Raw genomic sequence first — 49,849 nt, 5'->3', positions numbered from 1 at the left:
CCGGGCGGCGGTGGCTACAACGAACTGCGCATCGAAGACAAAAAAGGCGCCGAACAAATCTTCATCCACGCCCAGCGGGACTGGGATGAAAACGTTGAGCACGACCAGAAAATCCGCGTTGGCAACGAACGTCACGACACCGTGGTGAAGAACACCTACACCGAGCTCAAGGCCGAAGAACACCGCACCACGATTTCCGACCGCAAGATCGAAGCGCGGATGGACGACCACCTGACTATTGGTGAGAGCCAGCATGTGAAGCTTGGTACGGCGCAACTGACCAGTGCCGGGAAAGAGATACACATCAAGGCGGGGGACAAGATTGTCATTGAGGCGGGGACTGAGCTGACGATTCTCGGCGGCGGCAGTTTTATCAAGCTGGATGGCGGTGGTGTGACGGTGGTTGGGCCGGTGGTGAAGATTAATGCTGGCGGGTCGGCTGGGTCGGGGACCGGGATCGGGATCAAACCGCCGGTGCTGCCGGGGGCGGCGGATAAGGATAAGGCGGGGAGTTTGATGGATCAGGCGTTGTTGAATGCGCCTGAAGAACAGGTCAAACGCAAGCCGAAACGAATGCTCAATTTTTCCGGGTAAGACATCGACGGCAATCCAAGCCACCAGGGATCAGAATTCAGGTAATTGGTAATGACAGAGACAACGAACAAAGTTCAAAAATGGTCGTATCCCCTGAAGGTAGGGACAGCCGAAGCGACCGATCCGCAGCAGTTCTACAAAGCGTTAGCTAAAGCAAAAGATGGTTACTACCCATTGGGGGCCAATGGTCTTTGGCATGGTGGTGTTCATTTCGATGAGGCTTCGGGATTGGTCAACGATCTCACAGAGGTCAGGTGCATCGCTGATGGAGAGGTCGTCGCCTACCGTATTGACGAGAAATATCCGACTTCTGATTTTGGCTCGACGCACTCGGTTTATTCGACGGGGTTTGTGTTGGTGAAGCATCGACTTGAGCTTCCGGCACCTTCTACGCCGGCTCCTGCTACCGGTGCGGCTGCTGCGCCCGGGCCGAGCCTGACGTTCTTCAGTCTCTATATGCACCTACTTGATTGGGAAACCTACAAAGCGAATCCTTCGCTTAAGCCACCGGGTTTCTGGGGGAAAGGTCTTTATCAAGTAAAGGAAAATCTACGAACCAAATCATTGGGGCTTAGGGTTCGTGAAGGCAATTCGTCTCAAACACCTATTTTGGCCGTACTACCCCGTGGCACTAAGGTTCTCACCAAACCGGCACCACCTAACCAAGACTGGCTCGCAGTAGTAAGCGTGACGCCTGAGTTCCCCAGCTTGGCTGTCAACACTGGATGGGTATTTAAGGGGCAAATGAAACATCTGGGGGGTGAGAGCTACTTGGTAGGAGAGGAAGCTCAAGACGCGCCTCCAGATCAGAAGAGCGGTGCCAACGTTCGCGATGCGACCAGCGGTGGGCAGCCTATCGCGTTTTTACCTGCGGGTACGCAGATCAGAATTAGCGATGAACAAGCCGCGAGGAAGTATCGAAAGCTAGTTGAGATTGTAGGTGGTCAGCCTATTCCCGCACTCGAGGCTAGTAGCGACGGTAAATTGCCTGGATTTGTTTGGCTTGAAGATTTGGAAGCCAAGAACGAGCCACATGCCCCTATTGGGCAGGTAGTTCCACTGCCTCAGGCCTACAAAGTTAAGGCCGGTGAGGTGTTGGGGCATGTTGGAAAATATCAGACCCATGCAGATGCCGCTCCGAAAAATTTATTACACCTGGAAGTTTTCAGCTGTGAGGACGTGGAATCTTTTACTAGTAAAAGTGAAAAGAAGGCTGTCGGCCTTCCCGCTGCTGAAAAGACATTAGTCAAGATACCAGTAGATACTTGGTTAGTTACTCATGCACCACATATGAATGCCGCGACTCCTCCTAAAGCAGCAGATCCAGGCAACAAAGTGGGCTATGACTTCTATATTCCCGTTGGACTGCTTGAAGCATTACCCGCGGAGAAAAAGATCAAAGAATCTGTTGTGATGGGTACATCGACCTCCACTACCTATTGGTGGCGCTTGGATGGGTTGTTAGGTGGCAAAGATGGTAATGGAATTGATGGGTGGTTTGCAGAACCTGACACAGTACTCTCCCGGCACTCTCCTTTTGAATGGAATGGTTTCACCTTTATTGACGAAACCACGAGCAATGTCGACCACCTAGCAGCTTTTCTGCATGCTCAAGAGAATCTCGATGAGCAAGAGCGTGAGTCGTATCTACCGAATGTAGAGACCGCCCTAGCTGGCTCTGTTAACGAGACGTTGTACAAGATTCTCGACAGGAATGGAGATAAAAAACTCGCGCCTTCTGAAATTGCTGAGGCGTTGGGCAAACCATGGTTCTCTCAACCTATATCGCAGATGGTGACGCGTTATGAGAATGAATGGGAGTACAAAAAAGAAAAATGGGATGCGTTAGATGAAATTATTGGCCACAGCGATTCTGACCCTCATAAAACTTGGGTCGAAGAAAAGGTGCGAATTGAACGGTTAAGTTGGTGGGCGAAGCTGGTTGGGCAGCATGGAATTACTAGCGAGTCCCGTGTGCAGCATATTAATCCCGTTGGTCTCATTTCATCTTTCGCACACAGCGCTGGGTGTAATTGCTCTGAAATAATTACGAAGGAGCAAATGAAGCTGATAGCTCCATTAGCAACACAGGCTAATATTAATAAATATACCGACTTGCTTACTGAGATGTATGCAACGGCAGGTATTGTCACCTGTATTAGTAAGGCACATGTTCTTGCTCAAATGTTGCACGAAAGTGGCAGTCTTCGACTTACGGTTGAAGGTGTTAATGGTACTCCGGATTATGCGCCATATATCGGTCGAGGGCTCATTCAGATTACCTATGAGGAAAACTATAAAGCTTATGGGCTTTTCATACATGAAAATTTCCTTGGGGCGCCCAATTACCACAAAATGGCTCAATTGCCACATAGTGTAGTTTCGGTTGGATGGTTTTGGGCTAACTATAAACGCCTGACTTCAAGCTCAGATATGGATGACTTTATTTACTGCACAGCGAAAGTAAATGGTGGGTTCAATGGCTATGACGATCGACTGCAGTTCTTGAATCTCGCACTGAAGACATTAAATATACAGGGCTGCGCTAAGCTGAATAGGTCAGGTGTTTATGAGTTGGCTGAAAGTAAAGCATACAAAGATGCTAAATTTTCATTTGCTTGGGGGCTTTGGAGCGATCCCGCAGGAGGGACTTCCGGCAAAACATCAGACCCGGCCCAAGCGATAATAGGGTATAAGCGCTTTATTGAGTTGTACAACACAAATTCTTCAGTGAGCGGCGATACAACAAAGAGATATTATGCGCCAGGTAGAACTGCGACTGTTGCGAAGCAGTATGCTGAAACCCGAATAATTGCGCTTGGAGGAACGCTTTGATGAAATTTTTATTTGTTTTGATTTTTTTGTTCGTAACCAGTGCCGCGCAAGCAGAGCCTAACTGTAAAGTCGATCTTAATGCCGACGGGATATGTGATAGCTACTCCGTATCATTACCTGCTGATGATCTCGATTTTTCGAATATAACAATAAGCATTGGTGGCACGGATGAAAAAAGAACTGGCTCCTTTGAACTCGGTAATGGTGGTCTTTCCAGCGGATACATACCAGGTGATTTTTCGCTGCTGATTGATTATCAAATACACAACACTCTAATAACAAAGTACGATTTCAGGTGGAATTTGAGTGTTAAAGATTGGGTGTTATACAAAATGTCACAGTGGGAGGAGCCTTACAGGGATGAGAAATACTCGATTGGTGGTGAGGAAGTCCCAAGTGAGGCTAAGTTTCCTCGACAGTTTGACGTGCGGCGCATTGATTGCTGTGTAAAATTTTCTCAATTTTCTGGCAATGGTCCGATTGTCAAAAATGTCGCAGAAAATAAAAAAATAATGGAAATACATAACGATTTTAAGTACATATTTAAAAAGCTGCCTGAAGGCGAAAAAAGTTCTCTGTTCTTTAAGGCTGATGCCGCTGGGGAGCGAATCAGTATTCCGAAAGATCTGATATACGAGATAGCCTTGATTGTTGGCGACGATAATGTCGTGGCGGTCAATGACTATGCTTATTATCTGTATCGAAATAAAGAACCTATCTTGGCAGCGATGCTCTTGAAGGTCATTAACCAAAAATATCCTAAGAGGGTTGTTGCTGTCCTGAATCTGGCAGATGCGTACTGGGATATAGGCATGAAAAAAGATGCGTGCCTGCTCTATAAGGATTACGCAAATAAAATGAATGAGCAGGGGAAGTCATCGCGTATACCTGCGTCGGTAAAATCTAAGCTTGATTGTCCCTGATATTAGAGATGTAAGCTTGAGGAAAGGTGGCAGATTCATTTGTTGCGCTCAGTGGCTTTGGTCTTGGTTCGGCGTTTAAATAGATCTGTCCCGCTTATTTCAGTCCCGCTTATTTCAAGGCAGAAAAATGAATAAGTGGTTTTTTTGTATTTTTTGAGCTCGTTTTCTTTTGTACATGCTAGTGAGAACCTAGTTGTGCAAAGCAAAGGTTGTGTAATGGAAGTGAAAAAAACTTCTGGCGTTTCATTTTTTAAAACTGATGACGATGTTTCATTTATTAAGTACAAGTATAAAGATGGTAGAGCAAAAAATATTCAAATGAGTTGCACGGCTATGAGCTTTGCAGATGCTGTAGCTAGTGGATTTGTGCAAGAGGCGGACGGTTTAAAAATTGGCACAGGGATGCACCCGCTATCAAAGGCCAATCGAGTTTCTGGGGAGAATTGGTCCGGTTGGGAAGGCGTATATTATTCAAATTCATACTGTTTTTACGGCAGTGTTTGAAGCCGGCAGTGATCACGTGTTCATGGTAGATACATGTGGTGACGAACAAGACATTAAGGTATTGAGAAAGCGTATGCTGTTGTTGTTCAAAGGCTCAAAACCTATCATGTTGACTATGATGATAAATAGGCAGAATTAAAAATTAAAGTAAAGATGGCGAACTTGTTTGATGGCCGGATGCTGCTCATTTCGGTGATAGAGAAACATTAACCACTAAATTGTTAGAGCATTTTTAAGGTCGTTATAGATGATTAGGCTGATTATTGCTTTGTTGTTTGCTTATACTGCTTCTGTTGTAGCTGGCCCGATTGAGTACCAACTGCTGTGCAAGATTTCTGACCAGAGCACGGATTCTAAGGTTGGACTGATTCTTTCTTTCGAAGGTGGGGCTTTTGCTATTGAGAATCCGGACCGAGGGTGTAAGTCTGATTACGTCTATAGAACATCATTGAATGAGTCTAGCGCACCCCTTATATTCTCTTACCCCACCAGCGAAGACATGGGGCTTAACTCTCAAATCATGATTTTCGCTGCTTCAATTAAAGACGGTTCAGCTGAGTATATTGGGTCCGTTCCTGCTGGTGCATCTGAACTGCAAGACGGAAGTTACAAAGATATTCAGCAGTCTGGTGGTTCAATATACGAAAGCATATATCGTATTGAGGGGCGTGAGGTATTAACGTTGACATCGGGCAAGGAGTTGATTATTTCTGGTGAACAGTGTGTCTATAAAGAAAAGAGTGGCGGTGTTTGTAAGAAAATGCGAGGCAGCTTTAAAAATCCAGTATGTGTTTTTAACTACGGTAGTCGCAAAATTCTTGCCAATGTGCAGGAGTGCTCGGATATGAGTAGAGAATTTTAAATAATAGCTGGTGATGATGAAGTTAAAGGGGGCGGATTTATTTGGCTAAAAGGACATTGTGATGAAAGTTTTGTTTCTGCTGTTCACTGGTTTTTATTTCATTGCGTTTTTTTGCCAATTGCTCAATCAGCATCTTTGGATAGCTGTGGTGTTTTAATTCCCAAGATTCCCGGTTTCAAGTTGAACGTGAGGGCAGGGGGTGGTGTGTGCTATGGCGAACTTGTTTCGAATGTCAATTTAAATCCAGATGTTTTGACAGAAGAAAATGTTTTCCTGATTGAGCCTGTTGAGTTTGAAAAGAGCTTAGCAGCATCTGGACGTTTTGATGGAAGTGGTAGATATATTTACAACTACGCTGCGGATGCTTCGTTTCAGCAAGGATTGGAAGCGGGAACGGTAGATCTTGCTCATTCGTCAGCGTCGGGTTCCGCCGAAGTCAGAGTATTAATATCTCCCTTCATGCTCTGGAATTCTGATGATGAAGTTGCCGCTGCCGAGAGCAAATTCTCTTTGGAAAAGAATGGCCTGTGGTTCGATTGCTTTTATGGGTTGAAAGGTGTGAAAGGCGCGACAGTCACATTTTCTGCATGTTTACCTAGGTCAAATCTAAAAAGTGATCCGAAGCTAGGTGATATTAAAGCGTCATTTGAGGCTGTGATGCCTAACAAGATTTAGTTAGATAAAGCGCAAAGAGGGGCGAATTTATTTGTTGCGCTCGGTTTTACGAAAATAGATTCGTCCCGTTTTTTATCTATTTTCTTCGATTCTTCGTATGGGGTCGGCCTTTCTCAAGGTGTTGTAAGGCCCGGTGGAAATTATTTTATTATGAATATTTGATATGAAATATTTAGCTTTTTTTATAGTCGGTATTGTTCCATGTTTAACATGGGCTTCTGATAGTGAAGTCTGCAATGTTCAGAAGGATTCAGTCAGTTTTATTTCCGATTGGAAAATCGGCGAAAGCAAAATTAAAGTGTTGTCGACACAAGACGGCAAGGAACTTCTAGTCGATCATGGAAGGGTCGTTTTTGTCGGCGATTTCAATGATGATGATATCGATGATTTCATCTTTGAAGCATCAACTGGTGTCGGCTCAAGCGGTGATCGAGTTTTTAGTTTTTTACTTCAGTGCCACGGGTATTTGAAGTTGATTGGCGCTAGCTACTTTGCAAAAGTTGAAGTCATGGAGTCGGGAGGCCGGCAAGAAAACGTTTTTAAAGATATCAAGGTTTATTCGTATAAGCGGGAGTCAAGCGGCAGAATAAAATACAAAGATGGAGAGCCCTTGACTACTCCGCATATTTGGCGATTCAACTCTGAGTCTCAGAAGTACGAAGGGGAGTCAGAGTAACTGGGGTCGGCGGGTAAGTATCAATGGGGATGGGTTTGTCTGTTGCGCTCTTTGGTTTTTATGGCGAGGTGTTTAAATAGATCTGCATCATTTGTTAGTTGATCAAGCTCAGGCGAGATGCTTTGCAAGCTTTTATTGATTTTCCAGGTAAACAAAGGAATGAAAGTGTTTAGATTCGGCGTTGTTTTCTTGCTGTCATTGCTGTCGTCTCTTGCCAAGGCAGAGGGAACGTTTATCGCAACGGTGCTTCAGGCAGATTTTTCCAAAGATCCAGAAATACGACTGCTCGTCAGGGTTCTCGACGTAGGAGGGGGGCCGGGTGATACCTCTATGGCTCTTCGTAAAGAGTGTCTGGAGCGGGTTAAGTCAGCCGATCGCCCCGGCCCGGACCCATGCTTTTCGATTGAAATCACCGAGAGCAAAAAACAACGGGCCATCGTTCGCCAAACGCTGCTGAATGATCCTCAGCGCTCAACCGACCCGATCTATCTGGAGATTGTTTACCAGTCTGAAGTCAGTGCGACCGATCCGACCAATCATCATAGGCGCTCTGCCTGGCTGAAGATTGAAGAGAACGGTTTCTACAATTGGAACAACGAAACCAAGCAGGCGTTGGCGGACGTTGTGTGGCCAACTGCGTCGAGTGGAGCGCTTGATCTGGTTGTGACGGATACGGATGCACTGCTCAACCTCGTTTACCGGGAGCGCATGGAACGGTTGGACGAAAATGCACAGAAAGGTCTGAGAGAAACCCAAAGGGCCTGGATGAAATTTCGCGATGCGGAGTGTCTGCCTGAGCCGAAATCGTCTAAATCGGTTTTCGGGGAGTGGTCGAACTCCTGCTTGATTCGCGCGACGATAGAGCGAGCCCGTCAATTGGCTATGGCTCCGGACAAGAGCAAACAGTGAACTAAAGCATTTGATCAACAGGTTTATGGAGTGGGTGAGTCTTGAAAGGATTGTCGCTGTTTTCAGTTTTGTGTTTTTCATGTTGTGCATTTGCAGGCAACGCACGAGGGCCGGTCGTCGATATATACAAAGCCGATGTCGCTTACGTTTCCGGAAAACTGGTCCGTTATTACCAAACGTTCGATAGCCCCTGCGTCAATATTCAGATTCTCAAGCCTGGGGGACAAGGAGCAGCGAGCGACTCGATGGAGTTCTGCGACATTGAAGGGAAGAACTTTAACAACGGCTTCACCGATGTCTCATTGGATAGGGCCACGTTTTTCGACACCGAATTGCAGTTGACCTTCAAGCTGATGTCGTTGGTTGGAGTGAATGAAACTACCGAATTATGCAAATTCCGCGTTGATGGTGAACATCTCGCTGAACCTGAATGTACGGCGCAGTAAGGGTCGTGCATTGCATATCGGTCAGCCATGCCTTCGGGGATTTAGAGTGAAAGTCGTTCCCCTGTTGTTCCTGGCGTTGACGTGGGCGTTGTCCGCAAACGCAGCGCCAGCCGGTGTCAGTACAAGCCATACAATGCCCACCGCGATGGTCGCTGCACTCACAAAGGAAGACCAAATGCCTGCCGAGAGTTTTCGCGCCATTGCAGATGGCGTGGTGAACTGGAGCGGTGGAACGATAGCTGCCGTGGTGATTGAAGATCCGAATGGCATTTGCGCGATTTACAGGTATCAAGACGGCCGGTTGGATCTGCCTTTTGACGGCGTGCCTTGTAAGTTTCTGGGGCCACCCACGCTGATGTCGGACAGAAAAACTGCTTTGCCCGATGTCGTGTTCGCCGTCGAGTTGTTTGTCCCCAACCGGGGCGGGATGGCCAATCACAAGGTCGCGTTTTATTACGATGCCGAGAAGAACGCTTATTGCGAGAGTCAGTCGCTTGCGAGTTGGTATCTGTCGGGAAATCGGGCGCTGGCTCCTGATCTTCAGGATGGACAGTGTGTAGCGGGATCGGAATAGGCCCGGGCCCCCGATCACTCATAAGGAAATGAACATGAAAAAAGCCCTTCTTCTGCTGGTCAGCCTCTTCCCCCTGATGGCTTATGCGAAGGTCACCACCGAATCATTTTGCTTCGAACTTTCACAGGACAGCCCGGTGAAGTTCGAACTGCGTACCTACTACGACTCCTCAAGCAAATGGTCAGGTGGATTCGTCAAGTATGCCAAGTCCAGCGAGCCCATCTCCATTGTGTTGACGGATTCCGAGGAGGAGATGCTCGGTCCCGACGCCCCTTGGCAGAGAGCCACAACGTGGTCTGAAGTCGTCAATGGCAAGGTTGCGGGAACCTACGATTTCGTGACTCAAGGGACGCAGATCGTCTCGATGAAGTACACGAAAAAGTCCAACGGAAAGGTTTACCACTTCTTGAATAACCCCAACATCGACTCCTCCCTAGAGTCCGGATGCGAGTGGGAGTAGGACGAGTAAATGCAATTCAAAACTCTAGTGGTTTCATTGCTTGCCCTGCTGTGGACGATCTCGGTGTGGGCCGAAACAACCACGTTCAGTCCAGCCAAAGGCGTCGAAGCGACATTGATACTCGAAGGTTCCACTCTGAATGTCGCTCTTAAAAACGCAGCGCACAGCGAGTCGCGGACAATCGATTTTCAAGCGGAAAAACCGCTGCATATGCAGATCGGCGATTTCAATTTCGACGGTATGAAGGACTTTTCTGTCTGGCAGATTGATGACGGTATGGGTACTTACTCCTACTTCAGAGTGTTCATCTACCAACCTGAGACAAACCGTTTCGAAGAGGCTAAGCCCGATTGCGGCGATGGCTTCGTCAACCTGCGCGTAGACAAAAAGCGTAAGGCGTTGCTCAGCACTTATTGGGGCATGAACGGGCCAGAGCAATGCATTACCCGATTCACCAAACGCAAGACCTGAATGGCTCAAGGAAGAACACTGTTGAAACGTTTTTTTGCGGTACCGAGTTGCGGTATGACAACACGCAGGCTGAATCAGTGGCTTTCCATTGCATTGTTGAGCACCGGCCTGTGCACTAGCGCTTTCGCCTCTACTGAACAGCAATGCCCGGCTAACAACTTCGCTGACTTCGTCAAAATCTTTTCATCGGACTCGGCGGTACAGAAAGCGTTTACTGCGTCGCCGATTAAGGCAACTCATGTCGTGGCTGAAGGCAACATACCCAAGGTTGTCGTGCGCAGCGTCAAGCATTTGCCCGCCGATGAATTGAGCGTGCTGGGTACGGAAAATGCTGCCGCGTTTAGTCTGACTACCGAGATCGAGTTTCCGAACAGGGTGGTCGTACGTGATCAGCGGGGTACCTTTTTGAAGATTTTCGTCTTCAAACACAGCGACTGCTGGGTGCTGAACAGTGTTGAAGACTGGGCGCTCGAAGCGGTGATGGATGACGTGGCTCGAACAGATCGCCCTTCACCCGGTGAGCGCGAGTTCAAAAAAGGTGTGATGTTCGATCGGCTGGTCAACAAGGCATCAGGTGAATCCGGTGTCTCTTTATACGCGGCAGCGCTGGACAGCTATGTGGACGGCGCCCGCAAAGGTTCGGCCCAGGCGGCAGTGGCGGCCGCGGGAATCAGTCTTTCCGGGCAGGCACCGCGATTGCCGAATGAACAGATTCTGGAGCTCATGAATCAGGCATTTCAGAGTAATCCCGACGATGGCGTGTTCCTCTCCTTGTTTTACTGCGATGAGGGTGAGTACGGCGATCACAAGGCCTGCATCGATCCGCAAAAATCGATGGCGACATTGGAAAGCGCCGCGCTACGAGGCTCTACCCACGCATTCCTGCGATTGGGTGACGTCTACGAAGCCGGCACTGTCGTCGCTGCTGATCTGCCCCGTGCAATGGCCTGTTACCGCGAGGCCAGCAAGACCGAGCTTAAGTCGGGCCCTGCTGCGGTCGAGCGCTTGTCGGCCCGAGGCGTCGTCATGGACAACTCAATTGAATGTATTGGCGCAGGTGGCACTCAGTGAATGTCGCGCGTTGGATGTTCTGTGCATTTGTGGCGATGTCAGTCTCGTCAGTCAGTTTTTCCCAAGATGCAGGTTGTGAGGCAGTAGCGGCTGGGCAACGTGACGAGTGCGCAGAAAAAGCGATGAAGGCTGCCGATCGTGTGCTTAATGACAGTTACGACGCGGTGATTGATAGAGCAGGGTTTCGGTATATTTTTCAGTATCAGTCTCGGCATGAAGAGCATAAGGCGTTTCTGGATCGACTGAAAAACTCCCAGCGGGCGTGGATAAAGCTGAGGGATTCGAACTGCAGGCTTGAGGGGTTTGAGAATGAATGGGACACGACATCCTATTCTGCAGATCTGAATAGATGCGCCGCGAAGATGAGTCTGGAGAGAGCTTTATATTTGGACGGTATCCTTCCGGCACATTGATGTTGTGCTGATTAATGTTTTTGCTTGGTTGGGTGGGGATATGGGAATGCGTAAAAAGGCCATTCAATTGAGCGTGCCCCAATCCTGTTTCACCTGGGGGCTCGCGTTCTGCACGGCACTTCTATCACCGACAGTATTTGCTCAAGAATCCACCTGCGAGTTTCACGACGTCCAGTCAACCCTTGAGGTGGTCAGTTGCCTCAACGAGGGCACCGTGGAAGTCTTGAAGCTGTCGCCGCGCAATCATCCAGCTTATGAGAGTGATATAGACCGCCTCTCTACGTTTATCGTGCGGGGTAATGACCTCAACGAGGTCAAGAAAACCGTGGGGATGAGTGCTTTGTCGTCGCCCTACAACTTGCTCGTCAAGTTGCCGAATGCTGAGGGAATCATGTATTTCGATCAGTTGCCCGAATCAGCCACTAAAAAACTGGCGATGCCAGGCTGGGTACTGATGGATGCGCGGGATGTCGTGTATGAACGACAAGGTGGCGGGGAAGGTTTTGGACTTGTATGCAGTACCCATGGAAAAGCGACCGGCTCTGAATATGTAGTCGTCACCCAATGTAATGGCTTTTACGAAGAAGATATTGCCAGGTTGAAGAGTTTATTCGGCGTGATCGACGCTCACTCCGCGCAATAGAGATCACTGAACGCGACCAAACGTTTTGTCTTCGCGCGACTGACAACCCCCATTTTCCTTTAAACTCCCCGCCCTCAAGGAATACGCTCAGGACACGGAATGCCAGCCCCCTCTTTCTCTCTTCGCCCCGCGATGGTGCTTTGGCTGTATGCCGCGGCGATCGTGCATGTGCTCGCCGGTCTCACACTGACCTGGGCCGGTCATTCCGGATTACTCGACGGCTATTTGCACACCCTCGAACTCGCGTTCTGGGGCGCCGATGCGGTTCCTGCTGCCGGCCACGAGCAGCAGGTGTGGTGGCTCGCACTGTTCGGCGCGACGCTGCAAAGTTATTCGCTGTACATGCTCGCGTTGGTGCATCTCGGCAACCGTCTTAGAGCTCCCGCAATTTGGGGATGGTTGATGGCGGGCGTGCTGTTATGGGCGCCGCAGGACATGTGGCTTTCGGCGCAACAGCAAGTCTGGTCGCATCTGTGGCTAGACGGTTTTGCGCTGCTGGTGCTGTTGCCGCCGCTGATCTGGTTGCTGCGCCATGATCGTCGGTCGTCCCCGCCAGAAAGAACCGTAAGCAAGTCCAACCCCTTTGTCGGCGGGGCCTACAAGCGCGTGCTGATCACCGGGGGCACCGGGTTTATCGGTGAAGCCGTGGTCAATCAGTTACTCGACGCCGGCCACACGGTCAGTGTGTTGGCGCGGGATCCGTTGAAAGCAGCGAACCTGTTCGATGGTCGCGTTCGCTGTGTGCGGTCGTTGAGCGAACTCGGCTGCGACGAACCCTTCGACGTGGTGATCAACCTCGCCGGCGCACCGGTCGCCGGTCCACGCTGGAGCCCCAAACGGCAGGCGCAACTACTCGCCAGTCGGGTCGATACCACCGAAGCCTTGATGACCTGGCTGAAGCACACGAGCCATAAACCCGCGCTATGGATTCAGGCCTCGGCCATCGGTTTTTACGGTGTGCGTGATGCCAGCGAAAACCTCGATGAACAGGCCAGCAAGGGCGACGGTTTCATGGCCGAGCTCTGTGCGCGTTGGGAGGCTTCGGCGCAACCCGCGACGCAGTTTGGCGTGCGTCAGGTGGTGCTGCGCCTCGGTGTGGTGTTTGGGCCGGGCGGTGCGTTGTTGCCATTGCTGATTCCGTTTCGCCTGGGCTTCGGCGGGCGCATGGGCGATGGTCAGCAGATCATGAGCTGGGTGCACCGCGACGATGTGATTCAGGTGATCGCTCGATCTTTCCACGATGAAAATTTGCGTGGCACCTACAACATGGTCGCGCCCGAAACCGTCAGTCAGGCAGCGTTCGCCGAGAATGTTGGCAAGGTCCTCAAGCGTCCGGTGTGGTTCCACATTCCTGCAGCGCCAGTGCGTGCGTTGGCCGGGGAAATGGCTCAGCTGTTTTTCGACGGTCAACGCGTAGTGCCGCAGCGTTTGAGTGAGGCGGGCTACACGTTCCGCTATCCGACCCTCGACGCCGCGCTGCGCGATCTGGCCTGAGGATCGCCCATGAGCAAGTCTCTGATGTACCTGCTGGCCGGCAACGGCAGCGCCGCCGATTGGTGGGATGATGCGCTGCCGCATTTTCAGCGTTACGACGTGGTGCCGCTGGAGCTGCCGGGCTTCGGCGCCAACCCGCAGCCGCCCTGCGAGGATCTGGCGGCTTACGCCCAGACCTTGTTGGCGATGACGCAAAAGGGCAGCGCGATCATGGCCGTCGGGGTCAACGCGTTGCTGGTGCTGCATGCACTGCAACGTCGGCCCGGGCACTTTTCTCGCAGTGTGTTGCTGGCGCCGGTGGGCGCCTTTTTGTGGCAGCGCCGATTGCCGGCGCTGATGTCACCGCTGCCGATCCGCAAGTCCATTCACTGGCTGCTGTCGAACAAACCCACGCTGTTCGCCCGCAAGTTTTCCAACCAGACCTGGACGCCCGCGCAGTACCAGCGCATGGGCGCCGGTTATGCGCGCTGCCGTGCGTTTGTGCCGCACTGGGATCTGATCCGTGCCGACACCGCGCTGCCCTTGCTGGAGTGGATCACCGACCCGGTCGAGTTGGTCTGGGGCGATCAGGACAAGGTGCTTGGCATCGAACAAGCGGCGGCATGGTCGGCAATTCTTGCGCGCGCAGACCTGACCATCAGCCTCAAACCCGGTTGGGGCCATTACCCATGGATCGACGCGCCCGCGCAGTTTGCGCAGTGGCTGGAGTCGGGCGAACGCGGGTTTGTCGCGCACACCAAGGGCGGGCGTTTGCGTCTGGCGGAACTGGCCCGGCAACCGGTGCCGACGGCGCTGACTCTCAACGATTGCAACGACCCGCGACTACCGACCTTCCTCGCCAGCCAACCACAGGCGACCTGGGCGGTACGTTCCTCCAGTTACGGCGAAGATCAGGCCGACTCGGCGAATGCCGGTTTGAGCACGACCTATCTGCGCGAGCCGGCCGCCATCGTGCCGGCGCGCATCGTCGAGCTGACTGCCGAAGGTGTCGAGGAAGTGGTGGTGCAGCGCTTCATCACGCCGCAGGTGTCGGGCATCGCGTTTGTGCGTCATCTGTCGGTGGAACTCGAGTGGGTTGAAGGTCATCTTGAGTCCCTTGCCGACGGCCAGATCAGCCCGGAGCGGGCGACGCTCTCGCGGCTCGGCGATGCCTGGCGCAGCGGCACATTCACGGCCGCCCACGGTTTGACCGAAGACGTGCTGTGGCGCTTTCTCCAGGATGTCTTGCGGGTGTTTCACTATGTGCCCGGCGATGTCGAATGGGCCTGGGACGGTACGCAACTGTGGCTGCTGCAATACCGGCCGATCAGCGACTACGGCTGGCGCCGGCACCTGACGGCCGCCAACATCGCCGAGATCCTGCCACTGCAACCCAGCGTGCTGGTGGAGTACGCCCAGCGCCGGGCCGCCGCGAGCATTCCGGCGATCATGGCCCGTTGGGATGCGCGGGTGTTGCAGGACAACGAGCCGTTCACGGCGGTATTTGGCGGCGCGTCCTACATCAACAACGACCTGTTTCTCGCACGGTTGGCCGACTGGGGCATCAGCGCCAGCAACTATGCCGGTGAAGTCGGCGGTGCGACCCCGCATCTGCCGTGGCGACCGCTGCGGATGATGCGTTCGCTGCCGTTGTTTTTGCGCATGCAGCGTATCGCTCGCGGGCATTTGCTGAGCCTTGAGCATGGCTTGCAGCGTTTCGACCGGGAGCTGACCGACCTCGTCGCCCAGGGTGCTGACGGTCAGCAACTGGCCGACTGGTTCACCCGGTTTTATGTGTTCGTGGTGCAGGGCAATCTGTGCATCGCCACGGCGCTGGCCAGCAGCGGCGGGGACTGGCTGGGCCGACCACCCACCGCTTACGACAACCTGGAAAACAGCCCCCATCGACTGCCGTGGGAGACCGATCCGGCCACACCTCGACCTGCGTCGAGCGCGTTGCCATTACAGGCGTTCCCGCAATGGTCAGGGCTGATCCGGCTCGCTCATTCGACCGGCCTGCCGGGCCTGCGTGGTTACTACCTGCAAGTGCGCGAGTGGTATCGGGACAACCTGATGCGCATCTTCTTTCGCCTGCATCACGCCATGCCTCTGGCGGATCGCGATCACTGGTTTGCGCCGCACCCGGACATCCGCACGCGCGACGGCAGCTTCTGGCAGGACGGCCGCGAAGGTGCCGAACAGGCCACCGGGTTCATGATTTACCCGGGGCAGGTGAGGGGCATTCTTGGCGCCGACATCTTGCTGGAAGACACCCTCGATCCCGGGCGTCACGCGCACTATCAGGCCGCGCGGGCGGTGATTGCGCGGATGGGTGGACGGTTGTCGCATGGTTCGACGTTGTTGCGGGAACTGCGCAAGCCTTCGGCGGTGATGCCGCAGGTGGATCTGGCGTGGATCGGGTGCGAAGTGTTGTATCGGGATGGTGAGCTGGAATTGATGAATTCGAAGGATGTGAAGTGAAGCGACTGTCGTTGATGTGTATGGCCTGGTTGCCGATGGCGAGCATGGCGATGGATGTGTGCAATTCCGAGTCTGATACCAAGCACTTTCTCTCTCAGTGGTCAGAGAGTCGAGATAACAAGCCTGACGACATACTTTCCGGCCTCCACAAGGACCAATTTTCTGTGGAGTACGGCAAGGTTGTGTACCGCGGTGATCTCAATGACGACGGTCAGGAAGACTTCATTTTCACCTCCTACTCAAGTCGCGGATCAGCGGGTGACTCAACCTTCGCCTTCCTGATCCAGTGCCATGGTTACTTGAAGCATGTCGGTGGAGATTATTTCGCCAGAGTGAAGGTCTTGGATGGTCCGCCCAAGAACGGCGGAGACTTCAAAGACATCGCAATCTATTCCTACGTCAGGGATAAGCGCGACCAGATCAGTTACATGGGAAAAGACGCGTTAACTCGGCGTCATCTATGGCAATTCAACCCGCAGACACAGCGTTATGAAGGTCAGTCCGAGTAAGCCAACGGTTTCCCACTGCAGTTATGGAGTTAGTACTTGAAAGGATTTTCGATTGTTCTCGGCAGCTTGCTATCAGCTGCCTCTTCCATGGCATTCGCCGCCGATCCCGACTTCAAGGATTACGCCGTCACCCCCGTTTTCAGCGGCCCCAACCATGAACCGGTGCAGCAGGAACAAAGCAACCCGGTCATGGACGGCACCCGGGCGAAGGCCCTGCAAGGCAAGGTCAACTTCGCCGGCCATTACATCCTGTACAGGTTCGGCTGTGGCGGCGGCGCCATTTGTGGCGAAGTGCTGGACGCCCAGACCGGTGATGTCGTTGGCGGTCTTCCGAATGCCTATGACGGCAGCACTTTCGACACGACGTATTTGCCCGATAGTCGCTTGATCATCATTTCCGGCGTCACGCTCGATGGTGAAGAAGACACCCAGGGAAAACGCCTGGAAAACCGTAACCGGGATCGGTACTACGAATTCGTAAACAATGAGTTCCGGCTGCTTGGCATGACCGACGTGGAATCGCCGTCAATTGATGAGGAATGAGTGGATGAGCCGACTACTCGCGGGCAGCCTTTCGCTGTTGCTCTCGTTTCCAGCTTTCGCCGCTCCCAAGGACGCCTACACCCAGCGCGATGTCATGCAATGTGGCGGCGTTGAAGTGGTGATGGTGTCGTCCTGCCGATCCGTGACGGTGGATGACGCGGAAACCCACCTCATCCCGGTTTGCTCCGACCAGACGATCAACATCGGCGGCAAAGTCTTGCGCCGCAACATCGACAAGGTTTCACAGCTCACGTCTGACGGTAAGAAAGCGAAGATGCTGAGTAACGTTGTCGTGGCGATGGATTGTGTGAAAGGAACCAAGGGCAGTCTTGTTTCGATAGGTGGCTACGGCGGTTGCGGTGCCTGTCCTGAATGGCACGGGTATTACTCGACAGTGGGGCGATTGGAGCAATACAGCTTCGATAATAATCAGCGCTCATTTGGTTCGAAGGGGTCCTGGGAAGAACTGATCAAGGCTTATGGCGTGACCAAGAGGCAGCTGCAGTCGGAAAGTCCCTCGGTTAAAAGGATCGACTATGGGCAGCCTTAAGCGGGTATTGATGATCGGCAGTCTGTGCAGCGCTATGAGCGCCTTTGCCGAGGACCCGCCGATAGTCGGTGTCGACGGGCACACGGTGTCGTTTCGGGCTACAGAATGGACGATGCCCGGTGTGGATTCGGCGACCGCATGGTTCACCGCCAATGGCAAAACCTTCCCGCTCTTTGGCGCCGATATTGGCGCCGATGGGCACTCCAATATGCTCAGTCCTGACAAGAAAACCTTGCTGCTCGACCCAGTGATATTCGGCATGTTGTCGGACGAAAATGGTGAAGAAAAGTTGGTGTCGCAACAGCATTGCACGGTTATCTCAATGGAGACTGGTTGCGTGTTGGCTGATCGTTCGGCCACTTTTTGTGTCGGGCAGTGGAAGGGCAATCAATGGGTTACCGAAGACGGCGATGTGCTCACTCCCGCCCTGGAGACGAGGTCTCCAAAGGACTTGCTGAAACATGTCACAAGTAACGAACTGGCGCAGTCTCGCGCAGAGTCCATCGAATGGGGCCTGGTCTATTTAAGTCCGGAGTCCTACATGGCGTGTCATGCCCCGGCGCAAAATGTTCAGGCCTATAACGACTTGGGCTTTTACCTGGCCGAGGGCGGCAAAGATGAGCTGGCGCTGAAGTTCTATCGCGGCGTTGAGGCCGTCGGCAAACGCACAGTGCTGATGTTGAACATCGCCGATTCACTCTGGCGCCTTGATCGCAAAGACGAAGCGCAGCGCTATTACAGCCAGTACCGCGACGCGATGAGCGCCGACGGCAAGGCGCAGAAAATACCTCAACGCGCAGTTGAGCGATCCGTCATTCAGGGAATGAAACATTGAACATGTTTGTGCGCTTTATCGCGTTGTCCTTAGGCCTGCTGTCCGCTTCAATCGCGCTCGCTGAGGACAACTGCAAAGTCATCACAGTGAGCTGGCAATACGACCAATGCGTGGAAGCCGACCGCAAGAGTGCCGATGCAAAACTCAATGCCAGCTACAAACTATTGATGACTCGATTCGAGTCTCAATGGAAGCGTCAGCCTGAACAAGCGAAGGCATACATGGCCATGGCCAGAGACTCGCAACGCGCGTGGATCAAGTTGCGCGACACCACATGCCCTCTCGAAGCCATAGAGACTGAAACCGGATCCAAGGCATATGCCACGCTGACCAACAACTGCATCGCCAGAATGAGTCTGGAGCGAGCCGCTTATCTGGACGCTGTCGCGCCGGATGATCCGAGTGAAGTGGTCGATGTCGCCAAGGTTTCCAACTCTGCCTCTCAACGCTTTGGTGATGTTGTTGCTCGTTATGTCACCGCGTTTGGTAGTCCGTGCCTCGATGTGCAAATCCTTGCGCCGGACGGCAATTGGAGGGTGTTGTCGTCCAGGCGCTTTTGCAGTTTTGACGGCAAGTCGTTCAGGTCGGGTTATAGCTATGCCGGGTTTGAGGATCACGTCTTTGCGGACGACGGTTTGCACGTGACGCTTAGTCTGACAGAGCTTCGTCCTACCGGCGAAAAACGCCTCGCCTGTGTAATTCCGATTCAGAACGAGCAAATCAAAGAGCTGAAATGCGGCGTACCTGAATCATCGTGAGGCCACTCGCGCTGTTTTTTGAAGATTGATCAATTTGTCGATCAACAAGGAAGTAATGGAAGTGACCAGGTTCTCAAGTTGTGTGTGCATGCTCGTATCGATCATCGGTTTTACAGCACAACCGGCAGCAGCTGATGACCTGCAAACCATCAAGCAAATGCATCCGCCGGTGGTGGCATCAGTGGGCGAGCAGAAGATCACCGTGTTGTTTTTGAAGAACACGCTCAAGGGTCAGACGACAGGCGCCTACGTTCCCGGTGGGGAGGTTTTTTACACGACGATGAGTCCCACGAAGCCGGAACTCTCGTTTGTGGCGCCGCTCATGGGTGATGAAATCGCGTCGGTGTTTTTCTTTGAACGCAAATTTCCTGAGCAAGCGGGGAAATCCCTGTACGTGCTCACGAAGCTAAAAGAGTCATACGGTAACTTTGAAGGCTACACCTATTGGACGCTGGAATTGCCGCTCATCAAGCAGGGGGAACAGTTGTCTTTGCGGTTTTTCCGCGGTGATCCACCAGACCCCGAATTGCAGAACTGTCGCGACGGCCGAGACCTTGAGCATGGCGTCGATGTCGTGTGTGCCTACAAGGATGCAGCGAGTATCAAAAAGCGTCTGGCAGACCTTGATGCAAAGATCATTGCCGATTCGAAACTGCAAAAGGAGATCCGCCAGAAAGCGTTAAAGACCGACGATGACGTGACCAGTGTTGCTTGCCCCTCACCCAACTTTTCAACGTTCCTCTCAGCCTTCTCTGAACGCGCGGACGTGCAGAAAGCCTTCGTCCAACAGCCGCTGAAAATGGTCACGACCATGGCCGGTGATCCCGAGCCCGAGATGCAAAAAAGCAGCCTCAGCGGCGATCAGCTCAAGTTCCCGATCATCCCGGATCTGGCGAAGCGAGAGGCCCAGGGCCTGACGTTGACCGTTAAGGAAGAGCAGGGTGATCACGCCGTCGCCATCCTGCAGAAACCGGATACCGATTATGTCTTCGAGTATCGGTTTGTTCGTGGGCAATGCTGGCGGCTGGAAGAAGTGATGGATTACTCACTTTGAAACAGGTGGCAAGTTGAAAAGATTAGGTTTGATCGCGTTATTGCTGTGTTCTTTCTCTGCGGTGGCGGGGCCGATGTTCCCGTCACTCGAGTCTTGTATGGACGCCGATAGCGACTGTGCGCTGGCGCTGAGAGACGATTTCCTGGTGGATGCTAAGTCCGGGCAGCGTCTCTCCGAAAGGCCGGTATCGGCCGGAGCGGGGAGTGTTTTCTGGCTGTATCGCGATGGCGAGCGCTACATCCTGGAGGAAGAAAACTCCTCACAGTCGAAGACGCGGCGCTGGCTGGTTTTCACCTACGGCAGCGGCAAAGTGGAGCTCGACGGCGCTTATGTTTTCTCGATCGACATTGATATGAACACCGGGCCCTACTGGCATGGCTACGACTGCCGAGGTGATGCCAAGCCGTTTGTCGTGCCAACGAAAGACTCGTTCAGTGAAGTCGCTTTGGAGGCGTTGTGCGGAGAGGCCGAAGGCTGGGTCGTCTCGGGCGGGGATGCCAAGGTGCCGGTGTCGGCCAAAGGGCTGGCCGTCAGTGTTCCCGTTTATCACGCCCGCAACCGTGAGGGTTCAGCGACTTACCTGTTCACTGAAAGCGATGTTCCGGATCTTTCGAAGCTGGTTTGCCTGTCCAACTGTGCCGATGCCGCCAAAAAGCCGGAGCGCGTTTCGCTGGAGACGGCACCATTGAAGGGCGGGCAGGATGGAACGTTGTGCTCGGATGATGAAGACATCTACTTCAGTTGCCCGTTGCAGGGCGGCAAGACGGTTTCTGTTTGTGCGCGGGGAAACAGCAAGCCCACGGCCGGTTCTGTTCAGTACCGTTACGGTGTGCCGGATAACGTCGAGCTGGTCTATCCGAAGAATGCTATGCCACCCAAGGGAAAGTTCTTTGTTGTAGATGCATCGGAAGGCAGCGTGAACCTGAACATCATCAAGTTCAAAAGCGGTGCGTATACCTACCTCGTTAACCAGGCCTTCTTGAGTTCTCTGAAGGTGCTCAAGGGGGACAAAGTTGTATTCCGGCAGTCCTGTAATGCCGGTGGTCATGCTTACGTACATCGGTTGGCGGATTTCGGGCTAGAGACGGCCCCAAAAAGCGCAGAGGACTTTCGCTAGTTGCTGTTGCCGAAGAATGGAAAAGGGGACTCAACGTCCCCTTTTTTCCGCTCGCGATTCAGCTACGGCTTGACCTGATACTCCCGAAGTTCAATGTGATCGAGCGTGCCTTCCACCATCAACCGCACGCCATCCGCCATTCTGCTCAGGCCCAGTGCCATCGAGCGGCGGGGGCCGTCGAGGTCGTCGGCCAGGTTGGCGGCGAAGGCACTGATGGACAGGAGGTCTTCGGAGGCGTTGGCCATGAGGGCTTCAGCGTCGGCGTTGGGGCAGAGGGCGAACAGGCCACCCAGGCGTTTTGGGCGTGGGGCGCTGGGTTTGAAATGGTGGTCGAGGGCGCGTTCGGCGGCTTCATGGAGTTTCTTCGAGTCTGGGAATTCGTAGGGGGAAACTTCTTCGTCAGTGAGGGTTGGATCGATCATCGGTGTAAATCCTTTGGAGTTGGAAAGATTTGCCCCGGTTTTCGGACTTGCACATCCGGTCACCGATTTTGCGGTGACGGAAAGAGGTTATCGATGAACTCCGAGCACGCCTAGTTCATGGACAGCACCGCAGTTTGAAGGACATTTCCCAAGGATTTGCGGGGTAGAGGAACAAGAAACCATTGCTATCGGCAGCTCCTACAGGAATGTGTTTCTTCAGGTGTAGGACGGGGGATGGTGTGACGCGGAGCGTCACGGGATGCATTCCCACGCAGAGCGTGGGAACGATCAGGCTCAAGGCGTGACTTGGCAGTCATCATGCGAGAAAAGACCTGCATCGTCTTCTATCAGTCTTGGATAGTGGCGAATCCGTCCGAATCCCTTACACTCCCCCAGCCGTTCATTTTCCTTTTGAGGCTGTGCGCATGAAATTTCGTTTTCTTCTGTGGATGCTGGGTCTGTTGATGGGTAAGGCCAGTCGGACAAATCCTGCGTTCCAGCAGCAGTTGGGTGACAAGGATCTGGTGTTTCAGCTACAGACTCTGGACGGGAAAGTGGCGCGGCATTTCGTGGTGAAGGATCAACGCATTACCAGCAAGTCCGGGGTGGTGGCGGAGCCGGCGTTTGCGATTGCCTTTAAAGACGCGGCGTTCGGGTTTGCCACGATGCAGGCGAAGAACAAGCAGTTGGCGTTCATGCAGGGGATTCAGGACAAGTCGATCCAGCTCAAGGGCAACCCGGCACTGGTGATGTGGTTTCAGGGGTTGATGAAGTATTTGAAGCCGCGGAAGGCCAAGCCGAAGGCTGCTTGAGTCTGAGGTGAGGCGGTGACGCGGAGCGTCACGGGCTGCATTCCCACGCAGACGGTTCGACGCCTCGACGTGGGAACGATCCAAGCAATAAAAAAGGCCCCACACTTGGTTGAGTGTGGGGCCTTTTTTATGAGCGTAAGTCAGGCCTGGCTGAATTGCGAAGCCAGTTCGCGCAGGAGGACTTCGGCTTCCAGTACTTTGCTGACGACGTCATTGGCCTTGTCACGAGTAAGACCAACGCGCTCCAGCAGCGCATCCGGAATGTCTTCATCCGGCCCGGAGCCGATCCCGCGACCGCGTAGCAGGCGCACGGCCAGGCAGACGAGGTTCGGGTATTCGGCGTAGGCGCCGTCGTAGTTCGGGTCGTGCTGGAAGCGCAGGGCGGTGGCCAGTTCGTCCGGCATGTCCCAGTAGCGCATCAGCCAGGAGCCGATCTGTTCGCGGCTGATGCCCAACAGGTGTTGCTCGACGTAGCTGTGGCACAGGTGCGGGTTGACCTCCAGGTGGCGGCAGATCAGCGAGAAGTGCGGCGGGAACACGTGGGCCAGCAGCAGATAGCCGAAGTTGTGCAGCAGACCGGCGAGGTAGGTCAGGCCGGCTTCCGGGCGCTGGGCGCGCGGCATGGCGCGGGTCAGGCCTTCGATGACGGCGGCGGTGTAGATCGACTGCTGCCAGTACGGCGTGGTGTGTTGCGGGTGATCCTTGGGCAGGCTCAGGGTCTTGCCGAGGGCCAGGCCCAGCGCCAGGTTGATCACCAGATCGAAGCCCAGTACGCGGACGATCGCGTCTTCCACCGAACGGATCTTGCCCGGCGACGCGTAGTACGGCGACGCCGCCCAGCTCACTACCTGCGCAGCCAGCGCCGGATCGGTTTCGACCACGCCGGTGATGTCGTCGATGGTGGCATTCGGGTCGACGCGCAGCTTGATGATTTTTTGTGCGGTTTCGGCCAGCGGCGGAATCTCGATGGTCGCTTCCAGACGTTGCTGGATGCGCCGCGCGGTGAACGCCTGCACGGCCTGGGTGATTTCCTCGCGGTCATCGTCCGGGCGGTCGAGGTTCGGGCGGATGCTGCTCAGGGCTTCGCCGAAGTTGGCGGCGCTGGCCTTGGTCAGCATGGTCTTGAAGTCTTCGCTGGCGATTTCCAGCAGCAGGCCCGGCTCGCCGGAGTTGATCAGCAACTTGGGCTCGCGCAGCAGGCTTTCTTCGTAGAGACACGGCGAGCTGGTCAGCGCCGGCAGGCCCGGCAGCAGGCTCAGGCTGTGTTTGCCGAGCATCTTTTCCAGGCGCTCGGTGGACACGGCGGTCAGGCGACGGCCCGTCAGCTCGGCGAGGCGGTTGAGATCCAGCAACTGGCTCTGTGGAAACAGCACCATCAGCGCACCGACTGCGTCGTCCAGCAACACGGCCTGCACTTTGCGCGAGGCGTTGAGGCCGTGGTGGTCGAGCACTTCTTCGTAGGCGACGCCCAGCTTGTTGAGCAGCAGCCGAATAACAGACGGAGCGTGCGGGGATTCGGGGGCGAGAGCAGCTTCGGTCATGGTCTGTATCCGTTTTTGAAACAATTGCTGGAGTATAACCAGCTTGGTTGGAACGAGCTTTGAGAAACTGCGACGGTGCTCACACTTGGCCGTATTGCTGCCCGTGTCGCAGCCATCGGTCGAGCAGCGGGCTGACGTGGGTGGGCCAGCGTTCGAGCAATGCCTGGGCGGCATCGCGCACGGCGGGCAGCAGATCGGCGTCGCGCATCAGGTCGGCGACCTTGAATTGCAGCAGACCGGTCTGGCGGGTGCCGAGCATTTCGCCGGGGCCGCGCAGTTCGAGGTCTTTTTCGGCGATGACGAAACCGTCGTTGGTCTCGCGCATGATGCCCAGGCGCTGGCGGCCGATCTGTGACAGCGGCGGATGGTAGAGCAGCACGCAATGGCTGACCGCGCTGCCCCGGCCGACGCGGCCGCGCAGTTGGTGCAGTTGCGCGAGGCCCAGACGTTCAGGGTTTTCGATGATCATCAGGCTGGCGTTGGGCACGTCGACGCCGACTTCGATCACGGTGGTGGCGACCAGCAATTGCAGGTTGCCGGCCTTGAATTCGGCCATGACGGCGGCTTTTTCGGCGGGTTTCATGCGGCCGTGGATCAGCCCGACCTTCAACTCGCCGAGGGCGGCGGTCAGGTCTTCGAAGGTGGTTTCGGCGGCCTGGCAGGTCAGCTCTTCTGACTCTTCGATCAGCGTGCACACCCAATAGGCCTGACGGCCCTCGGCGCAGGCGCTGCGCACCCGTTCGATGACTTCGACGCGGCGGGTATCGGTGACCAGCACGGTGTTGACCGGGGTTCGGCCGGGCGGCAGTTCGTCGAGGATCGAGGTGTCGAGGTCGGCGTAGGCGCTCATCGCCAGCGTCCGGGGAATCGGCGTGGCGGTCATGATCAATTGATGCGGGCACATGCGCCCGCCGACGCCTTTCTGCCGCAGCGCCAGACGTTGCTGCACGCCGAAGCGGTGTTGTTCGTCGATGATCACCAGCGCGAGGTTCTTGAACTGCACTTCGTCCTGAAACAGCGCGTGAGTGCCGACCACCATCGGTGTGCCACTGGCGATCTGCTCCAGCGCGGCGACGCGGTTCTTGCCCTTGAGCTTGCCGGCCAGCCACGCCACCTCGATGCCGAGCGGTTCGAGCCAGCGCTTGAAGGTGATGAAGTGCTGCTCGGCGAGGATCTCGGTCGGCGCCATCAGTGCGACCTGATAACCCGCCTCCAGCGCTTGCAGCGCGGCGAGGGCGGCGACCACGGTTTTACCCGCGCCGACGTCGCCCTGAATCAACCGCAGCATCGGTTCGTGCTGACTGAGGTCGTAGGCGATTTCGTTGCCGACTCGTTGCTGAGCGCCGGTCGGGTTGAAACCGAGGTTAGCCAGGTATTTCGGCGGCAGTTTCGTGGCTTTCGGCATGGCCGGTGCGCGCAGGGAACGCATGCTTTCGCGCAGACGCTGCTGCGATAGCTGGTGGGTAAGCAGTTCTTCGAAAGCCAGGCGATGCTGGGCCCAGTGATGGCCGAGGGCGAGCTCATCGACGTCGGCATCGGCGGGTGGGTTGTGCAGGTAGCGGATCGCATCGGCCAGTGGCGCCAGTTGATAGTCGCGGGCCAGTTCGGTCGGCAGCCAGTCGGGCAGGGTGGCCGGCTTGAGCAGGGTCAGCGTCTGCATGCACAACTGGCGCAGACGGGCCTGGGTCAGGCCTTCGGTCAGCGGGTAGACCGGGGTCAGGGTCTCATCCACCGGCGGCGGTTCGTCGCCGTTGATGGCGCGGTATTCCGGGTGGTAGATCTCCAGCCCCGAGGCGCCGGGCCGGGCTTCGCCGTAGCAGCGAATCCGCGTGCCGCGCTTGAGGCCTTCTTTCTGCGCGTTGCTGAAGTGGTAGAAGCGCAGGCTCAAGCCGCCGGTGCCGTCTTGCAAGCGCACGACGAGGCTGCGGCGCCGGCCCATGACCACGTCGGCACCACTGACGGTGCCTTCGACCACGGCGTCCTGCCCCGGCCGCAACGCGCCGATCGGCACCACACGGGTGCGATCCTGATAACGCAGCGGCAGGTGGAACAGTACGTCCTGAAGGTTTTCCAGGCCGACCTTGGCCAGTTTCTCGGCCATGGCCTCACCGACACCCTTGAGTGCGGTGACCGACACCTGCGACAGCTCAGACATGACGCTGGCTTAACCGGCCGTGACCGGCGCGGCGGGTTTGGCGACCGAGCACAGGCGAATGGAGTCGGCGAGGATCTCGATGGCTTTCGGCCTTGGGAAGCTTGCGCGCCAGGCGATGGCCACGGTGCGGAACGGCACTGGTGCCGACAGTGGACGCACTTCGATCACGCCCGGGGCGTAGTGATGGCTGTCCACCGCCGACAGCGGCAGGATCGAGATGCCCAGGCCGGAGGCGACCATATGGCGAATGGTTTCCAGCGAGCTGGATTCGACCGTGGTGTGCTTGGCGCCGTCGTTGCCCTTGGTCAGGGTCGGGCAGGCTTCCAGCACTTGATCGCGGAAGCAGTGGCCTTCGCCGAGCAGCAGCAGGCTCTTGTCGTTGAGCAGCGCGGCGTCGATGGATTCTTTCTGGGTCCACGGGTGCTGGGCCGGCATCAGGACGTAGAACGGCTCGTCGTAGAGTTGCAGGGTCAGCACGTCGGCTTCGTTGAACGGCAGGGCGATGATGATCGCGTCCAGTTCGCCGTTGCGCAGTTTGTCGCGCAGCACGTGGGTGAAGTTTTCTTCGATGTACAACGGCATCTGCGGGGCGACCCGGTGCAGTTGTGGAATCAGGTGCGGGAACAGGTACGGGCCGACGGTGTAGATCGCGCCGACTTTCAGCGGGGCGGTCAGTTGGTTCTTGCCGGCCTGGGCCAGTTCGCGGATGCCCTGGGCCTGCTCCAGCACTTTTTGCGCCTGGGCGACGATGCCTTCGCCGACCGGGGTCAGGCGCACGGCGCTTTTGCTGCGCTCGAAAATCAGCACACCGAGTTCGTCTTCAAGCTTTTTCACGCCCACCGACAGGGTCGGCTGGCTGACGTGGCAACGCTCGGCCGCGTGGCCGAAATGCTGCTCTTGGGCGAGGGTAACGATGTAGCGTAATTCTGTGAGGGTCATAGCAAGCGTCCATGAAGATGCGGGCCAAGCATACCGGCTGCAATCGATAGACGCACGTTATCAGACTGAGTGATGAATGCGACACCGGGCAATGTCGGTTTGCCGTTTGCAGATATGAGAAAGGCACCTTTCGGTGCCTTTCTGGCGGGATCGAGCCGTGTTCTGCCAGTGCAGATCAGCGGCGGCGTTCCAGCGAGTAAACAAACGGCGCAACAATTTCGATTGAGCCATTGGTCAACATGTCGGCCGGTGGCTTGGGCAGCGGTTGAGCGCGGCGGATCATGTCCAGGGTAGCCCGGTCCAGATCAGCGTTACCAGAACGGCCCACCAGTTCGAACGACAGCACGTTGCCTTCGGCATCGACCACGAAACGCAGCCGGTTCAAGCCTTCCTTGCCCCGTGCCTGTGCGCTTTGCGGGTACTTCTTGTACTTCTGCAAATGCGCGAGCAGGGTGCCTTGCCAACTGGCCTTGGCCGCCAGTTGTGCTGGCGACGGGCCCGGTGCCGGCTGGGCGGATTTCTCCGTCGGCGCCTGGGTCTGCTGAGTTTCTGCCGGTTTTTCCTCGGAAGGTTTTTCCTTCACAGGCTCCGGTTTCTTCTCAACCGGTTTTGGCGGTTGCGGCTTCGGCTTGGGCTTCACCGGCTTGGGCACGGCAATTTCTGCCTTGGGGGCTTCGGCCAGTTTCGGGATCGGCAGTTCTTCGACCGGAGCCGGTGGCTGCGGTGGCGTGACGACTTTCGGCGGTGCAGGCGGTGGCGGGGCCGGAACCGGTGCCAGCTCGACCATCATTGCCTGCGGCGGCAGTTCGATGGGCGGGCGGGCGGTCCAGTTCAGCGCCAGCGCGATGGCCAGCGCATGAACGCCCAGCACCACGGCCAGGCTACCGCTGTAACGCGTCAGCTTATGGCGCGTCGTGATCATTTCTTGACTGCGCTCTCGAGTCCGACCAGGCCGACCTTCAGGTAACCGGCGGCGCGCAGGTTGTCCATCACGCTCATCAGGTCGCCGTAGTCCACGCCTTTGTCGGCCTGGAAGAAGATCGTCGTGTCTTTCTTGCCTTTGGTCCGGGCGTCGAGGGTGGCGCCGAGGGCTTCGGCCTTCACTTCGTCTTCGCCGAGGAACAGGCGCTGGTCAGCTTTCACGCTGAGGAACACCGGTTTCTCTGGCCGTGGCGCCGGTTTGGCGGTCGAAGCAGGCAGGTCGACCTTGATGTCCACGGTGGCCAACGGAGCGGCCACCATGAAGATGATCAACAGCACCAGCATCACGTCAATGAACGGCGTGACGTTGATTTCGTGGTTCTCGGCCAGATCGTCGTCTGCGCCTTCTTTCAAATGCAGGCCCATGGCCGATTACCCCACTTTGACCATGTGCGGCTGCGAGCTGCTGCGCTCAGGCTGGTGGTCGAGGTCGCGGCTGACCAGCAGCAGGACTTCTGCCGACGCATCGGACACCTGAGCCTTGTAACCGGCGATGGAGCGGGCGAACACGTTGTAGATCACCACCGCCGGGATCGCAGCGACCAGACCCAGTGCAGTGGCCAGCAGCGCTTCAGCGATGCCCGGGGCCACGACGGCGAGGTTGGTGGTCTGGGTTTTGGCGATGCCGATGAAGCTGTTCATGATGCCCCACACGGTGCCGAACAGACCGACGAACGGTGCGGTGGAACCGATGGTGGCGAGTACGCCGGTGCCGCTGCTCATGTTGCGGCCACAGGCAGCCACCAGACGCTCGAGGCGGAAGCTGACGCGTTCCTTGATGCCTTCTTTCTCGCGTGCGTTGGTCGACAGGCGCATCTCTTCAAGGGCGTCGTGAACCAGCAGGTTGGCGAGGGTGCCTTCCTTCGCCGCAGTGGCGCTGGCTTCTTTAAGGGTGGTGGCTTTTTTCAGGGCGGCGATTTCGCCACGCAGGCGACGCTTGGCGCCCATCAGCTCAAGGCCCTTGGCGATCCAGATGGTCCAGGTGATGATCGAAGCGATGGCCAGGCCGATCATCACGATTTTCACGATGATATCGGCGTTCTGGTACATGCCCCAAGGCGACAGGTCGTGGGCCATGCCCAGGGTGTTGTCGGCTTCGAGGACTTCAGGTGCGTCTTCGGCGCTGGCGTCCACGGCCTGAACCGGGTCGGTCGCGGCCGGCGCTGCGGCAGGGGCGGCCGGTGCAGTCTGCTCGTGAGCGGCTGGAGTGGCCGGCGTCTGGGCGTCAGCGAAAGCGGCGGTTGGCGCCAGCATCAGGCTGAGGAGCAGGGCAGCCACCGCGCTCCAGGCGCGAGGTCGTTTGGTTGGCGAAGCGGGGATTTGATTGCGTGTCATGCTGGCCGGACCTGAGATAGAAAAACGGTGATGCTCTTCCAGGCCTCGTGAGGCCGAGAACAAAAGTGGCGTGCATTATTGCAAGTAATTCTTGTTAACAAAAGTAATAGAGTTGCTTTTTTTCCTTCATTGCTAGCCGCTCGTCCCCTGCCAAGGCTAGTCTGTCGCTTTCCGATGGGAGATTTTTGATGTCCGCGCCCTCTGTTTTGATCGCCGGTTGCGGTGATGTCGGCAGCCGTCTGGCAAAGCAATTACTGGCTGCCGGTTTTCAGGTGTATGGCCTGCGCCGGGATGTTTCACGTTTGCCGGAAGGTGTTATCGGTGTGGCCGGTGACTTGTTCAATGAAGATTGCCCCGAGACCTGGCCGGTCGGCGCCGTGGATTACCTGGTGTATTGCGCGGCCGCGACCGAGCACGATGAAGCCGGTTATCGCGCGGCTTATGTGCAGGGTTTGCAGCATGTGCTGGAGTGGTTGAACGACTACGGCCAGGTGCCAGACCGGCTGCTGTTTGTCTCCAGCAGCAGTGTTTATGGACAGCAGGACGGTGAGTGGGTGGATGAAACCTCTGCGACCGTCGCTGCCGGGTATTCCGGTCGGTTGATGCTGGAAGCCGAGCAGGTTGCGCTCAGCAGCGGCATTCCGGCGAGTATCGTGCGTCTGACCGGCATTTACGGCCCGGGCCGTGAATGGCTGCTGACCCAGGTGCGTCGTGGCTATCGCGTGGCGGTCGATCCGCCGCTGTATGGCAATCGCATTCATGCCGATGACGCGGCGGGGTTGCTGGCGTTTCTGCTGGAGGCGGATCGCAAGGGTGTGGCGCTGGATGACATCTACATCGGCGTGGACGATGCGCCGGCACCGCTGGCCGAGGTGGTGGCGTGGCTGCGCGAGTATCTGGGTGTCACCGAATGGTCGGAAGACGAGAGCGTGCGTCGAACCGGCAGCAAGCGTTGCAGCAATGCGCGGGCGAAGGCGTTGGGCTGGGTGCCGACGTATGCGAGTTATCGCGAGGGGTATGCCGCGATTCTTGAAGGTCGCTGCTGACTTCCTTCCGGACGTAAAAAAGGCGGGAGCAATGGCTTGCTTCCGCCTTTTTTGTTTCAAGCGCAGATCACTGCTTTTCGAGCAACCACTTGCGTTCGCCGGGACTGAACTGCGGTTGTTCGTCCGCCAGTGCCGTGTTCACGGCCTGCAGGATTTCCAGTTCCTTGCCCTTGCGCACGAAGATCCAGTTATTGCCCTGACCGTTCTGCTGCAGCCACATGCTGTCGTTGCCGCTGCTCATCGATGCGCAGTCGCCCGCCAGACACAAGGCATAACGGTCGGCACCGGGCAGCCCGGAGACTTGTCCGTCGGCCTGGAATTGCACGGTAGTGCCTTCGCCCTGGCCGCTGGCGATCTTCCAGTTGCCACCCAGGTAGGCTGCGTACAGGGCGCGTTCGAAGCTGGCACCGATCGGTGCGCCTTCCGGCACGGGGATCTGGGCACGGTCGAAGAGCTGCTGTGGTTCGTTTTCGCTGGCGGCCTGGTGTAACTGGCCGCCGTCGCGCTTCAACTCGCTGCCGGAGCTGCCGTAGAAGTCGACTTTCCAGGCGCCGGACTGTTCGCCCAGCAGCCGTCCTTCGACGTTCTCAAAACCGTTGGTGAAGCGGGCCTGACTGGCCTTGGTGTTGATGTCCCATTCCAGGTTCGGGCCGTAGGCCTGAAGCGCTTCGCGCAGGGGGCCGCCCTTGGCGGCGGCATCGATGGCGACCTGGTTGATCCAGGTGCCGCTGATGTCACGGTCGGCAGGGTTGCTGGCGCAACCGCCGAGGAAAATGGCGAGCAGCGAGAGAGCAAGCGCTTTGCGCATGGTGGAATCCTTTCAAAACCTTTTCTTTACCGCAGAGCAGTCGGCGCGACCTTGAAGGGCCGCGCCGTGCGCATTACTCGATGACCAGAATGGCATCCATTTCAACCTGCGAACCCTTTGGCAGGGCAGCAACGCCGATGGCGGCGCGGGCCGGGTACGGCTGGTCGAAGTACTTGCCCATGATCTCGTTGACCTTGGCGAAGTGGCTCAGGTCGGTGAGGAAGATGTTCAGCTTGACGATGTCCTTGAACGAACCGCCGGCAGCTTCGGCCACGGCTTTCAGGTTCTCGAACACCTGGACGGTCTGGGCTTCGAAGCCTTCGACCAGTTCCATGGTTTTCGGGTCCAGCGGGATCTGGCCCGACATGTAGACAGTGTTGCCAGCCTTGATCGCCTGGGAGTAAGTGCCGATGGCGGCCGGGGCCTTGTCGCTGGTGATAACGGTCTTGGTCATGTATGACTCCTTGTAATGTTTGAGTTATGCACGCATGCGGGTGATGCGGATCACCCCGGTCAGGGCGCGCAGTTTCTTGATCACGCGGGCCAGGTGCACACGGTCGTGGACGCTGACCACCAGTTGGACGACGCTGATGCGGCCATCGCGTTCGTCCATGCTGATTTTCTCGATATTGCCGTCGGCCGCGTTGACGCTGCTGGCCAGCAGGGCGATCAGGCCGCGCTGGTGCTCCAGTTCGACGCGCAGTTCGACGTTGAATTCGCCGGTGACATCCTTGGCCCACGAGAGCTGGATGCATTTTTCCGGGTTGTGGCGGATCTCGCTGATGTTGCGGCAGTTGTCCAGGTGCACGACCATGCCTTTGCCCGCCGACAGGTGACCGACAATCGGGTCGCCCGGGATCGGCGTGCAGCATTTTGCGTAACTGAGCACCAAGCCTTCGGTGCCGCGAATCGCCAGCGGACCTTCCGGGCTTGGCAATTGTTCGCCTTCGCCGAGCAGGCGGCGCGCCACGACGTAGGCCATGCGGTTGCCCAGGCCGATGTCTTCAAGCAAATCTTCGATCAGTTCGAGGCGGTACTCGGTGAGCATCGCCTTCACGCGTTCGGCCGGAATCTGTTCCAGCGCGCTGTCGAAACCGTTGAGTACCTTGTTCAGCAGGCGTTCGCCGAGGCTGATGGACTCGGAGCGGCGTTGCAGTTTCAGCGCATGACGGATGTGGGTCCGCGCCTTGCCGGTGACCACGAAATTGAGCCACGCCGGGTTCGGCCGCGCGCCGGGGGCGCTGACGATCTCGACCGTGGAGCCGCTTTGCAGCGGTTCGGACAGCGGTGCGAGACGACGGTTGATCCGGCAGGCGATGCAGCTGTTGCCAACGTCGGTGTGCACTGCATAGGCAAAGTCGACCGCCGTGGAGCCTTTGGGCAGCTCCATGATCCGGCCTTTGGGCGTGAACACGTAGACCTCGTCCGGGAACAGGTCGATCTTCACGCTCTCGATGAATTCCAGCGAGTTGCCAGCACGTTGCTGCATTTCCAGCACGCCCTTGACCCACTGACGGGCGCGGGCATGGGTGCCTTTTGGCTGTTCGTCGCCGCTGGATTTGTACAGCCAATGGGCGGCGATGCCGTTGTTGGCCATCTCTTCCATTTCGCGGGTGCGGATCTGGATCTCGATCGGTACACCGTGCATGCCGAACAGCGTGGTGTGCAGCGACTGATAGCCGTTGGCCTTGGGGATCGCGATGTAATCCTTGAAGCGCCCCGGCAACGGTTTGTACAAATTATGCACAGCGCCCAGCACGCGGTAGCAGGTATCGACCTTGTCGACGATGATCCGGAACGCGTAGACGTCCATGATTTCGTTGAAGGCCCGACGCTTGCCGCGCATTTTCTTGTAGATGCCGTAGAGGTGTTTCTGGCGACCGCTGACTTCACCCTGGATGCCGTCGATGGCGAGGCAGTGGCCAAGGGACTCTTCGATCTTGTTGACGATTTCCTTGCGGTTGCCCCGGGCGCGTTTGACCGCCTGGTAGATCCGCGCGGAACGCATCGGGTGCATGGCCTTGAAACCGAGGTCTTCGAACTCGATGCGGATCGCGTGCATGCCCAGCCGGTTGGCGATGGGAGCATAGATCTCGAGGGTTTCCTTGGCGATGCGCCGGCGTTTTTCGCCGGACAGCACTTCCAGCGTGCGCATGTTGTGCAGGCGGTCGGCGAGCTTGACCAGGATCACGCGAATGTCGCGGGCCATGGCCATGGCCATTTTCTGGAAGTTTTCAGCCTGGGCTTCGGCCTTGGTCTCGAAGTTCATCTGGGTCAGTTTGCTGACCCCGTCGACCAGTTCGGCCACGGTTTCACCGAATTGCGCTTGCAGCGCTTCTTTGGCGATACCGGTGTCTTCGATCACGTCATGCAGCATCGCGGCCATCAGGCTCTGATGGTCCATGTGCATGTCGGCAAGAATATTTGCCACGGCAAGAGGATGCGTGACGTACGCCTCGCCACTGCGGCGGCGTTGGCCGTCGTGGGCTTGTTCGGCGTAGAAATACGCTCGGCGGACCAGGTTGACCTGGTCGTTGCCGAGGTAGGTCGATAAGCGATCGGCGAGGGCGTCTATGCTCGGCATGATAACTCCTGCCGTAGGCTGTGATCCCGCGCCGTGCTACGTCGACCAGGCATAGGCTTAGACGGCCTCGTTGGACTCGTCCTCGAACGCAGCGAAGACCGGGTCTTCGTGGACGATTTCCTGCTCGGCGATGAACTCGTAGCTCATCAGGCCTTCAGCGATTTCACGCAGCGCAACTACGGTCGGTTTGTCGTTTTCCCACTGTACCAGGGGCTCTTTGCCGCCGGTGGCCAGTTGACGGGCACGCTTGGTAGAGAGCATGACCAGCTCAAAGCGGTTTTCCACGTGTTCTAGGCAGTCTTCAACGGTTACGCGGGCCATGGTATTCCTCGGAGCGAATGCAATATGCGCGCTGCCCGGTTGGGCGAGCGGACTCAACAGTTTAAAAAATCACCAGCGATTAGGGAAGCGCTGATTTTTTGACCAGACTCTTCAACGCGCTGCAAGCACCAATGTAAAGCCCTTGCAGCGGTTTTGGGAAGTGCTGTTTCAGCCCAGCAATTCAGCCAGCAATTTGCCGAAACGCACTTGTTGGCGTTTCTGTTGCAGCTGATTGGCGCGGAAAATCGCTTTCAGATCGTCCAGCGCGTGGGCGAAATCGTCGTTGATGATCAGGTAGTCGTACTCGACATAGTGGCTCATCTCGCTGACCGCTTCACGCATCCGGCCGTCGATGATCTCGTCGCTGTCCTGGCCGCGGTTGGTCAGGCGCTGGTGCAGGGCCTGCAGCGATGGCGGCAGGATGAAGATCGAACGGGCCTGCGGCATCAGCTTGCGCACTTGCTCGGCGCCTTGCCAGTCGATTTCCAGAATCAGGTCGTGGCCTTCGTCCAGGGTCTGCTGCAGTCGGCTTTGCGAGGTGCCGTAGAAGTTGCCGAAGACTTCGGCGCGTTCGAGGAAGTCGCCGTGCTCGCCCATCTTCACGAACTCTTCGCGGGTTACGAAGTGATAGTTCACGCCGTCCACTTCGCCCGGGCGCATGGCGCGGGTGGTGTGGGAAATCGAGACGCGGATTTCCGGGTTGGCGTCGGTCAGGGCCTTGACCAGGCTGCTCTTGCCCGCGCCCGAAGGGGCGGAAATGATGTACAGGGTGCCGGTGCTGTGGGTCATGTCGGGGTAGCCTTACTCAATATTCTGCACTTGTTCGCGCATCTGCTCGATCAACACCTTGAGGTTGACCGCCGCCTGGGTGCTGCGCGGGTCGAAGGCCTTGGAGCCCAGTGTGTTGGCTTCGCGGTTGAGTTCCTGCATCAGGAAGTCCAGGCGCCGGCCGGCGGCGCCGCCGGATTTCAGCACCCGGCGAACTTCGATGATGTGGGTGCTCAGGCGATCCAGTTCTTCGGCCACGTCGCTCTTTTGCGCGAGCATGACCATTTCCTGTTCCAGGCGCTGCGGGTCCATCTCGGCCTTCATGTCGGCGAAGCGGTCGAGGACTTTCTGGCGCTGGGTGGCGAGCATCTGCGGAACCAGTTCGCGCAGGGTCACCACGTCTTCCTCGATAGAGGTCAGGCGATCGTTGATCAGGCGTGCCAGCTCCGCGCCTTCGCGCTCGCGGCCGGCCTTGAGATCTTTCAGGCCTTGATTGAACAGGGCCAGCGCCTCGGCGTTCAACGCCTGCGGGTCGGTGGCGTCGGCGACCAGTACGCCGGGCCAGGCCAGCACTTCCAACGGGTTCAGCGCGGCCGGATTCTTGATCAGGCCGGCGACGGTTTCAGCGGCAGCGACCAGTTGCGCAGCGCGCTCGCGGTCCACTTGCAGCGGCTTGCCGGTGCTTTCTTCGGTAAAGCGCAGGGTGCATTCCAGTTTGCCGCGCGACAGGCCCTGGCGCAGGGCTTCGCGGACGGCGCCTTCGAGGTCGCGAAACGACTCCGGCAGGCGCAGATGGGGTTCCAGGTAGCGGCTGTTGACCGAGCGCAGTTCCCAGCTCAGGGTGCCCTGAACGCCGGCTTTCTCGACGCGGGCGAAGGCGGTCATGCTGTGCACCATGGCGGTGACCTCGCGATACAGATCGGCGCGGATTGAAGCTCCGCAGCTCGATATCAATGAATTTAAGCCGACTGGCAGCAAAGGCGCAGGATTGTAGCGCAGTGCGGCAGATGCGCCCAAACACACGGTGTGACAAAGGGCTGCAGGCCGTCGGCGAAGTGCGTTTCAGGGCCCTTGATCGACGGCCGGAATTTTTAAGCAGTGCCCAGGCGCGGTGCGCAGCTCTATAATGCTCCGCAGTTTTCCGTCCCCAGTACAGGTATCTCCTATGAAACGTCCAAGTGGTCGCGCTGCCGATCAGCTCCGCTCGATCCGCATTACCCGCAACTACACCAAGCACGCCGAAGGATCGGTACTGGTCGAATTCGGTGATACCAAAGTCATCTGCACCGTCAGCGTCGAAAACGGCGTACCGCGTTTCCTCAAAGGCCAGGGTCAGGGCTGGCTGACCGCCGAGTACGGCATGCTGCCGCGCGCCACCGGCGAGCGTAACCAGCGTGAAGCGAGCCGTGGCAAGCAGGGCGGCCGCACCCTGGAAATCCAGCGTCTGATCGGCCGTTCCCTGCGCGCCGCGCTGGACATGTCCAAGCTGGGCGACGTCACCCTGTACGTCGATTGCGACGTGATCCAGGCTGACGGCGGCACCCGTACCGCGTCGATCACCGGCGCGATGGTTGCACTGGTCGATGCCTTGAAAGTGATCAAGAAGCGTGGCGGCCTGAAAGGCGGCGACCCGCTCAAGCAAATGATCGGCGCTGTCTCCGTGGGCATGTACCAGGGCGAGCCGGTACTGGACCTGGACTATCTTGAAGATTCCGCTGCCGAGACCGACCTCAACGTGGTCATGACCAGCACCGGTGGTTTCATCGAAGTGCAGGGCACCGCCGAAGGCGCGCCGTTCCAGCCTGAAGAGCTGAACGCGATGCTGGAGCTGGCCAAGAAAGGCATGAACGAGATCTTCGAACTGCAAACGGCCGCACTGGCCGACTGAGACGGTTCGTACCCACAAGGAAGACGCGATGAGTGATGAGCAAGAGTTACTGCCCAAGCCGAGCCAGGAGGTTCGCCAATGGGCGATGTTCTGTCACTTGTCCGGCTTGCTGGGGATCTGGTTTCCATTTGGCAGTTTGATCGGGCCGCTGATCCTCTGGCAGATGAAGCGTGAGAAGGACTCGTTTATTGATGCGCAGGGTAAGGAAGCGCTGAATTTTCAGATCACGATGACCATTGCTACGCTCATTGGCGTGGGGCTGACGGTAGTGCTTATTGGGTATCTGCTGATTATCCCGGTGGTCATTTGCTCGTTTGTGCTGCCGATTATTGCTGGGGTGAAGGCTAACAACGGATTCCCTTACCGCTATCCGTTCACCTGGCGATTGCTCAAATAACGATCAACTCGAGTCTCCTGCATAAAAGCAAAAATCAGCGCCCACAAAAAAGCCGACAGCGATGTCGGCTTTTTTGCATCCACGAATCGACGCTTAGATGGTCAGCGTCCAGTCGTAGTCGACGATCAGCGGCGCGTGCTGCGAGAACCGTGGCTGACGCGGAAGGCGTGCACTGCGCACGAAGCGCCGCAGGCCCGGGGTCAGGATCTGGTAGTCGAAGCGCCAGCCCAGATTCAGCATCTCGGCCTGTTCGTTGTCCGGCCACCAGCTGTACTGGTCGCCTTCGCGGCTGACTTCGCGCAGGGCGTCTACGTAGCCCATGTTGCCGACAATCTCGTCCATCCAGGCGCGTTCTGGCGCCAGGAAGCCCGGGGATTGCTGGCTGTCGCGCCAGTTCTTGATGTCGAGCTTCTGCTGCGCGACGTACAGCGAGCCACAATAAATGTACTCGCGACGTTTGCGCCGCTGTTTGTCCAGGTACTTGCCGAAGTCGTCCATGAGCTTGAACTTCTGGTTCAAGTCCTCATCGCCGTTCATCCCCGAAGGAAGCAGCAAGGTGGCAATACTGACTTTGTCGAAATCTGCTTGCAGGTAGCGCCCGTAGCGGTCGGCCGTCTCGAAACCGAGACCGCTGATGACAGCCTTCGGTTGCAACCGCGAGTACAAAGCCACGCCACCTTGGGCGGGAACTTCTGCGTCGCAGGCATAAAGGAAGTAGCCATCCAGTTGGAAGGCTGGGTCGTCCAGTTCAAAGGCGGAGGCACGGGTGTCCTGCAGGCAGATGACGTCGGCATTCTGTGCCTGCAGCCAACTGAGCAAACCTCGCTCGACTGCAGCCTGAATACCATTGACGTTCACACTGATGATCCGCATAAATGGCCCCAAAAATCGCGTGCGTGTATGATACACGGCGTCAAGCTAATTAGCTAAATCCGTGGTATTTGGGGTTTTTTTCATGCAAGCGTATCAGCGCGATTTCATTCGTTTTGCCATCGATCGCGGCGTTTTGCGCTTCGGTGAGTTCACCCTGAAGTCCGGGCGCACCAGTCCTTACTTCTTCAATGCCGGCCTGTTCAACTCGGGCTCCGCGCTGGCGCAGCTGGGTCGTTTCTACGCCGCAGCCATCGCCGAGAGCGGAATTCCGTTCGACGTGCTGTTTGGCCCGGCCTACAAAGGCATCCCGCTGGCGGCAACCACTGCCGTGGCGCTGGCCGAGCACCATAACCGCGATTTGCCATGGTGCTTCAACCGCAAGGAAGCCAAGGCCCACGGCGAAGGCGGCAGCCTGGTCGGCGCTCCGCTGACCGGCGACGTGCTGATCATCGACGACGTGATCACCGCCGGCACCGCGATCCGTGAAGTGATGCAGATCATCGCTTCCCAGGACGGCGCCAAGGCTGCCGGCGTGCTGATCGCCCTGAACCGTCAGGAGCGCGGCAACGGTGAGCTGTCGGCCATTCAGGAAGTCGAACGTGATTTCGGCATCCCGGTCATCAGCATCGTGTCGCTGAACCAGGTGCTGGAATTCCTGGCTGACGACCCGCAGCTCAAGCAGCACCTGCCAGCCGTTGAAGCCTATCGCGCCCAGTTCGGCGTCTGATCGCTTCTTCCGGGCAAAAAAAGACCCCGCTCAGCCAGGCTGAGCGGGGTCTTTTTGTTTGCGCTACCGCTTACGGACGCTTGCGATTGCTGATCAGCGTGCCCACACCGGTGTCGGTGAAGATTTCCAGCAGGATCGCGTTCGGCACGCGGCCGTCGATGATCAGCGAACTGCCGACACCGCCCTGAACCGCTTCCAGTGCACAGCGGATCTTCGGCAGCATGCCGCCGTAGATGGTGCCGTCGGCGATCAGGTCGTCGACCTGCTGGGTGCTCAGGCCGGTCAGCACGGTGCCCGACTTGTCCATCAGGCCGGCGATGTTGGTCAGCAGCATCAGCTTCTCGGCTTTCAGCGCTTCGGCGACTTTACCGGCCACCAAGTCAGCGTTGATGTTGTACGACTCGCCATTCTCACCCACACCGATCGGCGCGATCACCGGGATGAAGTTGCCTTTGACCAGCAGGTTAAGCAGTTCGGTGTTGATCCCGACGACTTCGCCCACCTGGCCGATGTCGATGATTTCCGGCTGAGTCATCTCCGGGGTCTGGCGGGTGACGGTAAGCTTCTTGGCGCGAATCAGCCCCGCATCTTTGCCGGTCAGGCCGATGGCGCTGCCGCCGTGACGGTTGATCAGGTTGACGATGCTTTTGTTGACCTGACCGCCGAGGACCATTTCCACCACGTCCATGGTCGCCGCGTCGGTCACGCGCATGCCGTCGACGAAGTGGCTTTCGATCGACAGGCGCTTGAGCAGATCACCGATCTGCGGGCCGCCGCCGTGAACCACGACCGGGTTGATCCCCACGGCTTTCATCAAGACGATGTCGCGGGCGAAGCCGGTTTTCAGCTCCTCGCTTTCCATCGCGTTGCCGCCGTATTTGATCACCAGGGTCTTGCCGACATAACGTCGGATGTAAGGCAGCGCTTCGGACAGGACCTGGGCGGTGTGGGCGGCGGCTTCGCGTTCGAGGGTCATTCAGGGCTCCGGGTGAATCAGAAATCAGAACGGTAGTTGGAGATCAGGTGCAACGCGTTTCAGTTGGGCATGGAACACAGCCTTGATGCGCTGCAATTCAGCCTCGTCATCGGCCTCGAAACGCAGCACCAGCACCGGTGTGGTGTTGGAGGCGCGCACCAGGCCCCAGCCTTTGGCGTAATCGACCCGCACGCCGTCAATGGTGGTCAGGTCGGCGCCTGGGCCCCACTGTGCATCGTGCAGTGCATCAATGATGCTGAATTTGCTCTCTTCGGTCACATGGATATTGATTTCCGGCGTGGAAATATCGTTCGGGAAGGTCGCGAACAGCGTTTCCGCGTCGGATTTTTCCTTGCTGAGGATTTCCAGCAGCCGTGCGGCGCTGTAAATGCCGTCGTCGAAACCGAACCAGCGTTCCTTGAAGAAGATGTGCCCGCTCATTTCACCGGCCAACAACGCGCCGGTCTGTTTCATTTTTTTTTTGATCAACGAGTGACCGGTCTTCCACATTAACGACTGGCCGCCATATTCCTTGATCAGCGGGATCAGGCGACGGGTGCATTTGACGTCGAAGATGATTTCCGCGCTCGGGTTGCGGGCCAGCACGTCGCGGGCAAACAGCATCAGCAGGCGGTCCGGGAACACGATGGTGCCGGTGTTGGTCACCACGCCGACGCGGTCGCCGTCACCGTCGAAGGCCAGGCCGATGTCAGCCTTGGTTTCCTTGACCTTGGCGATCAGGTCGACAAGGTTTTCAGGCTTGCCCGGGTCCGGGTGGTGGTTCGGGAAGTTGCCGTCGACTTCGCAGAACAGCGGGATGACTTCGCAGTTCAGCGCTTCGATCAGTTGCGGGGCGATCACGCCGGCCGCGCCGTTGCCGCAATCGACCACGACTTTCAGGCGTCGGGCCAGTTTGATGTCCTGGACGATTTCGGTGGTGTAGCGGTCGAGGATCTCGACCTGGGTCACGCTGCCCTGGCCGCTGCTCAGGTTGCCGGTCTTGATACGCTCATGCAGAACCTGGATCTGTTCGTTGGCGAGGGTGTCGCCGGCGATCACGATCTTGAAGCCGTTGTAGTTCGACGGGTTGTGGCTGCCGGTAAGCATCACACCGGATTTGCCGGCCAGCACGTTGGCGGCGTAATACAGCGCCGGGGTCGGCACCAGGCCGACGTCGCTGACGTGACAGCCGCTTTCGGCGATGCCGCGAATCAGCGCGGCAACCAGTTCAGGACCGGACAGGCGGCCGTCACGGCCAACGGACACGTTCGGTTCACCCTGGGCCAGGCTCTGGGAGCCGATGGCGCGGCCGATCCAGTAGGCGGTTTCGGCATTGAGGAATTCCGGCACGGTGCCGCGAATGTCATAGGCGCGGAAGATGCTGTCGGGAAGCTTCGGGGCGACTTGGGCGGGGGTGCTCATCTGCGGAAATGCTCCATCTCGAAAGTGGCGGGACACGCCGACGAATCATCTCGGCGGCTGGCTCAAACTGAAGGGTATGACGGCGGTTTTCACAGAGAGTTCGTGGTGTGAAAGGGCCATGACGCCTTGTCCGGCGTGGCTTTGGCCTGCCAATGCCTTGATTTTCGGTGCTAAACCTTGCAGATGACATTTTGAAATTCGTGGCGAGAAACACGCCCTCGCCACGACAGATTTCTAGCCGATCACTTGGTGCCGGAGTGGCCGAAACCGCCAGCGCCGCGCTCAGTTTCGACGAACTCTTCAACCATTTCGAAGTGCGCCTGCACCACCGGCACCAGCACCAGTTGCGCCAAACGCTCGCCGACCGGCATGGTGAATTCGGTCTGGCCACGGTTCCAGCAGGAGACCATCAGCGGGCCCTGGTAATCGGAGTCGATCAGACCGACCAGATTGCCCAGCACGATGCCGTGCTTATGGCCCATGCCCGAGCGCGGCAGGATCAGCGCGGCAAGGTTCGGGTCGCCGATGTACACCGACAGACCGGTAGGGATCAGCACGGTTTCACCCGGCTTGATCACGATTTCCTCTTGCAGCATGGCGCGCAGGTCGAGACCGGCGGAGCCTGGTGTGGCGTATTGCGGCAGCGGGAATTCGGTACCGATGCGTGGGTCGAGGATCTTGGCTTGCAAAGCGTGCATGTAAATTAAACCTGGTTCAGACGTTCGGCGATAAAAGTGACCAGTTGGCGAGCGATCTTGCTCTTGCTGGTCTGGGCGAAAACCGTGGCGTGCAGCGCACGGTCGATGACGCTGCAGGCGTTTTCTTCGCTGTTGAAACCGATGCTCGGGTTGGCGACGTCGTTGGCGACGATCAGATCGAGATTCTTGTCCTTCAGCTTGCGTGCAGCGTAGTCGAGCAGGTGTTCGGTCTCGGCGGCGAAGCCGACACTGAACGGACGGTCGGGACGGGTCGCGATGGTGGCCAGGATGTCCGGGTTGCGCACCATTTGCAGGACGAAGCCGTCGCCGCTCGTAGGATCTTTCTTCAATTTTTGCGGGGCGACGACTTCCGGACGGTAGTCCGCGACTGCCGCCGAGGCGATGAAGATGTCGCAAGGGATCGCGGCTTCACACGCGGCGAGCATGTCGCGGGCGCTGACCACGTCGATCCGGGTGACACGATCCGGCGTCGGCAAATGCACCGGGCCGCTGATCAGCGTGACGCGGGCGCCGGCTTCCACCGCCGCTTCCGCCAGGGCGAAGCCCATTTTGCCGGAGCTGTGGTTGGTGATGTAGCGCACCGGGTCGATGTTTTCCTGGGTCGGGCCAGCAGTGATCACCACGTGCTTGCCGGTCAGTGCCTGACGCTGGAAGCAGTCTGCCGCGAGCTGGGCCAGGTCGGTGGCTTCCATCATGCGGCCCATGCCGACGTCGCCGCAGGCCTGGCTACCGGAGGCCGGGCCGAAGGCCTTCAGGCCACGGCTTTCAAGGAGTTGCAGGTTGGCCTGGGTGGCCGGATCGCGCCACATGGCCTGGTTCATCGCCGGAGCGACAGCGACGATGGCGTCGGTGGCCAGCACCAGTGTGGTCAGCAGATCGTTGGCAATGCCTTGAGCCAGACGGGCCAGCAGGTCGGCGGTGGCCGGGGCGATCAGCACCAGATCGGCCCATTTGGCCAGTTCGATGTGGCCCATCGCCGCTTCGGCTGCCGGGTCGAGCAAATCCAGGTGAACCGGGTGGCCGGACAGCGCCTGCATGGTCAGCGGGGTGATGAATTCGCTGCCGCCACGGGTCATGACCACGCGCACTTCGGCGCCCTGGTCGATCAGGCGGCGAACAAGGTCAGCGCTCTTGTAGGCAGCGATACCGCCGCCGACGCCCAGAACGATGCGTTTCCGATACAGCCGCTGCATAGGTCTGCCTTTCATTTCGTTGGTGACATACGTGGCGAAACCCCCTCCCCAGGGTGAATTCGCCCGCAAAAAAGATGGGCTACGATATCACAGCGACCGCTACGGAACAGCGGCGCCCACAGACAAGGAATGTGTATGAGTATTCGCGATTGGCCGGCGGCGGAAAGGCCGCGGGAGAAGCTGCTTGAACAGGGCTCGGGAAGTCTTTCCGATGCCGAATTGCTGGCGATTTTTTTACGCACCGGCGTATCCGGGAAAAGCGCGGTGGATCTGGCGCGACACTTGTTGAATCAGTTCGGCAGCCTGCGTGCGTTGCTGGAGGCAGATCTCGGGGCGTTCAGCGAGCAATTGGGGCTGGGGCCGGCGAAATTTGCTCAATTGCAGGCGGTGCTGGAGATGGCCCGGCGGCATCTGGCCGAGCGCATGCGCCAGAAACCGACGCTGGAAAATCCACAGGTCGTACGCGACTACCTCAAAGCCATGCTGCGCCACGAGCCACACGAGGTGTTCGGTTGCCTGTTTCTGGACTCAAAACACCAAGTGCTGACCTTCGAACCGCTGTTTCGGGGCTCCATCGACAACACCGCCGTACATCCCAGGGAAGTGGTGAAGCGTGCGCTGGCGAACAATGCGGCAGCCGTGATCCTGTGCCACAACCACCCGTCGGGAAACACGGATCCCAGTCAGGCTGATCGATTATTGACCAAGCGATTGCAGAAAGCGCTTGAGCTGATCGATGTGCGAGTGCTCGACCACTTCATCGTCGGAGATGGCGAGCCGTTGTCGATGGCGGAGTGTGGCTGGATGTAGCTTGCAGCGACTGCAGTCGCTGCAAGCCGGGGCGGATTACTTCAGGGTGACCTTGGAGTAATCCTGCCGCCCGAACGGGGAGACCGAGTAACCCTGCACGTCTTTACGCGTCAATGCATACGCCGTCGGATGCGCCAGCGGCAGCCACAATGCCTGCTGCTGGATCTGCGCCTGTGCCTGTTCGTAGAGCTTGGTGCGTACGCCTTGCTCGCTGGTGGTCTTGCCGGCGCTGATCAGTTTGTCCAGGTCGGCGTTGCAGTAGCGGGCGAAGTTGGTGCCGGACTTCACTGCCGCGCAGGAAAACTGCGGCGTGAGGAAGTTGTCCGGGTCGCCGTTGTCGCCGGCCCAGCCCATGAACAGCAAATCATGTTCGCCAGCCTTGGCGCGACGGATCAACTCGCCCCACTCGATCACGCGGATTTCCGCCTGAATGCCGATTTCCGCCAGGTCCGATTGCAGCAGTTGTGCACCCAGGCTCGGGTTCGGGTTGAGCAGGCTGCCGGACGGACGCGTCCAGATGGTGGTCTGGAAGCCGTCCTTCAATCCGGCCTTGGCCAGCAACGCCTTGGCTTTCTCCACATCGTGCGGGTAGCCCGGCAGGTTCTTGGCGTAGCTCCAGGTGTTCGGTGGATACGGGCCGTTGGCGGCTTCGGCGGTGTCTTCGAACACAGCCTTGAGGTAGTTGGCCTTGTCGAAGGCGAGGTTGATCGCCTGACGTACTTCCGGTTTATCCAGCGGAGGATGCTGGCTGTTGATCCCAACGAAAGCGGTCATGAACGCGTCAGTCTTTTCGACTTTCAGCGTCGGTTCTTCCTTCGCGGCCTGTACGTCCAGAGGCTTTGGTGACAGGGCAATCTGACACTCGTTACGCCGCAGCTTTTGCAGGCGCACGTTGGCGTCCGGGGTGATGGCGAAGATCAGCGGATCCACCGCAGGCTTGCCGCCGAAGTAGTCCGGGTTGGCCTTGTAGCGGATCGACGCGTCTTTCTGGAATCGGGTGAAGACGAACGGGCCGGTGCCGACCGGTTGGCTGTTGAGCTTGTCGGTGGCGCCGGCTTTCAGCAGTTTGTCGGCGTATTCGGCGGAATAGATCGAGGCAAAACCCATGCTCAGGGTCGCGAGGAACGTCGAGTCCGGGTGGTCGAGGGTGAAGCGCACGGTCAGCGGGTCCAGTGCGTCGATCTTCTTGATCAGGCTCGGCAGCTGCATCGACTGGGCGTGCGGAAAACCGCTCTGAGCGACCTTGTGCCACGGGTTGGCCGGGTCGAGCATGCGGTCGAAGCTGAACTTGACGTCTTCGGCGGTCAACTCGCGGGTCGGCTTGAAGTAATCAGTCGTGTGAAATTTCACCTGCGGGTGCAGCTTGAACACGTAGCTCAGGCCATCGGTGCTGACTTCCCAGCTATCGGCCAGGCTCGGGACCACCTTGCCGCTGGCGGTATCGAAGTCCACCAGGCGATTCATCAGCACGTCGGCCGAAGCGTTGGTGGTGGTCAGCGAGTTGTATTGCACCACGTCGAACCCTTCGGGGCTGGCCTCGGTGCACACGCTCAGGGCGGCGGCATGGGCCAGGGGGCTCAGCAATAGCGGGGCGAGCAGCAGGGGGAGGGCAGCGAGGCGCATGGTCGGCTTCCTTTACAGATCGAAGGCCCATCTGCAAGTGCAGTCTGGAAAAGGCCTACCCTAGTGGTCGCGATTGCAAATGACTATCCCCTTTTTGCATTTTCGGGGCTGTGCGGCTGAGGATTTATCGGAAGTGGCGGCAGGAAAAGTCTCGAATGCGGGTATGATCGGTTTTCTTCGACGAATGGTAAAAATTGCCGCCAGCCTTTGCCCAAGCCGCTTGCGGGCGGAAAAAGCGGCTTTTTAGCCATTCTTTGCACACGGAAAGTTGTTGCTCCGTGGTCTTTCTGGTATAAAGCAGCGCTCTTTTCTAGGGGCCCGGTTCCTTCGCTTGTAGGTGTAGCCGGTAAGACCTCTAAAGAATCGCGGCGCCTGGCGCCACAATGACTAGAGATTAAGCGGCCAACCCATGCCGGGTTGGGCATGTGGTTTTAGAGGGCTGAGGCATGTCTAGAGTATGTCAAGTTACCGGTAAGGGTCCGGTGACTGGGAACAACATTTCCCACGCAAACAACAAAACCCGTCGTCGTTTCCTGCCGAACCTGCAGCATCACCGCTTCTGGGTTGAAGAAGAGAAACGTTTCGTACGCCTGCGCGTTTCCGCCAAAGGCATGCGTATCATCGACAAGCGTGGCATCAGCGTTGTGCTGGCCGAGCTGCGTCGCGACGGCAAGGTTTAAGGGAGCTAATCATGCGTGAATTGATTCGTTTGATCTCGAGCGCCGGTACTGGTCACTTCTACACTACCGACAAGAACAAGCGTACTACCCCGGACAAAATCGAGATCAAGAAATATGATCCGGTTGTTCGCAAGCACGTGATCTACAAGGAAGGCAAAATCAAGTAATTGATTTTTCCCGACTTACGAAAAAGGCCCGTATCTCACGATACGGGCCTTTTTTGTTGCCTGATGAAAGGCCTCAGGCTTTTTGTTCGAAGATCACATAGACCTTGCGGCAGGCTTCCAGCACTTCCCAGGTGCCACGGAAGCCGGCCGGAATCACGAAGCGGTCACCGACACGCAGGGTTTTGGCATTGCCTTCGCCGTCACGTAGCACCGAAACGCCTTGCAGGATTTCGCAGTATTCATGCTCGGTGTAATTCACTGTCCATTGCCCGACTGCACCTTCCCACACGCCGACGCCCATTTGCCCGCAAGGGCTGTCGTATTGATTGAACACCGCTTGTTCGGGATCGCCCTTGAGGACTTTTGCCGGGTCCGGGCGGTAGCGTTCGGCCTGGTCCATGGTCAGGCTGATGTCGACGACGTTCTGGATGTTCATTGTTGTTTTCTCCCGTGATGACGGCGCGGTGGCTTGAAGGGGCCAAAGTCTATGTTGATTAAATTGAACGCCGCAAGGCTGTATAGCCGCCTTATGTCAAATATATTGAAACAACCCCGGCCGCTGGTTTAGGGTGGCGGGTGCCTTGGGCCGAAAACAGGCTGGCCGGGCAGAATTCCTGAGGACGCCGGCGAAGATCGCGCGGCGCTCGTATTCAACAAGAGGAGGACACTCGAATGACCACCCTGAATCGTGCCGACTGGGAACAACGCGCCCGCGACCTGAAGATCGAAGGCCGCGCCTACCTTAATGGCGAGTACACCGATGCCGTCTCCGGCGAGACCTTCGAGTGCATCAGCCCGGTCGATGGCCGTCTGCTGGGCAAGATTGCCAGCTGTGACGCCGCCGATGCCCAGCGCGCTGTGGAAAACGCTCGCGCCACTTTCAATTCCGGCGTCTGGTCGCGCCTGGCACCGACCAAACGCAAAGCCACCATGATCCGTTTCGCCGGCCTGCTCAAGCAGCACGCCGAAGAGCTGGCCCTGCTCGAAACCCTCGACATGGGCAAGCCGATCAGCGATTCGTTGTACATCGACGTTCCGGGCGCGGCGCAAGCGCTGAGCTGGAGCGGTGAAGCGATCGACAAGATCTACGACGAAGTCGCCGCGACTCCGCACGATCAGTTGGGACTGGTAACCCGCGAGCCAGTGGGCGTGGTTGGCGCCATCGTGCCGTGGAACTTCCCGCTGATGATGGCCTGCTGGAAACTTGGCCCGGCGCTGTCGACCGGTAACTCGGTGATCCTCAAGCCGTCGGAAAAATCCCCGCTGACCGCCATCCGCATCGCCGAACTGGCGGTTGAAGCCGGCATTCCGAAAGGCGTGCTGAACGTGCTGCCAGGCTACGGCCACACCGTCGGCAAAGCCTTGGCGCTGCACAACGACGTCGACACGCTGGTGTTCACCGGTTCGACCAAGATCGCCAAGCAACTGATGATCTATTCCGGCGAATCGAACATGAAACGCGTCTGGCTGGAAGCTGGCGGCAAGAGCCCAAACATCGTGTTTGCCGATGCGCCGGACCTGCAGGCTGCGGCCGAGTCCGCTGCCAGCGCCATCGCCTTCAACCAGGGCGAAGTCTGCACCGCCGGTTCGCGTCTGCTGGTCGAGCGTTCGATCAAGGACAAATTCCTGCCGATGGTGATCGAGGCGCTGAAAGCCTGGAAGCCAGGTAACCCGCTGGATCCGGCCACCAACGTCGGTGCGCTGGTCGACACCCAGCAGATGAACACCGTGCTGTCCTACATCGAGTCGGGCCACACCGACGGCGCCAAACTGGTGGCCGGCGGCAAGCGCATCCTTCAGGAAACCGGTGGCACTTACGTCGAGCCAACGATTTTCGACGGCGTGAGCAACGCGATGAAGATCGCTCAGGAAGAAATCTTCGGCCCGGTGCTGTCGGTCATCGCCTTCGACACGGCCGAGGAAGCGATCAACATCGCCAACGACACGCCTTACGGCCTGGCGGCAGCGGTCTGGACGCAGGACATTTCCAAGGCTCACCTGACCGCCAAGGCACTGCGTGCCGGCAGCGTGTGGGTCAATCAGTACGATGGCGGCGACATGACCGCACCGTTCGGCGGCTTCAAGCAGTCGGGCAACGGCCGTGACAAGTCGCTGCACGCGTTCGACAAATACACCGAGCTGAAGGCGACCTGGATCAAGCTGTAAACCGTTGAGGGGGCCTGCTCCGGCAGGCTCCCGAACGATACAAAGATCCCTGTGGGAGCGAGCTTGCTCGCGAAAGCGGTGTATCCGTCAGCGAATCTGCTGAAGGTGCAACCGTTTTCGCGAACAAGCTCGCTCCCACAGTGTTTTGTGGTGCACATAAAAATTATCCACAGGAGCGTGGACCATGCGTTGGGCGACGTATTTCGCCGTGTTGGCGTCTGTCTTGAGTGTTGGCCTGGCCCTCGGTGTCAGCATGCCGCTGGTGTCGTTGCGTCTGGAGGGCTGGGGTTATGGTTCGTTCGCCATCGGCGTGATGGCGGCGATGCCGGCCATCGGTGTGTTGCTGGGGGCTAAGGTTTCAAGTCATCTGGCGGCGCGCTTCGGTACGGCGAACCTAATGCGCCTGTGCCTGTGGGGCGGGGCATTGTCCATCGGCCTGCTGGCATTGTTGCCGAGTTATCCGATCTGGCTGGTACTGCGGCTGATGATCGGGGTAATCCTGACGATCGTGTTCATCCTCGGCGAGAGCTGGATCAATCAACTGGTGGTCGAGCAGTGGCGCGGGCGACTGGTGGCGCTGTATGGCAGCAGTTATGCATTGAGCCAACTGTCTGGCCCGTTACTGCTGGGGGCGCTCGGCACCGAGCATGATTACGGCTTCTGGGCGGGTGTTGGCCTTTTGATCGCTGCGCCGCTTTTGCTGCTGGGGCGCAGCGGTGCACCGAGCAGCGAGGCCAGCAGCGTGACGTTCGGCGATCTATGGGGCTTCAGCCGCGAATTGCCGGCGATTGCCTGGGCGGTGTCGCTGTTCGCTGCATTCGAGGCAATGATCCTGACCCTGTTGCCGGTGTACTGCCTGCAACAGGGCTTCACGGCGGAAATCGCGCTGGCGATGGTCAGCACCGTGGTGGTCGGCGATGCGCTGCTGCAATTGCCGATCGGTGCGCTGGCCGACTACCTGTCGCGGCGGACCTTGTTCACCGGTTGCGCCGTGGTGCTGATGCTGTCGAGCCTGGCGATCCCGATGCTGATCGACACCTTGCTGATCTGGCCGCTGTGGGTGCTGTTCGGCGCCAGTGCCGGTGGTTTGTTCACCCTGTCGCTGATCCTGATCGGCGAG

At 57.6% G+C, this 49,849-nt stretch carries 53 protein-coding genes and 1 pseudogene (1 of these 54 running past the window's edge); 34 read left to right on the top strand and 20 right to left on the bottom strand.

Features of this window, described 5'->3' with window-relative positions:
* From AC3WRD_RS04925 to AC3WRD_RS04810, 24 genes are all read left to right on the top strand, one after another.
* On the top strand, positions 1–594 hold a 594-nt coding region (locus AC3WRD_RS04925; protein WP_492574033.1), incomplete at its 5' end, for a bacteriophage T4 gp5 trimerization domain-containing protein.
* A 51-nt stretch (positions 595–645) separates the two neighbouring features.
* Positions 646–3,429 carry a hypothetical protein gene (locus tag AC3WRD_RS04920; RefSeq protein ID WP_102620684.1) on the top strand — a complete coding sequence of 928 codons (2,784 nt, stop codon included), beginning with the start codon at positions 646–648 and terminating at the stop codon, positions 3,427–3,429.
* On the top strand, positions 3,429–4,352 hold the full coding sequence (locus AC3WRD_RS04915; RefSeq protein WP_102620685.1) for a tetratricopeptide repeat protein: 924 nt from the start codon (positions 3,429–3,431) through the stop codon (positions 4,350–4,352). The genes AC3WRD_RS04920 and AC3WRD_RS04915 overlap by 1 nt, the downstream gene beginning before the upstream one ends.
* A 216-nt stretch (positions 4,353–4,568) precedes the next feature.
* Positions 4,569–4,856: a hypothetical protein gene (locus AC3WRD_RS04910; RefSeq protein WP_146013072.1), complete on the top strand. Its 288-nt coding sequence runs from the start codon at positions 4,569–4,571 to the stop codon at positions 4,854–4,856.
* A 247-nt stretch (positions 4,857–5,103) separates the two neighbouring features.
* Positions 5,104–5,718, top strand: a complete 615-nt coding sequence (locus AC3WRD_RS04905) for a hypothetical protein (protein ID WP_102620687.1) — start codon at positions 5,104–5,106, stop codon at positions 5,716–5,718.
* Between the two features lie 111 nt (positions 5,719–5,829).
* A complete protein-coding gene (locus AC3WRD_RS04900) occupies positions 5,830–6,393 on the top strand; it encodes a hypothetical protein (protein ID WP_146013071.1) in 564 nt (187 codons plus the stop codon).
* Between the two features lie 163 nt (positions 6,394–6,556).
* Positions 6,557–7,069 carry a hypothetical protein gene (locus tag AC3WRD_RS04895; protein ID WP_102620688.1) on the top strand — a complete coding sequence of 171 codons (513 nt, stop codon included), beginning with the start codon at positions 6,557–6,559 and terminating at the stop codon, positions 7,067–7,069.
* Between the two features lie 159 nt (positions 7,070–7,228).
* Positions 7,229–7,978 (top strand): lysozyme inhibitor LprI family protein, encoded by a 750-nt coding sequence (locus tag AC3WRD_RS04890; RefSeq protein WP_102620732.1) that lies wholly within the window; start codon positions 7,229–7,231, stop codon positions 7,976–7,978.
* Between the two features lie 41 nt (positions 7,979–8,019).
* The gene (locus tag AC3WRD_RS04885; RefSeq protein WP_146013070.1) at positions 8,020–8,424 is read left to right on the top strand and encodes a hypothetical protein; all 405 of its coding nucleotides are present in this window, start codon (positions 8,020–8,022) and stop codon (positions 8,422–8,424) included.
* Positions 8,425–8,599: 175 nt separating this feature from the next.
* Positions 8,600–8,998 (top strand): hypothetical protein, encoded by a 399-nt coding sequence (locus AC3WRD_RS04880; protein ID WP_102620690.1) that lies wholly within the window; start codon positions 8,600–8,602, stop codon positions 8,996–8,998.
* Positions 8,999–9,032: 34 nt separating this feature from the next.
* Positions 9,033–9,458: a hypothetical protein gene (locus AC3WRD_RS04875; protein WP_102620691.1), complete on the top strand. Its 426-nt coding sequence runs from the start codon at positions 9,033–9,035 to the stop codon at positions 9,456–9,458.
* A gap of 9 nt (positions 9,459–9,467) precedes the next feature.
* Positions 9,468–9,929: an XAC2610-related protein gene (locus tag AC3WRD_RS04870; protein ID WP_102620692.1), complete on the top strand. Its 462-nt coding sequence runs from the start codon at positions 9,468–9,470 to the stop codon at positions 9,927–9,929.
* A gap of 21 nt (positions 9,930–9,950) precedes the next feature.
* The gene (locus tag AC3WRD_RS04865) at positions 9,951–11,000 is read left to right on the top strand and encodes an SEL1-like repeat protein (RefSeq protein ID WP_146013069.1); all 1,050 of its coding nucleotides are present in this window, start codon (positions 9,951–9,953) and stop codon (positions 10,998–11,000) included.
* Complete coding sequence (locus AC3WRD_RS04860) at positions 10,997–11,413, top strand: lysozyme inhibitor LprI family protein (RefSeq protein ID WP_158243860.1); 417 nt, start codon at positions 10,997–10,999, stop codon at positions 11,411–11,413. Before AC3WRD_RS04865 ends, AC3WRD_RS04860 begins: the two co-directional genes overlap by 4 nt.
* A gap of 46 nt (positions 11,414–11,459) precedes the next feature.
* A complete protein-coding gene (locus tag AC3WRD_RS04855) occupies positions 11,460–12,056 on the top strand; it encodes a hypothetical protein (protein WP_102620695.1) in 597 nt (198 codons plus the stop codon).
* 99 nt (positions 12,057–12,155) lie between these two features.
* On the top strand, positions 12,156–13,550 hold the full coding sequence (locus AC3WRD_RS04850) for a TIGR01777 family oxidoreductase (RefSeq protein WP_102620696.1): 1,395 nt from the start codon (positions 12,156–12,158) through the stop codon (positions 13,548–13,550).
* 9 nt (positions 13,551–13,559) lie between these two features.
* Positions 13,560–16,010 (top strand): alpha/beta fold hydrolase, encoded by a 2,451-nt coding sequence (locus tag AC3WRD_RS04845; protein ID WP_102620697.1) that lies wholly within the window; start codon positions 13,560–13,562, stop codon positions 16,008–16,010.
* Positions 16,007–16,519: a hypothetical protein gene (locus tag AC3WRD_RS04840; RefSeq protein ID WP_256580563.1), complete on the top strand. Its 513-nt coding sequence runs from the start codon at positions 16,007–16,009 to the stop codon at positions 16,517–16,519. Before AC3WRD_RS04845 ends, AC3WRD_RS04840 begins: the two co-directional genes overlap by 4 nt.
* 87 nt (positions 16,520–16,606) lie before the next feature.
* The gene (locus tag AC3WRD_RS04835; protein ID WP_102620698.1) at positions 16,607–17,062 is read left to right on the top strand and encodes a hypothetical protein; all 456 of its coding nucleotides are present in this window, start codon (positions 16,607–16,609) and stop codon (positions 17,060–17,062) included.
* A 4-nt stretch (positions 17,063–17,066) separates the two neighbouring features.
* Positions 17,067–17,612: a hypothetical protein gene (locus tag AC3WRD_RS04830; RefSeq protein ID WP_102620699.1), complete on the top strand. Its 546-nt coding sequence runs from the start codon at positions 17,067–17,069 to the stop codon at positions 17,610–17,612.
* Positions 17,599–18,447 carry a tetratricopeptide repeat protein gene (locus tag AC3WRD_RS04825; RefSeq protein ID WP_102620700.1) on the top strand — a complete coding sequence of 283 codons (849 nt, stop codon included), beginning with the start codon at positions 17,599–17,601 and terminating at the stop codon, positions 18,445–18,447. The genes AC3WRD_RS04830 and AC3WRD_RS04825 overlap by 14 nt, the downstream gene beginning before the upstream one ends.
* 2 nt (positions 18,448–18,449) lie before the next feature.
* The gene (locus AC3WRD_RS04820) at positions 18,450–19,205 is read left to right on the top strand and encodes a lysozyme inhibitor LprI family protein (RefSeq protein ID WP_102620701.1); all 756 of its coding nucleotides are present in this window, start codon (positions 18,450–18,452) and stop codon (positions 19,203–19,205) included.
* Between the two features lie 88 nt (positions 19,206–19,293).
* The gene (locus tag AC3WRD_RS04815; protein ID WP_256580564.1) at positions 19,294–20,259 is read left to right on the top strand and encodes a hypothetical protein; all 966 of its coding nucleotides are present in this window, start codon (positions 19,294–19,296) and stop codon (positions 20,257–20,259) included.
* 97 nt (positions 20,260–20,356) lie between these two features.
* Complete coding sequence (locus AC3WRD_RS04810) at positions 20,357–21,376, top strand: hypothetical protein (protein ID WP_256580565.1); 1,020 nt, start codon at positions 20,357–20,359, stop codon at positions 21,374–21,376.
* Between the two features lie 62 nt (positions 21,377–21,438).
* On the opposite strand, the gene AC3WRD_RS04805 is transcribed toward AC3WRD_RS04810, so the two are convergent.
* Positions 21,439–21,798 carry a DUF6124 family protein gene (locus AC3WRD_RS04805; RefSeq protein WP_102620703.1) on the bottom strand — a complete coding sequence of 120 codons (360 nt, stop codon included), beginning with the start codon at positions 21,796–21,798 and terminating at the stop codon, positions 21,439–21,441.
* A gap of 425 nt (positions 21,799–22,223) precedes the next feature.
* Between AC3WRD_RS04805 and AC3WRD_RS04800 the strand changes: the two genes are divergently transcribed.
* Positions 22,224–22,610 carry an SCP2 sterol-binding domain-containing protein gene (locus AC3WRD_RS04800; RefSeq protein ID WP_011336568.1) on the top strand — a complete coding sequence of 129 codons (387 nt, stop codon included), beginning with the start codon at positions 22,224–22,226 and terminating at the stop codon, positions 22,608–22,610.
* A 140-nt stretch (positions 22,611–22,750) separates the two neighbouring features.
* Here the strand turns inward: AC3WRD_RS04800 and AC3WRD_RS04795 are convergent, their stop codons facing one another.
* The 6 genes from AC3WRD_RS04795 to exbB all read right to left on the bottom strand — a co-directional run bounded on the left by AC3WRD_RS04795 (position 22,751) and on the right by exbB (position 29,561).
* Positions 22,751–24,151, bottom strand: coding sequence for an aminoacyl-tRNA deacylase and HDOD domain-containing protein (locus AC3WRD_RS04795; protein WP_085708861.1), 1,401 nt, complete (start codon positions 24,149–24,151; stop codon positions 22,751–22,753).
* A gap of 79 nt (positions 24,152–24,230) precedes the next feature.
* Positions 24,231–26,306 (bottom strand): ATP-dependent DNA helicase RecG, encoded by a 2,076-nt coding sequence (gene recG, locus AC3WRD_RS04790; RefSeq protein WP_102620704.1) that lies wholly within the window; start codon positions 26,304–26,306, stop codon positions 24,231–24,233.
* A 9-nt stretch (positions 26,307–26,315) separates the two neighbouring features.
* Positions 26,316–27,245 (bottom strand): hydrogen peroxide-inducible genes activator, encoded by a 930-nt coding sequence (locus tag AC3WRD_RS04785; RefSeq protein ID WP_007954418.1) that lies wholly within the window; start codon positions 27,243–27,245, stop codon positions 26,316–26,318.
* A gap of 175 nt (positions 27,246–27,420) precedes the next feature.
* The gene (locus AC3WRD_RS04780) at positions 27,421–28,167 is read right to left on the bottom strand and encodes an energy transducer TonB family protein (RefSeq protein ID WP_096817268.1); all 747 of its coding nucleotides are present in this window, start codon (positions 28,165–28,167) and stop codon (positions 27,421–27,423) included.
* Positions 28,164–28,592 carry a TonB system transport protein ExbD gene (exbD, locus tag AC3WRD_RS04775; RefSeq protein ID WP_096817269.1) on the bottom strand — a complete coding sequence of 143 codons (429 nt, stop codon included), beginning with the start codon at positions 28,590–28,592 and terminating at the stop codon, positions 28,164–28,166. The genes AC3WRD_RS04780 and exbD overlap by 4 nt, the downstream gene beginning before the upstream one ends.
* A gap of 6 nt (positions 28,593–28,598) precedes the next feature.
* Entirely contained in the window at positions 28,599–29,561 is a 963-nt protein-coding gene (exbB, locus tag AC3WRD_RS04770) for a tonB-system energizer ExbB (RefSeq protein ID WP_102620705.1), read from the bottom strand.
* Positions 29,562–29,749: 188 nt separating this feature from the next.
* On the opposite strand from exbB, the gene AC3WRD_RS04765 reads away from it, so the two are divergent.
* Positions 29,750–30,607, top strand: coding sequence for an SDR family oxidoreductase (locus tag AC3WRD_RS04765; protein ID WP_102620706.1), 858 nt, complete (start codon positions 29,750–29,752; stop codon positions 30,605–30,607).
* A gap of 67 nt (positions 30,608–30,674) precedes the next feature.
* Here AC3WRD_RS04765 and AC3WRD_RS04760 read toward each other — a convergent pair whose 3' ends face one another.
* The 6 genes from AC3WRD_RS04760 to AC3WRD_RS04735 all read right to left on the bottom strand — a co-directional run bounded on the left by AC3WRD_RS04760 (position 30,675) and on the right by AC3WRD_RS04735 (position 35,985).
* Positions 30,675–31,415 (bottom strand): putative periplasmic lipoprotein, encoded by a 741-nt coding sequence (locus AC3WRD_RS04760; protein WP_102620707.1) that lies wholly within the window; start codon positions 31,413–31,415, stop codon positions 30,675–30,677.
* A gap of 73 nt (positions 31,416–31,488) precedes the next feature.
* Positions 31,489–31,869 carry a RidA family protein gene (locus tag AC3WRD_RS04755; protein ID WP_003229509.1) on the bottom strand — a complete coding sequence of 127 codons (381 nt, stop codon included), beginning with the start codon at positions 31,867–31,869 and terminating at the stop codon, positions 31,489–31,491.
* A 24-nt stretch (positions 31,870–31,893) separates the two neighbouring features.
* Entirely contained in the window at positions 31,894–33,999 is a 2,106-nt protein-coding gene (gene spoT / locus AC3WRD_RS04750; protein WP_007954439.1) for a bifunctional GTP diphosphokinase/guanosine-3',5'-bis pyrophosphate 3'-pyrophosphohydrolase, read from the bottom strand.
* A gap of 57 nt (positions 34,000–34,056) precedes the next feature.
* On the bottom strand, positions 34,057–34,320 hold the full coding sequence (gene rpoZ, locus AC3WRD_RS04745; RefSeq protein ID WP_003229503.1) for a DNA-directed RNA polymerase subunit omega: 264 nt from the start codon (positions 34,318–34,320) through the stop codon (positions 34,057–34,059).
* Positions 34,321–34,488: 168 nt separating this feature from the next.
* Positions 34,489–35,109 carry a guanylate kinase gene (gene gmk / locus AC3WRD_RS04740; protein ID WP_003229498.1) on the bottom strand — a complete coding sequence of 207 codons (621 nt, stop codon included), beginning with the start codon at positions 35,107–35,109 and terminating at the stop codon, positions 34,489–34,491.
* Between the two features lie 12 nt (positions 35,110–35,121).
* Positions 35,122–35,985, bottom strand: coding sequence for a YicC/YloC family endoribonuclease (locus tag AC3WRD_RS04735; protein WP_007954440.1), 864 nt, complete (start codon positions 35,983–35,985; stop codon positions 35,122–35,124).
* Positions 35,986–36,253: 268 nt separating this feature from the next.
* On the opposite strand from AC3WRD_RS04735, the gene rph reads away from it, so the two are divergent.
* The gene (rph, locus tag AC3WRD_RS04730) at positions 36,254–36,976 is read left to right on the top strand and encodes a ribonuclease PH (protein WP_085731379.1); all 723 of its coding nucleotides are present in this window, start codon (positions 36,254–36,256) and stop codon (positions 36,974–36,976) included.
* Positions 36,977–37,004: 28 nt separating this feature from the next.
* Positions 37,005–37,373, top strand: a complete 369-nt coding sequence (locus AC3WRD_RS04725) for a DUF4870 domain-containing protein (RefSeq protein WP_096817279.1) — start codon at positions 37,005–37,007, stop codon at positions 37,371–37,373.
* A 93-nt stretch (positions 37,374–37,466) separates the two neighbouring features.
* Here AC3WRD_RS04725 and crc read toward each other — a convergent pair whose 3' ends face one another.
* Positions 37,467–38,246: a catabolite repression control protein Crc gene (gene crc / locus AC3WRD_RS04720; RefSeq protein WP_007920349.1), complete on the bottom strand. Its 780-nt coding sequence runs from the start codon at positions 38,244–38,246 to the stop codon at positions 37,467–37,469.
* An 82-nt stretch (positions 38,247–38,328) separates the two neighbouring features.
* Between crc and pyrE the strand changes: the two genes are divergently transcribed.
* A complete protein-coding gene (pyrE, locus tag AC3WRD_RS04715; RefSeq protein ID WP_011336558.1) occupies positions 38,329–38,973 on the top strand; it encodes an orotate phosphoribosyltransferase in 645 nt (214 codons plus the stop codon).
* Positions 38,974–39,043: 70 nt separating this feature from the next.
* Here pyrE and argB read toward each other — a convergent pair whose 3' ends face one another.
* The 4 genes and pseudogenes from argB to coaBC form a co-directional block, all read right to left on the bottom strand.
* Positions 39,044–39,949 carry an acetylglutamate kinase gene (gene argB / locus AC3WRD_RS04710; protein ID WP_003229488.1) on the bottom strand — a complete coding sequence of 302 codons (906 nt, stop codon included), beginning with the start codon at positions 39,947–39,949 and terminating at the stop codon, positions 39,044–39,046.
* A 24-nt stretch (positions 39,950–39,973) separates the two neighbouring features.
* Positions 39,974–41,377: pseudogene (locus tag AC3WRD_RS04705) on the bottom strand (phosphomannomutase/phosphoglucomutase); the annotation flags it as partial.
* A 236-nt stretch (positions 41,378–41,613) separates the two neighbouring features.
* Positions 41,614–42,069 (bottom strand): dUTP diphosphatase, encoded by a 456-nt coding sequence (gene dut, locus AC3WRD_RS04700; protein WP_096817283.1) that lies wholly within the window; start codon positions 42,067–42,069, stop codon positions 41,614–41,616.
* 5 nt (positions 42,070–42,074) lie between these two features.
* Positions 42,075–43,283, bottom strand: coding sequence for a bifunctional phosphopantothenoylcysteine decarboxylase/phosphopantothenate--cysteine ligase CoaBC (coaBC, locus tag AC3WRD_RS04695; protein ID WP_102620709.1), 1,209 nt, complete (start codon positions 43,281–43,283; stop codon positions 42,075–42,077).
* A 135-nt stretch (positions 43,284–43,418) separates the two neighbouring features.
* On the opposite strand from coaBC, the gene radC reads away from it, so the two are divergent.
* Positions 43,419–44,093: a RadC family protein gene (radC, locus tag AC3WRD_RS04690; protein ID WP_096817287.1), complete on the top strand. Its 675-nt coding sequence runs from the start codon at positions 43,419–43,421 to the stop codon at positions 44,091–44,093.
* 36 nt (positions 44,094–44,129) lie between these two features.
* On the opposite strand, the gene AC3WRD_RS04685 is transcribed toward radC, so the two are convergent.
* Positions 44,130–45,716: an ABC transporter substrate-binding protein gene (locus tag AC3WRD_RS04685; RefSeq protein WP_102620710.1), complete on the bottom strand. Its 1,587-nt coding sequence runs from the start codon at positions 45,714–45,716 to the stop codon at positions 44,130–44,132.
* Positions 45,717–46,162: 446 nt separating this feature from the next.
* On the opposite strand from AC3WRD_RS04685, the gene rpmB reads away from it, so the two are divergent.
* Together rpmB and rpmG are read left to right on the top strand one after the other, a co-directional pair.
* Positions 46,163–46,396 carry a 50S ribosomal protein L28 gene (gene rpmB / locus AC3WRD_RS04680; RefSeq protein ID WP_003177273.1) on the top strand — a complete coding sequence of 78 codons (234 nt, stop codon included), beginning with the start codon at positions 46,163–46,165 and terminating at the stop codon, positions 46,394–46,396.
* 11 nt (positions 46,397–46,407) lie between these two features.
* Positions 46,408–46,563, top strand: coding sequence for a 50S ribosomal protein L33 (gene rpmG, locus AC3WRD_RS04675; protein WP_003177274.1), 156 nt, complete (start codon positions 46,408–46,410; stop codon positions 46,561–46,563).
* A gap of 73 nt (positions 46,564–46,636) precedes the next feature.
* On the opposite strand, the gene AC3WRD_RS04670 is transcribed toward rpmG, so the two are convergent.
* Positions 46,637–46,999: a cupin domain-containing protein gene (locus AC3WRD_RS04670; RefSeq protein WP_085708876.1), complete on the bottom strand. Its 363-nt coding sequence runs from the start codon at positions 46,997–46,999 to the stop codon at positions 46,637–46,639.
* Between the two features lie 236 nt (positions 47,000–47,235).
* Here AC3WRD_RS04670 and AC3WRD_RS04665 point away from each other — a divergent pair, with 236 nt between their 5' ends.
* Both AC3WRD_RS04665 and AC3WRD_RS04660 read left to right on the top strand, forming a co-directional pair.
* Positions 47,236–48,729 (top strand): aldehyde dehydrogenase, encoded by a 1,494-nt coding sequence (locus tag AC3WRD_RS04665; RefSeq protein ID WP_102620711.1) that lies wholly within the window; start codon positions 47,236–47,238, stop codon positions 48,727–48,729.
* Positions 48,730–48,913: 184 nt separating this feature from the next.
* Positions 48,914–49,849 carry the 5' portion of an MFS transporter gene (locus tag AC3WRD_RS04660; protein WP_096817292.1) on the top strand. Its footprint extends 210 nt past the window's final position, so only the first 936 of its 1,146 coding nucleotides appear in the window; its start codon is at positions 48,914–48,916; its stop codon lies off the right edge, out of view.

The sequence above is a fragment of the Pseudomonas sp. FW215-R2 genome (assembly GCF_058789255.1).
The sequence above is the reverse complement of the archived record's forward strand: the minus strand, read 5'-3'. Positions and strand labels throughout refer to the sequence as shown.

Excerpts from the sequence above, each read along its gene's own strand:
- AC3WRD_RS04920 (WP_102620684.1), top strand. The coding sequence starts at position 646 with ATGACAGAGACAACGAACAAAGTTCAAAAATGGTCGTATCCCCTGAAG.
- AC3WRD_RS04915 (WP_102620685.1), top strand. The coding sequence starts at position 3,429 with ATGAAATTTTTATTTGTTTTGATTTTTTTGTTCGTAACCAGTGCCGCG.
- AC3WRD_RS04910 (WP_146013072.1), top strand. The coding sequence starts at position 4,569 with ATGGAAGTGAAAAAAACTTCTGGCGTTTCATTTTTTAAAACTGATGAC.
- AC3WRD_RS04905 (WP_102620687.1), top strand. The coding sequence starts at position 5,104 with ATGATTAGGCTGATTATTGCTTTGTTGTTTGCTTATACTGCTTCTGTT.
- AC3WRD_RS04895 (WP_102620688.1), top strand. The coding sequence starts at position 6,557 with ATGAAATATTTAGCTTTTTTTATAGTCGGTATTGTTCCATGTTTAACA.
- AC3WRD_RS04890 (WP_102620732.1), top strand. The coding sequence starts at position 7,229 with ATGAAAGTGTTTAGATTCGGCGTTGTTTTCTTGCTGTCATTGCTGTCG.
- AC3WRD_RS04880 (WP_102620690.1), top strand. The coding sequence starts at position 8,600 with ATGCCTGCCGAGAGTTTTCGCGCCATTGCAGATGGCGTGGTGAACTGG.
- AC3WRD_RS04875 (WP_102620691.1), top strand. The coding sequence starts at position 9,033 with ATGAAAAAAGCCCTTCTTCTGCTGGTCAGCCTCTTCCCCCTGATGGCT.
- AC3WRD_RS04870 (WP_102620692.1), top strand. The coding sequence starts at position 9,468 with ATGCAATTCAAAACTCTAGTGGTTTCATTGCTTGCCCTGCTGTGGACG.
- AC3WRD_RS04855 (WP_102620695.1), top strand. The coding sequence starts at position 11,460 with ATGCGTAAAAAGGCCATTCAATTGAGCGTGCCCCAATCCTGTTTCACC.
- AC3WRD_RS04850 (WP_102620696.1), top strand. The coding sequence starts at position 12,156 with ATGCCAGCCCCCTCTTTCTCTCTTCGCCCCGCGATGGTGCTTTGGCTG.
- AC3WRD_RS04845 (WP_102620697.1), top strand. The coding sequence starts at position 13,560 with ATGAGCAAGTCTCTGATGTACCTGCTGGCCGGCAACGGCAGCGCCGCC.
- AC3WRD_RS04835 (WP_102620698.1), top strand. The coding sequence starts at position 16,607 with ATGGCATTCGCCGCCGATCCCGACTTCAAGGATTACGCCGTCACCCCC.
- AC3WRD_RS04830 (WP_102620699.1), top strand. The coding sequence starts at position 17,067 with ATGAGCCGACTACTCGCGGGCAGCCTTTCGCTGTTGCTCTCGTTTCCA.
- AC3WRD_RS04825 (WP_102620700.1), top strand. The coding sequence starts at position 17,599 with ATGGGCAGCCTTAAGCGGGTATTGATGATCGGCAGTCTGTGCAGCGCT.
- AC3WRD_RS04820 (WP_102620701.1), top strand. The coding sequence starts at position 18,450 with ATGTTTGTGCGCTTTATCGCGTTGTCCTTAGGCCTGCTGTCCGCTTCA.
- AC3WRD_RS04815 (WP_256580564.1), top strand. The coding sequence starts at position 19,294 with ATGCTCGTATCGATCATCGGTTTTACAGCACAACCGGCAGCAGCTGAT.
- AC3WRD_RS04810 (WP_256580565.1), top strand. The coding sequence starts at position 20,357 with ATGGACGCCGATAGCGACTGTGCGCTGGCGCTGAGAGACGATTTCCTG.
- AC3WRD_RS04805 (WP_102620703.1), bottom strand. The coding sequence starts at position 21,798 with ATGATCGATCCAACCCTCACTGACGAAGAAGTTTCCCCCTACGAATTC.
- AC3WRD_RS04800 (WP_011336568.1), top strand. The coding sequence starts at position 22,224 with ATGAAATTTCGTTTTCTTCTGTGGATGCTGGGTCTGTTGATGGGTAAG.
- AC3WRD_RS04795 (WP_085708861.1), bottom strand. The coding sequence starts at position 24,151 with ATGACCGAAGCTGCTCTCGCCCCCGAATCCCCGCACGCTCCGTCTGTT.
- recG (WP_102620704.1), bottom strand. The coding sequence starts at position 26,306 with ATGTCTGAGCTGTCGCAGGTGTCGGTCACCGCACTCAAGGGTGTCGGT.
- AC3WRD_RS04785 (WP_007954418.1), bottom strand. The coding sequence starts at position 27,245 with ATGACCCTCACAGAATTACGCTACATCGTTACCCTCGCCCAAGAGCAG.
- AC3WRD_RS04780 (WP_096817268.1), bottom strand. The coding sequence starts at position 28,167 with ATGATCACGACGCGCCATAAGCTGACGCGTTACAGCGGTAGCCTGGCC.
- exbD (WP_096817269.1), bottom strand. The coding sequence starts at position 28,592 with ATGGGCCTGCATTTGAAAGAAGGCGCAGACGACGATCTGGCCGAGAAC.
- exbB (WP_102620705.1), bottom strand. The coding sequence starts at position 29,561 with ATGACACGCAATCAAATCCCCGCTTCGCCAACCAAACGACCTCGCGCC.
- AC3WRD_RS04765 (WP_102620706.1), top strand. The coding sequence starts at position 29,750 with ATGTCCGCGCCCTCTGTTTTGATCGCCGGTTGCGGTGATGTCGGCAGC.
- AC3WRD_RS04760 (WP_102620707.1), bottom strand. The coding sequence starts at position 31,415 with ATGCGCAAAGCGCTTGCTCTCTCGCTGCTCGCCATTTTCCTCGGCGGT.
- AC3WRD_RS04755 (WP_003229509.1), bottom strand. The coding sequence starts at position 31,869 with ATGACCAAGACCGTTATCACCAGCGACAAGGCCCCGGCCGCCATCGGC.
- spoT (WP_007954439.1), bottom strand. The coding sequence starts at position 33,999 with ATGCCGAGCATAGACGCCCTCGCCGATCGCTTATCGACCTACCTCGGC.
- rpoZ (WP_003229503.1), bottom strand. The coding sequence starts at position 34,320 with ATGGCCCGCGTAACCGTTGAAGACTGCCTAGAACACGTGGAAAACCGC.
- gmk (WP_003229498.1), bottom strand. The coding sequence starts at position 35,109 with ATGACCCACAGCACCGGCACCCTGTACATCATTTCCGCCCCTTCGGGC.
- AC3WRD_RS04735 (WP_007954440.1), bottom strand. The coding sequence starts at position 35,985 with ATGGTGCACAGCATGACCGCCTTCGCCCGCGTCGAGAAAGCCGGCGTT.
- rph (WP_085731379.1), top strand. The coding sequence starts at position 36,254 with ATGAAACGTCCAAGTGGTCGCGCTGCCGATCAGCTCCGCTCGATCCGC.
- AC3WRD_RS04725 (WP_096817279.1), top strand. The coding sequence starts at position 37,005 with ATGAGTGATGAGCAAGAGTTACTGCCCAAGCCGAGCCAGGAGGTTCGC.
- crc (WP_007920349.1), bottom strand. The coding sequence starts at position 38,246 with ATGCGGATCATCAGTGTGAACGTCAATGGTATTCAGGCTGCAGTCGAG.
- pyrE (WP_011336558.1), top strand. The coding sequence starts at position 38,329 with ATGCAAGCGTATCAGCGCGATTTCATTCGTTTTGCCATCGATCGCGGC.
- argB (WP_003229488.1), bottom strand. The coding sequence starts at position 39,949 with ATGACCCTCGAACGCGAAGCCGCCGCCCACACCGCCCAGGTCCTGTCC.
- dut (WP_096817283.1), bottom strand. The coding sequence starts at position 42,069 with ATGCACGCTTTGCAAGCCAAGATCCTCGACCCACGCATCGGTACCGAA.
- coaBC (WP_102620709.1), bottom strand. The coding sequence starts at position 43,283 with ATGCAGCGGCTGTATCGGAAACGCATCGTTCTGGGCGTCGGCGGCGGT.
- radC (WP_096817287.1), top strand. The coding sequence starts at position 43,419 with ATGAGTATTCGCGATTGGCCGGCGGCGGAAAGGCCGCGGGAGAAGCTG.
- AC3WRD_RS04685 (WP_102620710.1), bottom strand. The coding sequence starts at position 45,716 with ATGCGCCTCGCTGCCCTCCCCCTGCTGCTCGCCCCGCTATTGCTGAGC.
- rpmB (WP_003177273.1), top strand. The coding sequence starts at position 46,163 with ATGTCTAGAGTATGTCAAGTTACCGGTAAGGGTCCGGTGACTGGGAAC.
- rpmG (WP_003177274.1), top strand. The coding sequence starts at position 46,408 with ATGCGTGAATTGATTCGTTTGATCTCGAGCGCCGGTACTGGTCACTTC.
- AC3WRD_RS04670 (WP_085708876.1), bottom strand. The coding sequence starts at position 46,999 with ATGAACATCCAGAACGTCGTCGACATCAGCCTGACCATGGACCAGGCC.
- AC3WRD_RS04665 (WP_102620711.1), top strand. The coding sequence starts at position 47,236 with ATGACCACCCTGAATCGTGCCGACTGGGAACAACGCGCCCGCGACCTG.